Here is a 57671-nt window from a genome sequence, read left to right on the forward strand (position 1 = left end):
AATACCACCGGCGGCATTCCTATCGTCAGCGACAAGGGGCGTCAGGATCTCAAGAACCTGGCCGAGCTGTCGGCCCGCAGCTCCGGCCAGCAGCCTACCTATGACAGCGTGCTGGCGCGCATGCAATGGCTGTTGTACGAGGGCAACTGGGATCTGCTCAACGAGGAGCTGGTCGGTTCGCGGCTGGCGATCTATTCGCGGTCCGACTTCCAGGGCAGTGCTCCGCTGGTATACGGCCGCCTGCGCAAGGTCAACGAGGGCGGTACGCCTGACATGATCGAGCTGGAGAAGGTGCAGTGCGATTCGCTGCTGCTGTGGACCAGTCACAACCCGATCCACGACGTGGCTGCCGCCGAATCGGCGTTGCCCAGTCTGCCCAACGGCCAGCTGTATGTGATGAAGAAGCTGGCCGGCCACTGGCCGCAGTACGAATCGCCCGAGGAGTTCAACCAGGTGATGGTCGAGTTCCTGTCGACCGGGCGGGTAGGTGCATGAATGCCCAGGTCGCCATGATGAAAACCTCACGCGAACATCTGCCGGTCGCCACCCCCGACTTCTGCAAGGCCATGCGCAACCTGGCGGGGCATTGCGTGGTGATTGCCAGCGGCGATAGTCAGCAGCGTGCCGGGCTGACCGCCACCGCGGTGTGTTCGGTCACCGCCGAGCCGCCACGCCTGCTGGTATGTGTGAATCGCAATGTGTTTGCCCACGGGGTGATCACCGCCAGCCGTCACCTGAGCGTGAACGTGCTCGGCTGCTGCCAGGAGTCGGTGGCCCGGCGCTTCGCCGGCATGGTCGACGGGGTGGCCGGTGAACAGCGTTTTGATGAAGGCGCCTGGGTGCCGGGTATCAGCCAGGTGCCGGTGCTCAGCGATGCGCTGGTCAGTTTCGAATGCCGGGTGGTCGAGGCGGTGCCGGCCAGTACCCATGACATGTTTCTCTGCGAGGTCATCCAGGTGACCGGACAGATGAGTGAAGAAGATCCCCTTATCTATTTCAACGGACGATTCGCGGCGCTTGCCTGAGCCGCGAGGTTGCTGCCCGGATAACAACAAAGTGAGAACCGATATGACTAGTGTGCTGAAAAAGACTGCCGACCAAGCCAGCTGCGTGCCCTCCGAGGCCGAGCTGATCCAGCGTGCCCGTGACCTGATTCCCATGCTCATCGAGAAGGCCGACTCGGTCGAGAAGAATCGCATGGTATCGCCGGAAACCATCCAGGCCTTCGTCGATGCGGGATTCTTCAAGATCCTGCAGCCAGCCAAGTTCGGCGGCTACGAAATGAACCCGGCGGTGTTCTACAAGGTATTGATGGAGCTGGGTCGCGGTTGCTGCAGCAGCGCCTGGAACATGATGATCCTCGGGGTGCACCAGTGGGAGTTCGGCAGTCTGCCGGATCAGGCCTGCGAAGATGTCTGGGGTGTGGATGACAAGACCATCATCGCTTCCTCCTACCCGCCCTTCGGCAAGGTCGAGGAGATCGAAGGCGGCTACCGGATCAGTGGCACCTGGAAGACCTCCAGCGGCTGCGACCATGGCAAGTGGGCTTTCCTCGGTGGGCTGCGCCGTGATGCCCAGGGCAATGTGATCGATCGCCTGTCCATGCTGGTACCGGCCACCGACTACGAGATCGAGGATGACTGGCACGTGTTCGGTCTGGCCGGCACCGGCAGCAAGAGCCTGGTGGTCCGCGAGACCTTCGTTCCTTATCACCGCACCCACAGCCTGATTCAGTACAACAAGGATGATCGCGGTACACATTACCTGTACCCGTTCAATCAGATCTTCTTCGGCTCGGTGTCGGCGCTGATCGTCGGCATGGCCCAGGGCGGTATCGATGAGTACATCCGCCAGATGACCGTGCGCACCAATACCACCGATGGCGGCAGCGCGGCGCTCAGCCCCTACGTCAAGGACCGTCTGGGCAACGCGGTGGTGCGGGTGCGTTCGGCGCGGGCGCGGCTGCTGCAGATGATGGCCGAGACCACTGAGATCGTCGAGCGCGGCGAGCTGGTGCCCAACTACGACCGGGTCCACCACATGCTGGATATCGCCCGGGTCGGACGCGACTGCGAGGAAGCGGTGATGCTGCTGTTCAAGGCGACCTCGGCACGCGGCATCTATCTGAACAACCCGCTGCAGCGCATCCTGCGCGACGTCATCGCCGCGGCCAACCATATCACCCAGAACGCCGACGATACCGCCGGCATGCTGGGCGCCTATCTGCTCGGTCAGCAATTGCCGCCCATGGTCTTCGGCCTGGAGCCGGTATCGCTGAACGGCTGAAACATTTTGGGGCTTGCCCCAAATGAAGGCATGGCAACCGCCGGTGCGGTTGCCATGGGATAAAAATAAAAGGCGGTGTACCGCCCATATCTGAGGTGCCTTATGTCTTACCAAAGGATGAACAAGACGTTTCAGCTGTCAGCCCTGAGTGCTGCCATCCTGCTCTGTTCCTCATTGCCTGCCCATGCGTTCCAGTTCGACACCGACAATGCCGACCTGCGCATCCGCCTGGATACCAACGTGAAGTACAACGCCGCCTGGCGGGTGCAGGATCAGAAGAACCGTCTGATTTCCGATATGACCCTGGATGACGGTGACCGCAACTTCGACAAGGGTTCGATGATCAACAACCGGGTCGACCTGTTCTCCGAGTTCGACGTCAACTACCGCGGCATGGGTGTACGCGTCAGTGGTGCGGCCTGGTATGACCGGGTCTACAACCGCAAGAACGATCACGATAACCCGGAGACCTCGAACAACCTGTCGGTCGCTTACAACGAGTTCACCAAGGAAACCCGCGACCTGCATGGCCGCGACGCCGAGCTGCGGGATGCCTTCGTCTATTCCGACTTCAGCCTGACCGACGATGTCTGGGGTGTGGTGCGGGTCGGCCAGCATTCGCTGCTGTACGGCGAGAGCCTGTTCTTCGGCAATAACGGTATTGCTGGCGGCATGATGCCGATCAACGCCATCCAGGCGCTGTCGGCGCCCAACTCGCAGTTCAAGGAGCTGGTGTTGCCGGTCAAGCAGATTTCCGGTGACCTGCAGCTGACTCCGGCGCTGTCGCTGGGCGCCTATTACCAGTTCGAATGGGAGCGCACGCGGATTCCGGCGGCGGGCAGCTACTTCAGCCCGGCGGATCTGCTCGATGGCGGTGGTGAGCGCATTCTCGCAGCGCCCGGCGTGTCGCTGTACCGGACCAAGGATATCGAGGCGCGCGACTCGGGGCAGTGGGGCTTCCAACTGCGCTACCGGGCCGACAGCATCGATACCGACTTCGGCCTCTATGCGATCAACTACCACGACAAGAACTTCCAGGTGCAGACCCGGCCGTTCGATGTTCCTCAGCCCGGCGTGGCCGATGACATCGTGGTGGGTGAGCACATGCTGGTATTCCCCGAGGACGTGCGCGCCTATGGCTTCAGTGCGACCACCGGTATCGGTGATGCCAACGTGGCCTTCGAGGGTTCGATCCGACGCAATGCACCGCTGGTCAGCCTGACCGTCAATGACATTACCGGCGATCACGATAATGACCGCAATCCGCTGTACGCCGTGGGTAATACCGCGCATGCCCAGGTCAGCATGATTCAGATCATGCCCCAGAGCCGCTTCTGGGATACCGCCGCGCTGATGGGTGAGGTGGCCTGGAACCGCACGCTGAGCGTGACCAAGAACCGTGAATGGATGGACCCCAACAGCACCCGTGACGCCACAGCCATGCGCGTGGTGTTCAACCCTACCTACTTCCAGGTGTTCGATGGCATCGACCTGTCGGTCCCCATGGGGGTGAGTTACGGCATCGATGGCCGCTCCTCGGCGGTGGGCGGGTTCAGCCAGGCCAAGGGCGGTGGTTTCAACATCGGGCTGTCGGCCGAGTACCTCAAGCGCGTCACCGTGGCGCTGAGCTACAACGGCTTCTATGGGCCGACCGATCGTACCAGCAGTCCGGAGTACGTGCCTGCGGTCGATGCCACCACGGGCGTCAAGTCCTATAAGCAGACCAATGGCGACCGCGACTTCATTTCCCTGAATGCATCCTATACGTTCTGAGGCCAGATCATGCATAACAAGAACATTCGTCAATTCGCCCTTTGCGTTTCCCTGCTGGCGCTGAGCGTGGGCACCGCTGGCGCCGCAGTCAGCCCCGAGGAAGCCGCCCTGCTCAAGTCGGAGCTGACTCCGCTGGGCGCCGAGCGTGCCGGCAACGCCGCTGGCACCATTCCCGCCTGGGACGGCGGCTATACCACGGTGCCGTCCGGCTTCAGGAACGGTAATCGGGACTTCGATCCCTTCTCCGGTGACCAGCCGTTGTACTCGATCACCGCCGCCAATCTGGCCGAGCACCAGGATCAACTGGCCGCCGGTGTGATCCAGCTGTTCAAGGACAACCCGGACACCTATCGCATCGACGTGTATCCGACCCGGCGCACCGCTGCAGCGCCGCAGTGGATCTACGACAACACCTTCAAGAACGCCACCAGCGCGACCCTCGAGAACAACGGTCTGACCGTGCGCGGTGCCTACGGCGGGGTACCGTTCCCGATTCCCAAGAGCGGCATCGAGCTGGTGTGGAACCACCAGTTGCAGTGGCGCGGCGAGTCCACCGATACCAAGTACCAGGTCTGGACCACCACCGGCGAGGGCCGCCGCATTCTGGCCACCGCAGCGCAGGACTACGCGCAGTATCCCTACTACTACGCCAGCGGTTCGCAGGAATCGACGCCCAATCCGAAGTACATGCTGGCCATCCAGCTGGCCTACGAACCAGCGTTCCGCGCGGGTGAGGCGCTGATGGTGCACAACACCCTGGATTACCACCAGGGCCGTACCCTGTGGCAATACCTGGTCGGTCAGCGCCGCGTGCGCCAGGCGCCGAGCATCAACTTCGATACCCCGAACGTGGTGGCCTCCGGCACCAACTTCGTCGATGAGACCTTCGGTTACGGCGGCTCGCCCGAACGCTACGACTGGAAGCTGATCGGCAAGCGGGAAATGCTCATTCCCTACAACAACAACGCGCTGATGGCACACAGCGATGCCGAGGTGCTCGGTCAACGGCATGCCAACCCTGACCTGGTGCGTTGGGAGCTGCATCGGGTATGGGAAGTGCAGGCGACCCTGAAACCGGGTAGCCGCCACGCGGTGCCCAAGCGTCAGTTCTACTTCAGCGAGGACAACTGGGGGACGGCGATCCTCGACGGCTGGGATGCCGAGGGCACCCTGTGGCGCACTTCGATGACCACGCCGTTCGTGGCACCGGATATCCCGGCGACGGTGAACTACTGCAATGGCTTCTTCCATGACCACCGTACCCGCGCCTGGGTCTACAACTGCGCCATGGGTACGGACGTGAAGGGCAGTCAGTTCAGCATGGCTGACAAGCGCTCGGAGACCTATTTCTCGCCGCAATCCCTGCTGCGCATGAGTGGTCGCTGATCGGTCCCGTGCCCTCTGCCAGTGATGGCAGAGGGCAATCCGCCTTGCGAGGAGTTGCACAAGTGAAAAACACGATTACAACGCGCCTGCTATCGCTGCTTGCTGCCACGGCCCTGGCCTGTCTGCCAGCGATGACGCTGGCGGCCGACCTGCCGGACACCCTGAGCCGCCCGGCCACGCCATCCGACCTGGCGGTGCGCTCGATGCTCAGTAGCGTGGCCCAGGCCGGCGAACGGCTGGTGGCGGTGGGGGAGCGCGGTCACATCATCCTGTCCGATGATCAGGGCCGGACCTGGCGCCAGGCGCCATCCCCGGTCAGCGTGACGCTGACCTCGGTGTGCTTTGCCGACAGCCAGCATGGCTGGGCGGTGGGGCACCGCGGTGCGATTCTGCATACCGATGATGCCGGTGACAGCTGGAGCCTGCAGCTGGATGGCCAGCGCTTTGCCGAAGCCGCCTGGCAACGCGCCCGGGAGGAAGGCTCGGAGCTGGAGTACAGCGCCCAGATGCTGGTCGAGGACGGAGCGGACAAGCCGTTCCTGGATGTGCAATGCCTGGGCAGCCAATCGGTGATAGCCGTAGGCGCCTATGGCCTGGGGGTGCGCAGCGCTGATGGTGGCATCAGTTGGAGTCCGCTGCTGACGCTGATGGAGGGCACCGAACAGAGCCACCTGAATGCCGTACTCGGGGTGGGCAATACCCTGTACATGGCCGGTGAAATGGGCGGCCTGTACCGCAGCGACGTAGCGGCCAGCCAGGTGGAACGCCTCGCCCAGCCCTACGAGGGCAGCTATTTCGGTCTGCTGGGGGATGCCCAGCGGTTGCTGGCCTTCGGCTTGCGCGGCCACGCCTTCATCTCCACCGATGCCGGTGAGCACTGGCGCCAACTGTCGCTGCCCACCAGCCAGAGCCTGACCGCCGGCACCTTGCTCGCGGACGGCGCACTGCTGCTGACCGATGCCGCCGGTGGCGGCTGGCTGAGTCGGGATGAGGGGCGCTCGTTCTCCCGCATCCGTGCCGCGCGCCCGTTCCCGCTGACCGACCTGCTGCCGCTGGCCGATGGCAGCGTGCTGGGTGTCGGCTCCAACGGTGTTACCCGTTTCTCCGCCGAGCAGCTCAACTGACCGGCCTGCGCCAGAGGTTCATCTATATGGCTATTTCATCTTCAGACGGTTTCCAGACCATCACCAACCTGAAGGATTTCGACCAGAAGTCCGGTAATGCGCTGGAGCGTTTGCTGTTCAACTACCGGGGCTGGATCATTGCCTTCTGCGTGCTGATGACGCTGCTGCTGGCCGCCTCGGCGACCCAGGTGCGCATGAATGCCAGCTTCCTGAAGACCATTCCGACCAGTCATCCATTCATCCTCAACTACCTCAAGCACCAGGATGAGCTCAAGGGCACTGCCAATACGCTGCGCATCGCCGTGGCGCTGGAAGGCGAGGGCGATATCTTCAGCGCCGAGTACATGGAGACCCTGCGCCAGATCAACGACGAGGTATTCCTGCTGCCGGGGGTGGACCGCTCCTTCATGAAGTCCCTGTGGACACCGCTGACCCGCTGGCAGGGGGTGACCGAGCAGGGATTCGATGGCGGTACGGTGATCCCTGACGGCTTTGCCGGTACGGCCGAGAACCTGGAGGTGCTGCGGGGCAACGTGCAACTGTCCGGTGAGATCGGGCAACTGGTAGCGCCGGATTTCCGTTCGAGCATCATCCTGGTGCCGTTGCTGGATGTCGACCCGTCCACCGGCGAGGCGCTGGACTACAAGCAACTGTCCGATGCGCTGGAGCAGATCCGCGAGCGCTACAGCGACCAGGGCGTGTCGTTGCACATCATCGGTTTCGCCAAGGTCATGGGCGACCTGATCTCCGGCCTGTATGCGGTGTTGAGTTTCTTTGCCGCCGCGGTGCTGATCACCACCATCATTCTGCTGTACTTCACCCGCTGCTGGCGCAGCACGTTGGTGGTGCAGGGTTGCACCCTGGTCGGCGTGGTCTGGTTGCTGGGTGTGCTGCCGCTGCTGGGTTACGAGCTCAACCCCTATTCGATCCTGGTGCCGTTCCTGGTCTACGCCATCGGCGTCAGTCACGGCGCGCAGAAGATGAACGGCATCATGCAGGACATCGGCCGCGGCACGCACCGGCTGATCGCTGCCCGCTATACCTTCCGCCGGCTGTTCGCCGCCGGCATGACCGCGCTGCTGGCCGATGCGGTGGGTTTTGCGGTGATGACCATCGTTGATATCCCGGTAATCAAGGAGCTGGCGATCATCTCCAGCATTGGCGTGGCGCTGCTGGTATTCACCAACCTGGCGCTGCTGCCGATCATGCTGTCCTTCACCGGCGTGTCGCCGCTTGCGGCGCAGCGTCGGCTGGATGCCGAACGTGCCCATGAGCAGCCGGACTATCGCAAGCCCGCCGTGGTCCGTGGCCTGCTGGCCTTCACCCGCCCGCGCGTCGCCATCAGCGCGTTGCTCTGTGCCGGTGCCCTGGCTGGCTGGGCGGTGCTCGAGGCGCGCAACCTGCAGGTCGGTGACCTGGACCCCGGCGCCCCCGAGCTGCGTGCCGATTCGCGCTACAACCAGGACAACCAGTTCATCATCAGCAACTACCAGGCCAGCAGCGACGTGTTCGTGGTGATGGTCGAGACCCCGGCGGGGCAGTGCGTCAACTATGAAACCCTGCGCAAGGTCGAGGAGCTGGAATGGCGCCTGCGCCAGTTGCCGGGGGTGGACGGCACCAACTCGATCGCCGGGGTGGCGCGGCGGGTCAACGTCGGCATGAACGAGGGCTTCCTCAAGTGGAACGAGCTGCCGCCGAACCAGCCGATGATCAACGCCGCGGCCAACCGCTCGCCCCGCGACCTGTTCAACGCTACCTGCGAGCTGCTGTCGGTGTTCGTCTACCTGCAGGACCACAAGGCGCAGACGCTTGGCGGAGTGGTCTCCACGGTGGAGAGCTTCGCCGGCGAGTTCAACAGTGACGAGGCGCGCTTCATCATGGCTGCCGGTAATGCCGGCATCGAAAGTGCCACCAATATCGTGGTGAAGAAGGCCAACACGCAGATGGTCATCGGCGTGTACCTGGCGGTGAGCCTGTTGTGTCTGCTGGCGTTCCGTTCCTGGCGGGCGACCATCTGCGCGATCCTGCCGCTGATGCTGACCTCGATGCTGGCCGAGGCGCTGATGGTCAAGCTGGGCATGGGGCTGAAGGTGTCCACCTTGCCGGTGGTGGCGCTGGGGGTGGGGATCGGCGTCGACTATGCGCTGTATATCCTCAGTGTCATGCTGTTCTGGCTCAAGCGTGGCTCGAGCCTGTCGGAAGCCTACTTCCAGGCATTGAACTTCACCGGTCGGGTAGTGGTGTTCACCGGTGTGACCCTGTCGCTGGGTGTGGTGACCTGGATACTGTCGCCGATCAAGTTCCAGGCTGATATGGGCCTGCTGCTGACCTTCATGTTCTTCTGCAACATGCTGGTGGCGCTGATCCTGGTGCCGGCGCTGGCCTGCTTCCTGTTGCAGCCCAGGCACTTCGCCTCGCAATACGTTCTGCAACAGCGCCAGGCTGAGACCGGTCGCACCGAAACCCTGCATCCCGCCGAGCGCCGTGCGTTCGCGGTCGAGGAGGTGCTGCCATGAGACAGCATGGATTGCCCCTACCGCGCCTGCCCGGCGCTGGCCTGCCCCTCGACGTGGCGCGGCTCGGTGTCGATGCAGCGCTGGAGTGCGCACGGCGCAACCAGCTCCAGGTCAGCATTGCCGTGGTCGATGGCGGCGGCCATCTGATGGCCTTCGCCCGTACCGAAGGCACCCCCTGGCACAGCATCCAGCTGGCCACCGAGAAGGCCCGAACCTCGGCCTCGTTCGGTCTGCCCAGCAGCACCCTGGGCGACATGATCGACAACGCCAGTGAACGCATCCGCATGAACCTGTTGCTGCGCCCGGAAATCGTCGCCATGGGCGGTGCTTTTCCGATCCAGATGGATGGCCGTCTGGTCGGCGCATTGGGCGTGTCCGGTGCCAGTGAGGAAGAAGACATCATCTGTGCGCTGGCCGGCTGTGAGGCGATGGTCTCTCAGGTCGACGCGGCGCCCGAATCCGAAGGAGTTGAACCATGAGCAACAACCCCCTCCATGCCCAGCTCGGTGACGAGCTGTTCGTCGCCCTGCGCGAGGCACGCATGGTGGCACCGCTGACCGAGCGGTATCCGCACCTGACCATCGAGGACGCCTACGCCATCCAGCAGCAGCTGATTGCACGGCGCCAGGAGGATGGCGAGCGCATCATCGGCAAGAAGATCGGGGTCACCAGCCAGGCGGTAATGGACCTGCTCAAGGTCGACCAGCCGGACTTCGGCATGCTCACCGATCGCATGGTGGTGAACCAGGGCCAGTGCATCGACATGGCGACCCTGATCCAGCCCAAGGCCGAAGGGGAAATCGCCTTCGTGCTCAAGCAGGATCTGGCTGGCCCAGGGGTGACCGTGGCCGATGTGTTGCGTGCCACCGAGGGTGTGATGGCCTGCTTTGAAATCGTCGATTCGCGGGTGCGTGACTGGCAGATCAAGATCCAGGACACCGTGGCGGACAACGCTTCCTGTGGCGTGTTCGTACTGGGCGACCGGTTGGTCGACCCGCGCGGGCTGGATCTGTACAGCACCGGCATGGTGCTGCAGAAGAATGGCGCCATCGTTGGCACCGGCGCCGGTGCCGCGACCATGGGCTCGCCGGCGATCGCCGTGGCCTGGCTGGCCAATACCCTGGGGCGGCTGGGCATGAGCCTCAAGGCCGGCGAGGTGATTCTGTCCGGCGCGCTGTCGGGCATGGTGCCGGTAACCGCCGGGGACAACCTGAGCGTGACCATCGCCGGTCTTGGCAGCTGCAGCGTGCGCTTTGCCTGATCCTATTGAGGAAACACAACCATGAGCAAGAAACTCAAAGCCGCGATCATCGGTTCGGGCAATATCGGTACCGACCTGATGATCAAGATCCTGCGCAACGCGCAGCATATCGAGATGGCCGTGATGGTCGGTATTGATCCTGAATCCGACGGCCTGGCCCGCGCCGCCCGCATGGGCGTGGCCACCACCCACCAGGGCGTGGATGGGCTGGCACAGATGCCGGAGTTCGCCGACATCGACTTCGTGTTCGATGCCACCAGCGCTGGCGCCCATGTGCGTAACGATGCGCTGCTGCGTCAGCTGAAACCCGGCCTGCGGATGATCGACCTGACGCCGGCGGCCATCGGCCCGTACTGTGTGCCGGTGGTGAACCTGGAAGAACACCTCAACCAGACCAACGTCAATATGGTCACCTGCGGTGGCCAGGCCACCATTCCCATGGTTGCCGCCGTGTCGCGGGTAGCCAAGGTGCATTACGGCGAGATTGTCGCCTCGATCAGCAGCAAGTCCGCGGGCCCCGGCACCCGGGCCAATATCGACGAGTTCACCGAGACCACCTCCAAAGCGATTGAAGTCATAGGCGGGGCGCAGAAGGGCAAGGCGATCATCATCATGAACCCGGCCGAGCCGCCGCTGATCATGCGCGACACAGTATTCGTGCTGTCGGAGCTGGCTGACCAGGAGCAGATCGCCGCCTCGGTCGAGGAAATGGCCGCTGCAGTGCAGCGCTATGTGCCCGGCTATCGCCTGAAACAGCAAGTGCAGTTCGATGTGATTCCTGAATCCGCCCCGGTCAATGTGCCCGGTGTGGGCCGGATGAGTGGGCTGAAGACTTCGATCTTCCTCGAAGTCGAAGGCGCCGCCCATTACCTGCCAGCCTATGCCGGCAACCTCGACATCATGACCTCGGCGGCGCTGGCCACCGCCGAGCGTATGGCCCAGTCCATGCTCACTGCTGGAGGTGCCGCATGAGCTTCGATCCGCAACGCAAACTCTATATCTCCGACGTGACCCTGCGCGATGGCAGCCACGCCATCCGTCACCAGTATTCGATCCAGAATGTGCAGGACATTGCCCGTGCGCTGGACAAGGCCCGGGTCGACTCCATCGAAGTGGCCCACGGTGATGGCCTGCAGGGCTCCTCCTTCAACTATGGCTTTGCCGCGCACACCGACCTGGAATATATCGAGGCGGCGGCCGATGTCATCAGCCACGCGAAGATCGCCACCCTGCTGCTGCCGGGCATCGGCACCGTGCATGACCTCAAGGCGGCGTATGACGCCGGCGCCCGCGTGGTGCGGGTGGCCACCCACTGCACCGAGGCGGATGTATCGAAGCAGCATATCGAATACGCCCGGGAGCTGGGCATGGATACCGTCGGCTTCCTGATGATGAGCCATATGATCCCGGCGCAGCAGCTGGCCGCGCAGGGCAAGCTGATGGAAAGCTACGGCGCCACCTGCATCTACATGGCCGACTCCGGCGGGGCGATGAACATGCAGGACGTGCGTGATCGCATGCGTGCGTTCAAGGATGTACTCGATCCTGCCACTCACACCGGCATGCACGCCCACCACAACCTGAGCCTGGGGGTGGCCAACTCGATCACGGCGGTGGAAGAGGGCTGTGATCGCATCGATGCCAGCCTGGCCGGCATGGGGGCCGGTGCCGGCAATGCGCCGCTGGAGGTGTTTATCGCCGCCGCCGAACGCCTGGGCTGGAACCACGGCACCGACCTGTACACCTTGATGGACGCCGCTGACGACATCGTCCGTCCGCTGCAGGATCGCCCGGTGCGGGTGGACCGGGAAACCCTGGGGCTGGGCTATGCCGGGGTGTATTCGAGCTTCCTGCGCCACGCCGAGGTGGCGGCGGACAAATATGGCCTCAAGACCCTCGACATCCTGGTCGAGCTGGGCAAGCGCCGCATGGTCGGCGGCCAGGAAGACATGATCGTGGATGTGGCGCTGGATCTGTTGGCAGCGCGTGACAAGACCTGAAAAAGATAACAACTCACAACCCAGAGGCAGGAAGGAATATGAGCAAGTTTACGAATGAAGGTACCGGCAGGTTTGTCCAGACCGAAGAGTGGAAACTGCACTACAACGAGGCTGGTGAAGGTGACGTCGTCCTGATGATTCACGGCTCCGGTGCCGGTGCCACCGGCTGGGCAAATTTCCATCGCAACGTCGATCCGCTGGTGGATGCCGGCTACCGGGTCATCCTGATGGACTGCCCGGGCTGGGGCAAATCCGATCCGATCGTCACCGGCGAGCCGCGTTTCGATGTCAACGGCCGGGCGATCAAGCAACTGATGGACGCGCTGGATATCGACAAGGCGCACCTGATCGGTAACTCGATGGGCGGCGGCAGCGCGCTGGCCTTCGTCAAGGATTATCCCGAGCGGGTCGGCAAGCTGATCCTGATGGGCTCTGGCGGCGTGGGCAAGACCAGTATCTTCACCCCGCTGCCGATGGAAGGCATCAAGCTGCTGTTCGACGTGTACAAGAACCCGAGCCCGGAAAGCCTGCGCAAGATGCTGGACGTGTTCGTCTATGATCCCAGCGCGCTGACCGATGAGCTGATCCAGCTGCGCTATGACGCGATGATGGAGAATGGGCACCACCTGGATAACTTCCTCAAGAGCGTGGCGCAGAGCCAGTTCAACATGGGGGACTACACCGATGATCTGCCGAACATCCCCAACAAGACGCTGGTGGTCTGGGGCCGGGATGATCGTTTCGTGCCCATCGACTGGAGCCTGAAACTGCTGAACATGATCCCCAATTCCACCCTGCATGTGTTCAGCCAGTGCGGGCACTGGGCGCAGTGGGAACATGCCGAGGAGTTCAACCGCCTGGTGATCGATTTCATCAAGCACTGATCGGTCTGCCATACAGAGCCACCCCACCAGGGGTGGCCTGCCTCCACAATAATAAAAAGGAATTGAATAATGTGGGTTCGTCTGTTTCTGGTCTTGCTGCTGATGCAGCCGGGTCTGGCTGGCGCGAAGCTCTCCAGCACCCCATTGCATGACGCTCGTATCCAGGCCTTCAGCCTGTGCAGTTTTCTCCTCGCCTACTACAACCCCAACCAGGATGGAATTGATCTGCGCTACGCCGATGGCTACCAGCAGGATCTGGCGTGGCTGAAAGAGCAGTTGGGCAATGATGCGGAGCTGGGTGAGATGGTCGAGGATATCGATATTGCGATTACGGCATTGGAGGCGATACCGGCGGATTTGCCGGAACTGTATCCCGAGTGGTTGACGCTGGTGCTGATGACCCATGCACGGCTTGATCAGCGGCTTGCCGAGCGCAACGCCGGAGCAGGGGAGGTATCGGCGCAGTTGAGCACAGTGCAGGAGCTGCAGCTGGATATCGAGCGCCTGCTGCTGTTGTATCAGTCCCGCGCCTTCGGCCTGTTGGGCATGTATGTGCTGGTAGTGGATGAAAACACCGTGGCGGAGCTGGATAAGCGCATTCTGCATGGCTTTGCCGAACTGCAGTCGCAGGCTTTGTCGGCGGATCAGCAACTGGCAAAACTGGAAGGCTTCTACAGCTTTGTACGTCCGCACCTGTTGGAGCAGCAGCGCGGTTGGGTACCCGGTAGTGCGGCCTATTACCTGCGGCAGACCAGCCAGGGGCTGTCGCTATTCCTGTCAGAGCGAGCGGCCGGTTTGTGAGAGCCTTGGCGCCGTAGCGCCTGGAGAATGAAGATGTCCCATAAATTTACTATCAGTGGCCTGCTGTTGCTGGGAGCCTTGACTGCCATCGCACCCATGTCCACCGATATGTACCTGCCGGCACTGCCGGCTATCGCCCTTGACCTCGGGTTGCTGCCGGGGCAGGTGGAGCTGACCTTTTCCGCCTATTTTGTCGGCATGCTGCTGGGCATGTTGTGCTATGGGCCGCTCAGTGATCGCTTTGGTCGTCGCCCGCCGTTGTTATTCGGGCTCGGGCTATACAGCCTGGCTTCGCTATTGATTGTGACCAGTGAGTCACTGGATGGGCTGGTATGGCTGCGCTTTCTGCAAGGGCTGGGTGGTTGTGCCGGTGCGGTACTGACCGTGGCCATTGTCCGCGACCTGTGTCAGCCGCTGCAGGCGGCTAAAGTGATGAGCATGATCACCCTGGTGATGGGTGTCGCACCGATACTCGCGCCTCTGGCTGGTGGTTTCGTGCTGGAGCTCCGGGGCTGGCAGACGATTTTTCTGCTGCTGGCCGGTTTCGGTCTGCTATGCCTGCTGGGCATCGGCCTGCTGTTGCCGGAAAGCCTGGCCCAGCCAGCGCTACGCCTGGCGTTGCGCCCGGTTTTTACCGGTTACCTGGGGCTGCTCAAGGACCGCCGTTTCATCGGCTTCTCCCTGTGCCAGGCCTGCACCACCGGGGCGATGTTCGCCTATATCGTCGGTTCGCCGTTCGTGCTGATCGAGCTGCACGGCATTCCGGCTGCGCAGTTCGGCTGGTTCTTCGGCATCAACGCCATCGGCCTGGTCGCCGCCAGCCAGTTGAACCGCTGGCTGCTGCGCCGGCACAGCCCGCGCCGGCTACTGGCGCGGATGCTGTGGTTGCCATTGCTGGCCGGGGCGCTGCTGATGCTGGACCTGCTCGCGGGGCATGTCGGGTTGTGGCTGATCCTGCCGGCGTTCTTCCTGCTGGTGTCCAGCGTCGGGCTGGTCGGTCCCAATGCCTCCGCCCTGGCGTTGGCCGAGCAGGGCGAGCGCGCCGGGCTGGCCTCGGCGCTGCACGTGAGCCTGACCTTCGGCATGGGCATGTGTGCCAGCCTGCTGGTGGCGGCATTGCAGGACGGCAGCGTGCGCCCGCTGGCGCTGGTGATCTTCAGTTTCAGCGTGGCTGGTCTGCTGGTCTATCACCTGCTGAGCGTGCGGCAACGGGAAGCGTTGCTGGGTGAGTCGCTGTGACTAAGCCCAGCCAGGGGTGTTCCCGGTGGCGCTGTGTCGAGATGGAACTCGACACTCCGAACCACCTGACCCATGGAAGGTGGCGTTCATCATTCGCGCTGCTGGACGGAAGGCCGGCTTCCATCCCGGCCCGCGGTGTCTCAGACAGCACTGTGTGGAGATGAAACGCTACACTCCAGTCAGCGTTTGCTGACCACCAGCTTCAGCGCTCTCCTGAACACTTCCAGTTCACCTTCGCTGAGTTCGGCGAAGATGTCATCCTGGGCCTGGTGCAGCATGTTCCACAGCTCTTCCAGCTTGGCGTGACCGGCACTGGTGACCCAGCGCTGGTTACCCTTGATATCCAGGTAGCCCTTGGTTTGCAGGGTCTGCATGGCATCGTTCAGTTCCCGGGCCGGTATCGCAGCCGCCTGCTGCAGGTCGCCGATACTGGCATTGGGAGCGCTGTCGAGCACCAGCAGCAGGCGCGATTCGCTGTTGCGCATGCCGAGTTTCAGGTGCTGCTGGACGAAGCGTGGATGACTGGTGCTGACCGCCTGGATCATCAGGTAGAACAGGTTGTCGCCGAGCTTGGTGTGCAGCAGGTCGGCGGACTCGTTCTGCTCGGTCACCTCGGGTTTGCGACCACGCGGGTGCGGCAGGACCATGGCATAGCTGCCCTGGTGATAGACCAGCGGCGGCTGGCTGAAATCCTCGAACTGTTCCACCTGGCCGATGATCAGCCAATGGTCGCCGGCATCGATCTGCTGGAAGGTGGAACACTGGAAGTTGCCGGCACAGCCCGGGAGCAGGGGCGCGCCGCCGAGGCCGGCATGGTGTTCGATGCCGGCGAACTTGTCCTCCTGCGGGCGGGCGAAGTGATTGGACAGCTCGATCTGGCTGGAGGCCAGGATATTCACTGCGAAATGGCTGGCCTGCTGGAAGATGTCCCAGGTGCTGGAGCGCTTGTCCAGGCTCCAGAGAATCAGCGGCGGGTCCAGCGATACCGAGTTGAAGCTGTTGGCGGTTACTCCGGCCTTGTTTCCCGCTGCATCACAGGCGGTGACTATGGTGACACCACAGGCGAAGTTGCCCAGTGCGCGACGAAACTGGCGGGGATCGAGGGAGGCTTGTGTGTTGTTCATGGTGCTCCAGTGGCCCTGCGTGCGAGGGCCTGTGATGTAGATACTTGGCCCCATCCTAGCAAGCGCTGGAGTGACGTCATTGGCGATAAATTGAATGGGTTGTTCGGTTGAGTTGACTGACGGGACGGGGCTGGATTGTTAGGCTTGATTTCCTGATAACGACAAGAGCAAAAGGAATCCAAGCATGACCACATCTCTGCACTGGATGCGCTGCCATGCGCCTCTGGCCCTGATGCTGATGGCCTGCGCGGCGCAGACCCAGGCCGACCAGGCTCCGCCCTGCGAAGCCGGCGCCGACTATCGACCGGTGTGCGGCATCGCACCGCCGGAGGACCTGGAGCTGTCAGCTGATGGCAAGCACCTGTTCATGAGCGTGACTCCCGGCCTGGCCGGACAGCACCGTCCGCGGCTGCGGGTCATGGAGCTGGCTACCGACCGGGTGGAGGATATGAAGGTGAGTTACGCGGCGCAGCCAGGCTGGGGGGAAGCCGGCTGCGCTGTACCCGAGCATGGCATTGGTGCCCATGGCATCCACCTGTCCGAGCGCGCAGATGGTCGCCAGCAATTGCTGGTGGTCAATCATGCCGGGCGCGAGGCTATCGAGTTCATCGAGTTGCAGCCGGATGAGCAGGGTTGGCAGGCCATCTGGCGTGGCTGTGTGGAGAACCGCGGCCAGGGCAAGTTCAATGATGTGGCGGCCACGCCGGACGGCGGTTTTGTCGCCACCGTCATGTTCGTCTCCGACAGCATGGAGCCGCCGCTGCCACTGGAGCAACTGCTCGATGGGCGCGACACCGGTTATCTGATGCAATGGTCCGCGGCGCAGCCGCTGCGCAAACTGGAGGGCTCCAGTGCGCCTTTCCCCAATGGCGTGCAGGTATCGGCGGATGGCAATAGCGCCTGGTTCGCCGCATGGACGGCGAAACAGCTGTGGCGATACGACCTGGAAACGGGCGCCATTACGGCCAGGGTGGACACCGGCTATATGGTCGACAATCTCAACTGGGCAAGCGATGGCCGGCTGCTTGGTGCGGGTGTGCCTGACGGGGATGCGTTCATTCACTGCTTCGAGCAGCAGATCGAGCACTGTCCGATGGCGGTGCGGGTGTCGGCGCTGGATACGCTCGACCTGCAGCACGACATGCTGTTCAGTATCGAGCCCGGTGTCATGGCCGGTGCTTCGGTGGCAACCCAGGTCGGTGAGGAGTTGTACGTTGGCACCTTTACCGGCGATCGTCTGCTGCGCGTGACGATCGGGCAAGGAGGCGAGCATGCGCAGGAGTGACCGGGTGGGCAGGACGATGGCGGTACTGGCGCTGCTGTGGATGGGTGCTGGGGTGGCTGCCGAGCGGCCCAATATCCTGTTGATCATGGCCGATGACCTGGGGTTCTCGGACCTGGGCAGCTATGGCGGGGAGATAGCTACGCCGAACCTGGACACCCTGGCTGCCGAGGGGCTGCGCATGTCCAACTTCTACACCGCGCCGACCTGTTCGCCGACCCGGGCCATGGTGATGTCGGGTACCGACAACCATCTGGTGGGGCTGGGGACCATGGCGGAGGTGCTGCCGTTCCTGCCCCAGCTGCAGGGCCGCCCGGGCTATGAAGGGCACCTGAATGAGCGCGCCCATTCGCTGCCGGCGCTGCTCGGCGAGGCGGGCTACAACACCTACCTGAGCGGCAAATGGCACCTGGGCAAGGCGCCGGAGCAGGACCCGCTGCGCCTGGGCTTCGACCGTGCCTTCGTGCTGCTCGATGGCGGCGCCAGTCATTTCCAGCCGCTGGACGGCAGCCAGGTGCGGGTGGAGAACGTCAGCTATCGCGAGGACGGCCAGCCGGTAGAGGTGCCGGCGGATTTCTTCTCCTCGGATTTCTACACCGACAAGCTGATCGGCTACCTGGAACAGGGGCGGGCCAGTGGGCGGCCGTTCTTCGCCTGGGCCGCCTATACCGCGCCGCACTGGCCGCTGCATGCGCCGCAGGAATATATCGACAAGTACCGTGGGCGCTACGATGCCGGGTATGAGGCCATCCGCGAGCAACGCCTGGCCCGGCAGCGGGATGCTGGCCTGTTTCCGGTGGCGTTCCCCGCGGCGGCCCCGGCTGATGTGCCGAGCCCGCTGTGGCATCAGCTCGGCGTCCAGGAGCAGGCTCGTCAGGCGCGCCGGATGGAAGTGTATGCGGCCATGGTCGATCACCTGGACATGAATATCGGCCGGCTGATCGATTACCTCAAGCGCAGCGGGCAGTACGACAACACACTGATCCTGTTCATTTCCGACAATGGCGCAGCTGGCGAGGACCACGCCAAGGGCTATTCCCCGGGGGATGGGATGACTGACGATTCGCTGGCCAATATCGGACGGCGCGGCTCCAATGTGAATTATGGTTTCCGCTGGGCCGAGGTCAGTGCCACGCCTTTCAGCCTGGTCAAGGGCACCTCCGCCGAAGGCGGCATCAGCTCACCGGCCATCGTCAGATTGCCGGCCAGCCTGGGTGGTGCCGGTGCGGGGCAGGTGATCCATGATGTTGGGCGGGTCGATGACCTGCTGCCGACCTTCCTGGAGTTGGCCGGGCAGGATGATCCAGGTGACAGCTTCAAGGAGCAGCCTCGGCATCCGGTTACCGGCGTGTCGCTGCTGGCCGCCTGGCAGGGGCGGGAAGGGGTGCGTAGCAAGCCCATGGCCGGGGAAATGTTCGGCCAGCCCTATGTGCGCCTGGGTGACTGGAAGTGGCGTTCGGCTTTCGCCCCGGACGGCAGCCCGGCCAGCCTGAACCAGCCTTACCAGTGGCAACTGTTCAACCTGGCCGAAGACCGTGGGGAAACCCGGGATCTGGCTGCCGACTACCCGGAAAAGGCGGCCGAATTGATGCAGGCCTGGCGCGAGTATGCCGAGTGGGCAGGGGTGGTGGAGCCGGACTGATGTGGTGGGATACGGGCCGAACCTTGTCATCCTTCGCGTGCTATTCGAATCAGGCCTGGGCCAGGCTGTCCAGCAACACCCGTACCTTGGTCAGGCTTTCCTGGTACTCGGCCCCCGCCTCGGAGTCGGCGACGATGGCGCCGCCACCCCAGCAGTACAGGCGGTCGTCCTGGTGTACCAGGCTGCGGATGGCGATATTCAGGTCCATCTGCCCCTCGCAGCCGATATAGCCGATGCTGCCGCAGTACAGGCTGCGGCGCACCGGCTCCAGCTCCTCGATGATCTGCATGGCGCGGATCTTCGGTGCGCCGGTGATCGAGCCGCCGGGGAAGGCACCGGCCAGCAGGTCCAGGGCGTCCATCTCCGGTTTCAGCGTGCCCCGCACGCTGCTGACCAGATGATGCACGTTGGGGTAGCTCTCGATCCTGAACAGCTCCGGTACACGAACGCTGCCAAAGGCGCAGGCGCGGCCGAAGTCGTTGCGTAGCAGATCGACGATCATCAGGTTCTCCGCGCGGTCCTTGGGGCTGCCTTGCAGCTCCTCGGCCAGCGCCCGGTCCTGTTCCGGCGTATCGCCCCGCGGGCGTGTGCCCTTGATTGGCCGGGTTTCCGCCTGGCCATCCACCACCTTGAGAAAGCGCTCCGGAGACAGGCACAGCAGCGCCTGGCCAGGAAATTCCAGGTAGGCGGCAAACGGTGTCGGGCAGGCCTGGCGTAGACGCCGATAGGCGGTCAGCGGATCGCCCTGGCAGGGTGCCGAGAAGCGCTGGGCCAGGTTCACCTGATAGCAATCACCGGCTCGGATGTACTGCTGGATACGCTCGAAGGCGTCCAGATAGGCCGCTTGCGGCTGCTCTGCAGTGAAGGGGTGGGTGAGGCTGAATTCGCCTGGATCGACAGTGGCAGCGGCCAGGCGCGCAAGCAATTCGCTCCGATAGCTTTTGTCGACAATCGGATGGCACACCAGCCAGCGCCGACGCAACTGGTTGTCGCTGACCAGGCTCCAGCGATAGATGCCCATCTGCAGAAGCGGCAGTTGGATGTCGGCGCGGGCCTGGACCGGCATGGTCTCCAGTGCCCGACCGAAGTCGTAGCTGACAAAACCCAGGGCGCCGGCACCGAACGGCAGCTGCAACTGCTGCGGCCAACTGGCTGGGCCCAGCTCGGCGAGGGCCTGGCGCAGGCGCTCGATGGTCTGCCGACCGGGTTCGTCCGGCTGCGGAGTGAGCAGTATCGACGGGTCCGCCGCCAGGATGCTGTAGCGGCCCAGCGGGTCGCCGCTGGCGGCCGAGTCGAGCAGTACCGGATGGCCCATGTCACGAATGGCAAAAAGCCCTGGCAGCGGGTCGGCTTGCCAGGGCAGTTCGGTAATCTGGTAGGACGCGGTCATGCGGTGGGTTCGGGCTCCGCCGGCGCCTCGTCTGCGCTGAGGAAGACCGGTTTGCCAAAATGCTTCTGGGCGAACGCCATGCGCTCGTCCACCGTCTCGGTGCGGCCGGTCTTTTTCAGTTCGGCGATGTGTTTCTCCACCGTATGGCAGCGGTGGGTCAGGCCTGCATCGTTGGCGATCTGGATGTTCAGACCGGGGCGGGCGTTGAGTTCGAGAATCAGCGGACCTTTCTTCTCGTCCAGCACCAGATCCACACCGATGTAACCCAGCCCGGACAGCTCGTAGCAGGCCGTGGCCAGACGCATGAAGCCGTCCCAGTCGGGCAACTGCACGCCGTCCACCGGGTTGGCGGTATCCGGATGCTTGCTGATCTTGTTGTTCAGCCAGGTGCCCTTGAGGGTGACGCCGGTGGTCAGGTCCACGCCGACGCCGATGGCGCCCTGGTGCAGGTTGGCCTTGCCGCCGGACTGGCGGGTCGGCAGGCGCAGCATGGCCATGACCGGGTAGCCCATGAGCACGATGACACGGATATCCGGCACGCCCTCATAACTGATGCTCTTGAAGATCGGGTCCGGCTTGACCCGGTATTCGATCAGCGCCCGGTCCCGGTGTCCACCCAGCGAGTACAGGCCGGAAATGATGTTGGAGATGTGGTGCTCGATCTCCTCCAGCGTGATGATCTTGCCCGACACCGTACGAAAGCGGCCCTCGTAGCGGTCGCCGATCACCAGGATGCCGTCACCGCCAGCCCCCTGGGCCGGCTTGATGACGAAGCCCTTGTGGTCCTCCACCAGTTTGCTGAACTGACCGATACCCTTCTCGGTATCGATGATGCCGTAGAGGTCGGGGACGTTGATATCGGCGGCGAGGGCGCGCTCCTTGGTCAGGATCTTGTCATCGACCACCGGATACAGGTTGCGCTTGTTGTACTTGAGCACGTAATCCGCGTTGCGCCGATTGATGCCCATGACCCCATTGTCTCTGAGCGCTTTCCAGGTCTTCCAGAAAAACATGCGACTCTCCTCAACCCTGCTTGGTCAGCGCCTTGAAGCGCATCAGTTCGGTGAGGCGATAGCCGCGGTAGCGACCCATGGCCAGCATGAAGCCCACCAGTACCAGCAGGATGGCCGGGAAGGTGAAGACGAAGTAGGTCAGCTCCGGAATGGTCATCAGCAGGTGCGACAGGGTCGCGGCGATCAGGGTGCCCAGGGCCACCTTGAAGGAATGACCACCGCCACGCTCTTCCCAGTTGATCGACAGGCGTTCGATGGTCATGGTCAGGATCACCATCGGGAACAGCGATACCGACAGGGCGCGGTCGATGCCCAGCTTATGGCTGAACAGGCTGATCACCGCGATGATGATCACCACGAAGGTCAGCACGATCGACAGGCGTGGCAGCATCTGCAGCTTGAGGTGTTCCAGATAGGAGCGCAGCGACAGGCCCAGGGCGGTGATCAGGGTGAACAGCATGATACCCCAGCCGACCTGGGTTTCACGGAAGGCCAGGGCAATCAGTACCGGGGTGAAGGTACCCAGGGTCTGGATGCCGATCAGGTTGCGCAGCACCAGGATCACCAGGACGCCGATCGGGATCATGATCATCACCTGGTAGACCTGTTGTGCCTGCAGCGGCAGGCCATACAACGAGTACTCCAGCAGCGCCGAGGGACTGCTCTCGGTGGTCATCTTGGCCAGCCGCAGGGCATTCATTTCACTGTTGTTGACGGTAATGCTGACGCTCCCGTTGCGGGCACCTTCCAGTTGCAGCAGCGGGAGGTTGCCAGTCCACCAGACCAGGCGGTTTTCCGGCATGCCCTGTTGCCCGGTTTCCGGGTGGAAATACAGCCAGCGCTCACCGTTGTGGCTGCGCAGCCAGAGTTCCGGCTCCTGGTTGGGGGTGGCCTCCAGGCGCACGGTGTGCACCATTTCCAGCGGGATGCGCGCATTGGATAGCAGTACGTCGATCACCCGCGCCTTGTCCAGCGGGGTGCTCTGGCCGCCCAGCAGCAGGCGCACATTGTCATCGGTGATGTCATTGACCCGGCGGATGGTTTCACTGATGAAGGTTTCGATATCCGCTGAATGCTGGCGGATCGGGTTGATCAGCGCATCGGCGGCCACCTGTTCGGGACCGTCCAGTGCAATCGGTTGGCGCGGGGCGGGCGCGGGCGCTTCGACAGCTTCGGAGCCATAGCGCTGAGTCAGTACCAGTCGGTAATAGAGTGTCTGCGAGCCACTGGCGCGACGGGCGGACCAGGTGACCCGGCGGTTGCCGTTCTGCTGGTTGACGCTGACGCCGTAGTTGTTGGAGATGAAGCTTTCGTTGAGGCTGACGAACTTCTGGTTCAGCGGCGGAATGAACAGCTGTGCCTTGACCGGCACGCCGCTGCTGGCACGGAATTCGACTTTGGCATCCAGACTCCAGATATCGTCGGTTTCATCCTCGCGTACGGGAATGTCGAGTACATATATCTGATAGCCGGTAATCAGCAGGCCCAGACTGACCATCAGGGCGATGAGGATTTTCAGATGCGTATTGATCGATTGCATAGTGTTCTCAGCTGCAGTTTTTGACAGCTGCTCCATTCCCTGGATGTGATGGAAAAGGCAGCGTTAGGCAGGCGGCATAGTAGCATGCCAAGCAGACCGGCACCCAGAGGCAGAAGTTCCCCCGGATTTTTTTCAAAATATCAGCTCGAATTACCGATTGTTGACAATCCATGCCTTGGAAGGGCATTATCTCGCTCAATCACGGGCTGGTCGGATTTTATTCTAACAAGGTTGTCGACAATTGGCTGATTCGAATAATGTGATTCCTGCTGCAACATTGTCTGATGGCGCCTTTCAGCGCTTGCAGACGGCGATTGTCAAAGGCGAGATCCCGCCGGGCACCCGCATCAGTGAGCAGTTCCTGTCCACTACCTACGGTATCAGTCGTGGCCCATTGCGCGAGGCCATTCGTCGCCTGGAAGGGCGTCGGTTGGTGGTGCGCGTGCCGCATGCCGGTGTGCGGGTGGTGTCGCTCAGCTATGAAGAACTGATCGAGCTGTACCACGTGCGTGAAGCACTGGAAGGCATGGCCTGCCGGCTGGCGGCGCAGAACATGACCGATGAGGAAATCGCCAACCTGCGCGACATTCTCGCCACCCACGAACGTCATGCCGGGCTCAAGGCCAACCAGTCCTACTACCAGCAGGAAGGTGACCTGGATATCCATTTCGTGATTATCCAGGGCAGCAAGAACCGCACCTTGAGCGATATGCTCTGCGGCGACCTGTACCACCTGGTACGCATGTACCGCTACAAGTTCTCTTCCACGCCGAAACGCCCGCAGCAGGCGTTCGCCGAACACCACCGAATCATTGAAGCCATCGCTGATCGTGATGGTGAACTCGCGGAAATGTTGATGCGCCGACATATCAGTGCATCCCGCCGCAACATCGAGCGTCGCATGCAAGAGCAGGGCGATGCTTCCACTTCCTCAGGAGGGACAGTCTGATGTCGAAAACCCCAGGTCAACGTTTCCGCGATGCAATTGCCGAAGAGCAGCCATTGCAGGTCATCGGTGCGATCAATGCCAATCATGCGCTGCTGGCCAAGCGCGCCGGCTTCAAGGCCATCTATCTGTCCGGTGGCGGTGTCGCCGCCGGCTCCCTGGGGCTGCCGGACCTTGGCATCAATACCCTGGAGGATGTGCTGATCGACGTGCGCCGCATCACCGATGTCTGTGATCTGCCGCTGCTGGTGGATATCGATACCGGTTTCGGCCCCAGCGCCTTCAATATCGAGCGTACGGTCAAGAGCCTGATCAAGGCCGGCGCCGCCGCTGCGCATATCGAGGACCAGGTGGGTGCCAAGCGCTGCGGTCACCGTCCGGGCAAGGAGATTGTCTCCACCGAAGAGATGGTCGACCGGGTGCGGGCGGCGGCGGATGCCAGGACTGATCCGAACTTCTTCCTGATTGCCCGTACCGATGCGATTCAGGCCGAAGGGGTGGAAGCGGCTCTTGAGCGCTGCAAGCGCTACGTTGAAGCCGGTGCTGATGCCATCTTCGCTGAAGCGGCCTATGACCTGCCGACCTACGAGCGCTTCGTCAAGGAGCTGAACGTGCCGGTACTGGCCAATATTACCGAGTTCGGCGCTACGCCGCTGTTCACCCGTGAGGAACTGGCATCGGTCGGTGTGGCCATTCAACTGTACCCGCTGTCGGCGTTCCGCGCAGCGAACAAGGCGGCGGAGAATGTCTACAACGCGATCCGCACCGAAGGCCATCAGCAGAATGTCATCGACAGCATGCAGACTCGTGCCGAGCTGTATGACCGTATCGGTTACCACGCCTTCGAGCAGAAACTCGATGCGTTGTTCGCTGCTGGTAAGAAGTAATCGCCCTGACCGCCCCGCCTACCGGGGCGGTGTCACAAAGACAATAAAATGCCCGACCGGGTTTAATGAGGAGAACACGCCATGAGCGCTAACGAATCGACCACCCCGACCTTCAAGCCGAAGAAATCCGTCGCGCTGAGCGGCACCGCTGCCGGCAATACCGCCCTGTGCACCGTAGGCCGCAGCGGTAACGACCTGCATTACCGTGGTTACGACATTCTGGATGTGGCCACTACCTGCGAGTTCGAGGAAATCGCTCACCTGCTGGTGCATGGCAAACTGCCTAACGCTGCCGAGCTGGCTGCCTACAAGACCAAGCTGAAAGCGCTGCGTGGTCTGCCCGCCGCAGTGATGGGGGCACTGGAGCAACTGCCGCCGTCGGCCCACCCGATGGACGTGATGCGTACCGGTGTGTCGGTGCTCGGCTGTCTGACCCCGGAGAAGGACGACCACAACCATCCCGGCGCGCGTGACATCGCCGACAAGCTGATGGCCTCGCTGGGCTCCATGCTGCTGTACTGGTACCACTACAGCCACAATGGCAAGTGCATCGACGTGGAGACCGACGACGACTCCATCGGCGGTCACTTCCTGCACCTGCTGCACGGCGAGAAGCCGCGCGAGTCCTGGGTGCGTGCCATGCACACCTCGCTGAACCTGTACGCCGAGCATGAATTCAACGCCTCGACCTTCACCAGCCGGGTGATCGCCGGTACCGGTTCGGACATGTTCTCCTGCATCGCCGGTGCCATCGGCGCGCTGCGCGGCCCGAAACATGGCGGCGCCAACGAGGTGGCCTTCGAGATCCAGAAGCGCTACGACAATCCGGACGAGGCCGAGGCCGATATCCGCGCCCGGGTCGAGAAGAAGGAAGTGGTCATCGGTTTCGGCCACCCGGTCTACACCGTCTCCGATCCACGCAACCAGGTGATCAAGCAGGTCGCCGAGGAGCTGTCCCAGGAGCAGGGTAATACCAAGATGTACGACATCGCCGAGCGCCTGGAAAGCGTGATGTGGGAAGCCAAGAAGATGTTCCCCAACCTCGACTGGTTCAGCGCCGTGAGCTACCACATGATGGGCGTGCCCACTGCGATGTTCACTCCGTTGTTCGTGATCGCCCGTACTGCCGGCTGGTCGGCGCACGTGATCGAACAGCGCATCGACGGCAAGATCATCCGTCCGAGCGCCAACTATGTCGGCCCGGAAGATCTGCAGTTCGTTGCGTTGAAGGATCGTAAGTAATTTTTGGACGGCTGTTCACCCTCTCCCCAGCCCTCTCCCGTCAAGGGAGAGGGAGCAATCCGCGCAGTTGATTGGTGTAGTGCACGGGCAAAGCCCCTCTCCCCTTGCGGGAGAGGGGTTGGGGAGAGGGGGGCGGAGCTTCAACCAAACACAGGCACAACCATGAACACTGAATACCGTGAACGCTTGCCAGGCACAGACCTGGACTACTACAACGCCCCCGCCGCCGTGGACGCCATCAAGCCCGGCGCCTGGGCAGGGCTGCCGTACACCTCGCGGGTACTGGCCGAACAACTGGTGCGCCGCTGTGATCCGGCGACACTGACCGACTCGCTGCAGCAACTGATCGAGCGCAAGCGCGATCTGGACTTCCCCTGGTATCCGGCGCGGGTCGTCTGCCATGACATCCTCGGGCAGACCGCGCTGGTCGATCTGGCCGGCCTGCGCGATGCCATCGCCGAGCAGGGCGGGGATCCGGCACTGGTCAACCCGGTGGTGCCGACCCAGTTGATCGTCGACCACTCGCTGGCCGTCGAACACGCCGGCTTCGATCCGGAGGCCTTCGACAAGAACCGCGCCATCGAGGATCGCCGCAACGAGGATCGCTTCCACTTCATCGAGTGGACCAAGACCGCGTTCAAGAACGTCGACGTGATCCCGGCCGGCAACGGCATCATGCACCAGATCAACCTGGAGAAGATGAGCCCGGTGATCCAGGCCCGCGACGGCGTGGCCTTCCCGGATACCTGTGTCGGTACCGACTCGCACACCCCGCACGTGGATGCGCTGGGCGTGATCGCCATCGGCGTCGGTGGCCTGGAAGCCGAGACGGTGATGCTCGGTCGTCCGTCGATGATGCGCCTGCCCGACATCGTCGGTGTCAAACTCACCGGCAAGCGTCAGCCGGGCATCACTGCCACCGATATCGTGCTGGCACTGACCGAGTTCCTGCGTCAGGAGCGGGTGGTGGGGGCCTATGTCGAGTTCTTCGGCGAGGGTGCCGACAGCCTGACCATCGGTGACCGTGCGACCATCTCCAACATGTGCCCGGAATACGGTGCCACCGCATCGATGTTCTATATCGACCAGCAGACCATCGAATACCTGAAGCTGACCGGTCGCGAGCCGGAGCAGGTCGCTCTGGTCGAGCAGTACGCCAAGACCCTGGGGCTGTGGAGCAGTGCGCTGACCACGGCCGAGTACGAGCGGGTGCTGGAGTTCGATCTGTCCACCGTGGTGCGCAACATGGCAGGTCCTTCCAACCCGCATCGCCGCCTGCCGACCTCGGCACTGGTCGAGCGCGGCATCGCCGATGAAGCCAAGCTGGAAACCGGCAGAACCGAGGAAGCAGAGGGCCTGATGCCCGATGGCGCGGTGATCATCGCTGCCATCACCAGCTGTACCAATACCTCCAACCCGCGCAACGTGGTCGCTGCTGGGCTGGTCGCGAAAAAGGCCAACGAGCTGGGCCTGGTGCGCAAGCCCTGGGTCAAGACCTCCTTCGCCCCGGGGTCCAAGGTGGCGCGCCTGTATCTGGAAGAATCCGGACTGCTGCCGGAACTGGAGCAGCTGGGCTTTGGTATCGTCGGCTACGCCTGCACCACCTGCAACGGCATGTCCGGTGCACTGGATCCGGTGATCCAGCAGGAAATCATCGACCGTGACCTGTATGCCACCGCGGTACTGTCGGGCAACCGCAACTTCGACGGGCGCATCCATCCCTATGCCAAGCAGGCCTTCCTGGCTTCGCCACCGCTGGTGGTGGCCTATGCCATCGCCGGTACCGTGCGCTTCGATATCGAGCAGGATGTGCTGGGGCATGACCAGAATGGCCAGCCGGTCACCCTGAAGGATCTGTGGCCGAGCGATGAGGAAATCGACGCCATCGTTGCCTCCAGCGTCAAGCCCGAGCAGTTCAAGCAGGTGTACATCCCGATGTTCGACCTGGGCACCATCAAGGAAGCGGAAAGCCCGCTGTACGACTGGCGACCGATGTCCACCTACATCCGCCGTCCGCCGTACTGGGAAGGCGCACTGGCCGGGGAGCGCTCACTCAAGGGCATGCGTCCACTGGCGATCCTGCCGGACAACATCACCACCGACCACCTGTCGCCGTCGAACGCGATCATGATGGACAGCGCCGCCGGTGAGTACCTGCACAAGATGGGCCTGCCGGAGGAGGACTTCAACTCCTACGCCACCCACCGTGGTGACCACCTGACCGCCCAGCGCGCGACCTTCGCCAACCCCAAGCTGTTCAACGAGATGGTGTTGAACGACGACGGCAGTGTGAAGCAGGGCTCGCTGGCACGGGTCGAGCCGGAAGGCGAGGTGATGCGCATGTGGGAAGCGATCGAAACCTACATGAACCGCAAGCAGCCGCTGATCATCGTTGCCGGTGCCGACTACGGCCAGGGCTCCAGCCGCGACTGGGCAGCCAAGGGCGTACGTCTGGCCGGCGTCGAGGCGATTGCCGCCGAGGGCTTCGAGCGTATCCACCGCACCAACCTGATCGGCATGGGTGTGCTGCCGCTGGAGTTCAAACCGGGCACCACGCGCAAGACCCTGGAGCTGGACGGTACCGAAACCTATGACGTGCTCGGCACGCCGGCACCACGCGCCGAACTGACCCTGGTGATCAACCGCCAGAGCGGCGAGCGCGTCGAAGTACCGATGCTCTGCCGACTGGACAGCGATGAGGAAGTGCTGATCTACGAAGCGGGTGGGGTACTGCAGCGTTTTGCCCAGGATTTCCTGGAAGGGAAGGTGTAGAACCGATCACCCTCTCCCCAACCCCTCTCCCGTCAAGGGAGAGGGGCTTTTAGGTCGTGCATGTAGGAATATTCCGTTTTGCACTATGGCTTCGACATTCTGAGGAACTGGTTCGCTTTCCATGTGTGGCAAGTATGACGTGGATACTGATTCAGTGCAGGATCAAGCTCCCTCTCCCCTTGCGGGAGAGGGCTGGGGAGAGGGGGAATCAACAGCAGGCACGGACGCCATGGATAAAAAGCACTTCGCCAAACACCTGCGGCGCAACATGACTGACGCCGAAAAGCTGCTCTGGCGCCACCTGCGCGGCCACCGGCTGGCAGGGCAGAAGTTCCGCCGTCAGCAGTTGCTGGGGCCTTATGTGGTGGACTTCGTGCATTTCGGTGCGCGGCTGATCGTCGAGGCTGATGGTGGGCAGCACAGTGGCTGCGGACGGGATGTGCAGCGGGATGAATGGCTGCGGAATCAGGGTTTGCGGATTCTGCGGTTCTGGAATAACGAGATACTGCTGAACACTGAACAGGTGTTGGCGGTGATATTTGAGGCGGTGAATAGGGTATCCCCCTCTCCCCAACCCTCTCCCGCGAGGGGAGAGGGGGCTTGGCCGTGCACATCGGAAGACCTGACGTGCGCGGAGGTCGAGCCGTCGTCACCCCTCTCCCCTCGCGGGAGAGGGGCCGGGGGAGAGGGGGATTCCAACAGGAGCACACAATGACCCAGGCAACACAAATCAAGATCCCCGCTACCTACCTGCGTGGCGGCACCAGCAAAGGCGTGTTCTTTCGTCTTGAAGACCTGCCAGCGTCCTGCCAGGTGCCGGGGGAGGCGCGTGATCGGTTGTTCATGCGCGTGATCGGCAGCCCCGACCCCTATGCGGCGCATATCGACGGCATGGGCGGCGCGACTTCCAGTACCAGCAAGTGCGTGATTCTGTCCAGGAGCAGTCAGCCGGAGCACGATGTCGACTATCTCTACGGTCAGGTATCCATCGACAGCCCCTTCGTTGACTGGAGCGGCAACTGCGGCAACCTGTCTACCGGGGCGGGGGCCTTTGCTATCCACGCTGGTCTGGTCGACCCCGCGCGCATTCCCGAGAACGGGGTGTGCACGGTGCGCATCTGGCAGGCTAATATCGGCAAGACCATCATTGCCCAGGTACCGGTGACCAATGGCCAGGTACAGGAAACCGGTGATTTCGAACTGGACGGGGTGACCTTCCCGGCGGCCGAGATCGTGCTGGAGTTTCTCGATCCGTCCGATGACGGTGAGGAGGGCGGCTCGATGTTCCCCACCGGGAATCTGGTCGACGATCTGGAGGTGCCGGGGATCGGCACGCTCAAGGCGACCATGATCACCGCAGGTATCCCGACCGTGTTCGTCAATGCCGAGGATATCGGCTACCAGGGCACCGAGCTGCGCGAGGATATCAATGGTGATCCCGAGGCGCTGGCACGCTTCGAGGCCATCCGTATCGCCGGTGCGCTGCGCATGGGGTTGATCAGCAAGCCGGAGGAGGCCGCCAAGCGCCAGCATACGCCTAAGATCGCCTTCGTCTCGCGGCCCAAGGACTATCGGGCCTCCAGCGGCAAGCAGATCCAGGCGGGTGAGGTGGATCTGCTGGTACGGGCGCTGTCCATGGGCAAGCTGCACCACGCGATGATGGGCACCGCGGCGGTGGCGATAGGGACGGCGGCGGCGATCCCTGGCACCCTGGTCAACCAGGCCGCCGGCGGCGGCGATCGCGAGGCCGTGCGCTTCGGCCATCCATCCGGCACCCTGCGGGTCGGTGCCGAAGCGCGTCAGGTGAACGGTGAGTGGCAGGTCACCAAGGCGATCATGAGTCGCAGCGCCCGTATCCTGATGGAAGGCTGGGTGCGGGTGCCGGCTGATACTTTTTGAGGCGCTGTCTTCGCTGATCATCGCGGGCAACCCAAGGGCCCCGGCAGGTTGACCTGTCGGGGCCTTTTTCATGGGAGGCCGTTATTCCGGTATTCTTTCCAGGTTAGCCAGGCCTGCTCTGCAGGCACTCTGGCGAACGGCAAGAATCGCATTTGAACTGGTGTGGTGAATTACCTAACCTGCAGTTCATCATCTGAAAGCGGTAGTCACACATGAGTGGAGTCAACGATGGATCTGAATCTAGCCGGTAAGCGCGTCCTGGTAGGCGGGGCCAGTCAGGGATTGGGGGCAGCCTGTGCCCGGCAATTGGCCTTGCAGGGTGCGGAAATCATTGCCCTGGCGCGCAGCGAGGACAAGCTCGTGGAACTGGTCGCCCAGTTACCGAGCGCCGAAGGGCAGAAACATGGGTATATCTGTGTCGACTCCACCGACCTCCCGGCACTGACGGTTTCAGTGCAGACGGAGATCGAGCAGGGCGGGGCCATCTGTGTATGGTTGAACAATACCGGCGGCCCGGCGCCGGGACCGGCCCATCTGGCGACGCCGGAAAGCTATGCGGCGGCATTCCAGCAGCACCTGCTGAGCAGCCAGACGATCCTGCAGCTGCTGCTGCCGGGCATGCGTGAGTTCGCTTACGGGCGCATCATCAACGTGCTGTCGACCTCGGTGAAAACGCCGATTCCCAATCTGGGTGTGTCCAACAGCATCCGCGCAGCCATGGCCAACTGGGCCAAGACCCTGTCCAGCGAGCTGGCAGCCAGTGGCATCACGGTGAACAATGTGCTGCCGGGACTGACCCGCACCGCGCGTCTGGAAAGCCTGTTGGCCTATCGCGCAAAGGCCAGCGGCAAGACCGGGCAGGAAGCCGAACAGGAGTTGTTGCAGAGCATTCCCGCCCGGCGTTTCGCCGAGCCGGAAGAGTTCGCCAATGCGGTGGGCTTTCTGGCATCGCCGGCGGCGGCCTTCATCAATGGCATCAATCTGCCGATCGATGGTGGCGCTACCGCCAGCTTGTAGCGGGGTAGGAGGGCCCGCAGCCAGCCGAGCGCTGGCTGCGGCGCCTGTATCAGCTGTGCAGCTTCTCGCAGGCGGTCAAGGTGTTTTCCAGCAGGCAGGCGCGGGTCATCGGGCCGACGCCGCCGGGGACCGGCGTGATCCAGGCTGCGCGTTCGGCAGCACTGTCGAAGTCGACGTCACCGCGCAGGCGGCCATCTTCCATGCGATTGATGCCCACATCGATGACGATGGCACCGGGCTTGATCCATTCCCCCTTGACCAGGCCGGGCTTGCCGACCGCAACGACCACCAGATCGGAGCGGCGGACATGTTCCTCCAGGTCATTGGTGAAACGGTGGGCCACGGTGGTGGTGCAGCCGGCCAGCAGCAGTTCCAGCGCCATCGGGCGGCCGACGATGTTGGAGGCACCGACCACGGTGGCATTCAGCCCATAGGGGCTGACGCCAGTGCTCTTCAGCAGGCGGATGATCCCCAGTGGTGTGCATGGGCGCAGCAGCGGCATGCGCTGGGCCAGGCGGCCGATATTGTAGGGATGGAAACCGTCCACGTCCTTGTCCGGGCGAATCCGCTCCAGCAGCAGCGAGGAGTCCAGGTGCGCCGGGAGTGGTAGCTGGACCAGAATGCCGTCGACCGTCGGGTCGTCGTTGAGCTGATCAATCAGATTGAGCAGATCCTCCTGGCGGGTGTCGGCCGGCAGGTCGTGCGAGCTGGAGATGAAGCCGACCTCCTCGCAGTCCTTGCGCTTGTGCGCGACGTAGACCTGGGAGGCGGGGTCGCTACCCACCAGGATGACTGCGAGGCCGGGAATGCGCAGGCCTTGCTGTTTGCGTTGGGCGACCTTGTCGGCGATCTCGCGCCGGAGATTGGCGGCAATCTGTTTGCCATCGATCAGTTGGGCTTTCATGATGTTCCTGGGCGGTGCATAGAATGCTGCAATTGTCGCACGCGGCGGGGCTTGGGCAAAAGGGCACGGGCGGTTGGATTCTTAACTTACTCAAATATTTGAAAAAAATGCGAATTCATCGTTGACGGGAAGATGGGGGCTGAGTATTATTCGCCCCGCTTCACAAACACAACGAAGTCGGTTTGGAAGGCGATCAGGCTCCAGCATTTCAGGCCTTCGGGATTGAATATGTGCGTTAGGCGCCCGTAGCTCAGTTGGATAGAGCACCCGCCTTCTAAGCGGGTGGTCGCAGGTTCGAATCCTGCCGGGCGCGCCACGCGCACATGGTACGATTCGACGAAGATGTGTTAGTGTTGCAGCTGTAATGGTGGGCGTAGCTCAGTCGGTAGAGCACAGGATTGTGGCTCCTGGTGTCGTGGGTTCGATCCCCATCGTCCACCCCATTTCAGCGAAAACGCCAGGCTCCAGCCTGGCGTTTTCGTATCTGAACCCGGTTTGCGGACGTGGTGGAATTGGTAGACACACCAGATTTAGGTTCTGGCGCCGCGAGGTGTGAGAGTTCGAGTCTCTCCGTCCGCACCATTCAAATACTTTCGGTTCCCGCCCTTGTGCGCCCGGCCTCATGAATTGACGGCTGCGGTCAATGCTGCCCTCCGGGTGTGCCATTACACACGAGCGGATAAATGGGCGGGTATGGCATGTGGGAAATATCCGGCTATCTCGGCCTCTTTCTGGCTTCCTTTATTGCTGCTACCTTTCTGCCGCTGCAGTCGGAGGTGGTGCTTGCCGCGCTGCTACTGGCAGGCGATTATCCAACCCCCGCGTTATTCCTGATAGCGACCCTGGGCAATGTGCTCGGCTCGCTGGTGAACTGGGTGCTGGGGCGCTATATCGTCCGCTGGCAGCATGAGAGCTGGTTTCCGGTGTCGGAGCATAAGCTGGGCAAGGCGCAGGCGGCCTATCAGCGATATGGTTTCTGGTCGCTGCTGCTGAGTTGGGCGCCGCTGATCGGTGATCCGCTGACCCTGGCGGCGGGCGTGATGCGCGAGCCGCTATGGCGTTTTCTGCTGCTGGTCACCCTGGCCAAGGCCGGGCGCTACGCTGTGGTGATCGTGCTTACCCTGAACTGGCTCTGAGTCCCTGCAGGATCACTGCGCCTGGCGGGAAAACAGCCGGGTTGCCATCAGGCCTGCCGGAGTGTGGTGGCTGGTCGGGGCCATCAGGTCGATCAGTCGCTGGGTTCTGGCCGGCTCGGGCAATGCTTGCAGTTCTTGCTGCAGCAGCCGCTGCCCCGAATTGAAGTCTCCCTTTGGGGTGGTGCCTTTGCCGGTATTTCCTGGACTGGCAAATCGTCTTGCCGGCTTGGTTTTAGCTGATCCCTGCCACTCGCCGGCTATCCAGTCGTACAGCAGCTGTTGCTCGTAGGGGCTGAATACGCCGAACATCGGTGCCCGGTTGCCCTGGATCAGTTGCCAGAAACGACTGGCCTCGGGGTCTGCATGGCGGCGAATCCAGTCACGTTTTTCCAGGGCGGCAAGAAAACCGCCGATCCGGCCTGTCTCGCTCAGCCATTCATTGACCGTGCGACCTTCTATGCGGCAGAAATCCGCATGCATGTTGCGTGCAATCCTGGCTTTCTGCTCCAGTACCCGGTGCAGTTCCTGCTCCAGATTGAATCCGGTGATGACTGCGGTCGCGGACAGCCCCAGTTCATTCAGCTGATAGCCGCGCCTGACCCGGTCGTAGAATGCCTGGCGGTTGCCCGTGGTCGGCAGGTTGTCCAGCACCGCTTGGGCGGCCTTCTTTGCATGGCCGGTAGCGGCATTGTCGATGGTGACATGCAACTGGAAATAATAGGGATCGATATCCAGTTCGCCGAGCTCGTAGGTAGTGATCAGCAGGTGCAGGGGCAGTTGCTCATAGCCCAGGTTGTAACCAATCAGCTCCGGCAGGAACTCCGCCGCCAGATGGCCCAGCGCAAGTTGCTGGGCGCCCTGGACAAAATGGTCGGCGGGGAGGGTGTCGATATCATCGATATCGTGGCTGGCGAGCAGCTGTTTGTAGAGCAGGACATGATTCTGCGTCGCCTCGCCATCGCCGAGCTCCTCAAGGTAAGTGCGTACCAGGGTATGGAAGCGCCAGTCCTGCCAGTGGGGGAGGACGCCATACAGCCAGGCACCATCCACCAGTTTGGTGGGGGCGACATTGCGTAGGAAATACAGGGCGTGGGCACGATTGCTGAAGAAGCGTCGTGGCTGGCCCTGCTTGCGGGCTGTCAGATAATCCCGGTAAGCCTGTGCGGTGCGCGCATGGCTGGCGGTGACCCATTCGCCCAACTGCAGCGGGTCGGCGGGTAGATCGCAGGGGCAGGCTGTCGTCAGTCGCAATTGCTCGCGCAGAAACTGGCGGCCGCTGGTAAGGTGCTGTTGCGGCGCATGCAGCAGATCCTGGTAGAGCGCGACGAGATCCTGCGGGCTGCGAGTTGTATGGTGCTGGATGGGCGTGCTCAGCATGGTCATATTTCTCTGTCCTGGTCGGGGGTGGGCCGCATGCATGAATGTCATGGACAAATGCTGCATGCTGCCTTACCTCGGCATGATTGCGTCGCTGGTAGGTATTTCGAGCCGGGGCCGGCAGAAAGATTCAATCAATAGGCTGGTTGGTGCCGGAACGGAGTGGCGGGCTGAGGCTCTGCGGCGGCGTATGCAGGGCACTGGCGGCGGATGTGGGGGCGCTGTCGGAAAATCTGTGCAGCTAAGGCGTGACGGGATGATGACTTCCGGCGCGTGAGCGACTAGAATGTGCGCCTTTTATTTATTCACTCATTGTCTGTTCAACGAGGACTCTACATGCAAGTTTCGGTTGAAACCATCTCCGGTCTTGAGCGCCGCATGACTGTCGGCATTCCTGCCGAGCGCATCGAAAATGAAGTCAACAAGCGCCTGCAGCAGACAGCTAGCCGTGCACGTGTTGATGGTTTCCGTCCGGGCAAGGTGCCGATGAGCGTGATCCGCAAGCGCTTTGGTGCATCTGCACGTCAGGAAGTCATTGGCGAAGTCATCCAGTCCTCTTTCTATGAAGCGGTGGTTCAGGAGAAGCTGAACCCGGCCGGTGCACCGAGCGTCGAGCCCAAGTCGATCGACGAAGGTACGGATTTCGAATATATCGCCACTTTCGAGGTGTATCCGGAAGTGACACTGGCCGACTTTTCCGAGATCGCAGTAGAGCGCATCGACGCTGAAGTCACCGATGCCGATCTGGAAAACATGCTGGAAATCCTGCGCAAGCAGCACACCAGCTACGAGGCAGTGGAGCGGGCCGCTGAGGATGGCGATCAGCTGACCATCGATTTCACCGGTCGCATCGACGGCGAAGCCTTCCAGGGCGGCACTGCCAGCAACAGCAAGCTGGTGCTGGGTTCCGGCCGTATGATCCCCGGCTTTGAAGATGGTCTGGTCGGTGCCAAGGCTGGTGAAACCCGCACTGTCAGCGTTACCTTCCCCGAGGACTACCAGAACCTGGATCTGGCCGGCAAGGCCGCCGAGTTCGAAATCATCGTGCACGAGGTGGCTGCTTCCCAGTTGCCCGAGCTCAACGATGAATTCTTTGCCCGCTTCGGGGTGGAAGAGGGTGGCATCGAAGGTTTCCGTACCGAAGTACGCAAGAACATGGAGCGTGAGCTGCGCCAGGCGATCAAGTCCAAGACCAAGAACCAGGTCATGGATGGTCTGCTGAAAACCAACGAGGTCGAAGTACCGAAAGCGCTGATCAGCAGCGAGATCGACCGTCTGCGGGCCCAGGCCGTACAGCAGTTCGGCGGCGCCAACATCGACCCGAGCCAACTGCCGGCGGAACTGTTCGAAGAGCAGGCCAAGCGTCGCGTCAGCCTGGGCCTGATCGTGGCCGAGATCGTCAAGAAGAACGAGATCAAGCCGGACAACGACCGGGTTCGCGCGATGATCGAAGATCTGGCTTCGGCCTACCAGGAGCCCGAGCAGGTGGTGAACTGGTACATGCAGAACGAGCAGCAGCTTGCCGAGATTCAGTCGGTTGTACTGGAAGAGCAAGTCGTGGATACTGTGCTACAGCAGGCCAAGGTGACCGACAAGCAGGTCGCCTACGAAGAGGCGGTCAAGCCGGCTCAACCCGAACAGGCTGACGACGAAGCGCAGAGCAGCACAGACGAATAATCGTCGCCGATGTTACGCAGTGCATTGAGCCAGCCTTCGGGCTGGCTCATGTGTTTATGCAAGCCCCGATCACACTGTCCAGGGGTTTTACGCGATAGGCAAACGTGGAGTGACACCAGAGCATGATTCATAACAGCTATACCGGGTTACCGCCGGAAATCCAGGCCGCAGGCGGTCTTGTGCCCATGGTTGTCGAACAGTCGGCACGGGGCGAGCGTTCCTATGATATCTATTCGCGTCTGCTCAAGGAGCGGGTGATTTTCCTGGTCGGTCAGGTAGAGGATTACATGGCCAACCTGGTGGTGGCCCAGCTGCTGTTCCTGGAGTCGGAAAACCCGGACAAGGACATCCACCTGTATATCAACTCGCCTGGCGGCTCGGTAACCGCCGGCATGGCGATCTACGACACCATGCAGTTCATCAAGCCCAACGTCAGCACCCTGTGCATCGGCCAGGCCTGCAGCATGGGTGCGTTCCTGTTGGCCGGCGGCGCTGAGGGCAAGCGGTTCGCTTTGCCGCATTCGCGGGTGATGATCCACCAGCCGCTCGGTGGCTTCCAGGGGCAGGCGTCGGACATCGAGATCCATGCCCGTGAGATTCTCTATATCCGCGAGCGTCTGAACAAGGTGCTGGCACATCACACTGGCCAGCCGCTGGATGTGATCGCCCGAGACACCGATCGTGACCGTTTCATGAGCGCTGCCGAGGCGGTCGAATACGGTCTGATCGACCAGATGCTGGAGAGCCGTCCAGCGGCCGAATAACGGCCTGACGCACCGATTTAACGACCCGGGCAGTATGCCCGGGCCCTTCATGTTCCTTCAGCCAGACCGGTATTGTCGGTACGGGTTGGATGGATTGCACTTGCAAACAGGCTTGGCAGCCCTCATCTTTATCCAAAGAGTGATCTGCAAGCAGGGGTTTTAGATGACAGATATGACTGGGAAGGGTGACGACAACGGCAAACTGCTGTATTGCTCCTTCTGCGGCAAGAGCCAGCATGAAGTGCGCAAGCTGATTGCCGGCCCCTCCGTATTTATTTGTGACGAATGTGTCGACCTGTGTAACGACATCATTCGGGAAGAGGTGCAGGAAAGCCAGAGCGACAGCGGCGAACAGAAGTTGCCGTCGCCCATGGAGATCTGCGGCATCCTCGACCAGTACGTGATTGGCCAGCAACAGGCCAAGAAAGTGCTGTCCGTGGCTGTGTACAACCACTACAAGCGGCTCAACCAGCGCGAAGGCAAGGATGAGGTCGAGCTGGGCAAGAGCAACATCCTGGTCATCGGTCCGACCGGTTCGGGCAAGACCCTGCTGGCTGAAACCCTGGCGCGCTTGCTGAACGTACCGTTCACCATCGCTGATGCGACCACCCTGACCGAAGCCGGGTATGTCGGTGAGGATGTCGAGAACATCATCCAGAAGCTGCTGCAGAAGTGCGACTACGATGTGGAAAAGGCCCAGATGGGTATCGTCTACATCGACGAGATCGACAAGATCTCGCGCAAATCCGACAACCCGTCGATCACCCGCGATGTATCGGGTGAGGGTGTGCAGCAAGCACTGCTGAAGCTGATCGAGGGCACCGTAGCCTCGGTTCCGCCGCAGGGTGGGCGCAAGCATCCGCAGCAGGAGTTCCTGCAGGTCGATACGCGCAATATCCTGTTCATCTGTGGTGGCGCCTTCGCCGGGCTGGAGAAGGTCATCCGCGATCGGTCGGAGAAGAGCGGCATCGGCTTCAATGCCAGCGTGCGCAGCAAGGACGGCGGCAAGAAGGTCGGTGAGACGCTGATGGAGGTCGAGCCGGAAGATCTGGTGCGCTTTGGCCTGATCCCCGAGTTTGTCGGCCGCCTGCCGGTGATCGCAACTCTCGCCGAGCTGGATGAGGATGCGCTGATCCAGATCCTCACCGAGCCGAAGAACTCGCTGACCAAGCAGTATGGGCGTCTGTTCGAGATGGAAGGCGTGGAGCTGGAGTTCCGCACCGATGCGCTGAAGGCGATCGCCCAGCGGGCGCTCAAGCGCAAGACCGGTGCCCGTGGTCTGCGCTCCATCCTCGAGAACGTACTGCTGGACACCATGTACGAAATCCCCTCGGCCGAGCATGTCAGCAAGGTCGTGATCGACGAGAACGTCATCAGTGGCAGTGCCAAGCCGCTGTTGATGTACGAGTCCGCCGAGCAGCCGCCCAAGGCGATGCCCGAAGAGTAAGCTGTTCCCGCGCCGCCGCTTCTGGTGGCGCGGTTCCCTCCGCTAGTTCAAAAATCGGCATACGGCAACATTCGCTGCCACATGCATCTTGTAATTTGCTCCGTGCGCCCTCATCTTGAACCCATGAATACTTTCAATTCCGGGTGCGGCCAGCGGCTGTGCCCCACTGCGAGCGAGCCCAAGCCATGACGACTCCCAGCGCTTTTCCGCTACTGCCACTGCGTGACGTGGTGGTGTACCCACACATGGTCATCCCCTTGTTCGTTGGCCGCAACAAATCCATCGAGGCCCTGGAGGCCGCCATGGTCGGTGACAAGCAGGTGCTGCTGCTGACCCAGCGTAATCCGGCGGACGATGACCCGGCGCCCGAGGCGCTGTACGAGCTGGGTACGGTGGCGACCATCCTGCAGCTGTTGAAGCTGCCCGACGGCACGGTCAAGGTGCTGGTCGAGGGCGAGCAGCGGGCCCGTGTCGAGCACATCGAGGAGCTGCATGGCTACCAGCAGGCCAGCGCGTCGTTGATTGACGAGGCGTCCCTGGACGAGCGGGAGGCCGAGGTCCTGGTACGCAGCCTGATGAGCCAGTTCGAGCAGTTCGTCAATCTGGGCAAGAAGATTCCCGCCGAGGCGGTCAGTTCGCTGGCCGGTATCGACGATCCGCGGCGCCTGGTCGATACCATGGCCGCGCACCTGAATCTCAAGGTCGAACAGAAACAGGCGATCCTGGAGATCACTTCTCTGCGCGAGCGGGTCGAGCATGTGCTGGGTGTGCTGGATACCGAAATCGATCTGCTGCAGGTGGAAAAGCGCATCCGTGGGCGCGTCAAGAAACAGATGGAGCGCAGCCAGCGCGAGTACTATCTGAACGAGCAGATGAAGGCCATCCAGAAGGAAATGGGCGGGCTCGACGAGGGCAGCAGCGAGTTGGACGACCTGCAGCGCAGGATCGAGGCGTCCGGCATGAGCAAGGAGGCGCGGGACAAGGCCAACACCGAGCTGAACAAGCTGAAGATGATGTCGCCGATGTCCGCCGAGGCCACCGTGGTGCGCTCCTACATCGAGTGGTTGTGCAACGTGCCCTGGACCAAGTCCAGCCGTGTCCGGCATGACCTCAAGCATGCGGAAAAGGTGCTGGAGACCGACCACTACGGCCTGGAAGAGGTCAAGGAACGTATCCTTGAGTACCTGGCCGTGCAGAAACGCGTGCGCAAGCTCAAGGGGCCGGTGCTCTGTCTGGTCGGGCCCCCCGGTGTGGGCAAGACCTCGCTGGGCGAGTCCCTGGCGCGGGCGACCAACCGCAAGTTCGTGCGCATGGCCCTGGGTGGGGTGCGGGATGAAGCGGAAATCCGTGGTCACCGCCGTACCTATATCGGCTCGATGCCGGGCAAGCTGATTCAGAAGATGAGCAAGGTGGGGGTGAAGAACCCGCTGTTTCTGCTCGACGAGATCGACAAGATGGGCCAGGACATGCGCGGCGACCCGTCTTCGGCGCTGCTCGAGGTGCTGGACCCGGAACAGAACCATGCCTTCAGTGATCACTATCTGGAAGTGGATTACGACCTGTCGGATGTGATGTTCATCTGTACCTCCAACTCGATGAATATCCCGGCACCGTTGCTCGACCGCATGGAGGTCATTCGGATCCCCGGTTACACCGAGGACGAGAAGATCAATATCGCCCAGCGCTACCTGGTGCCCAAGCAGATCAGGAACAACGGCCTGAAGCAGGACGAACTGACCTTCAGCACGGAGTCGTTGCGTGACCTGATCCGCTACTACACCCGTGAAGCCGGTGTGCGAGGCCTGGAGCGCCAGATCGCCAAGGTCTGCCGCAAGGTGGTACGCGAGCATGCCGAGCGGGCCAGCAGCGGCCCGGTGCTGGTGGACGCGGCGCTGCTGGAGCAGCATCTGGGGGTGCACAAGTTCAAGTACGGGCTGGCCGAGGAGGCCGATCAGATCGGTCAGGTCACCGGCCTGGCCTGGACCCAGGTCGGTGGTGAGCTGCTGAGTATCGAGGCGGCGGTGATGCCGGGCAAGGGCCGGCAGATCAAGACCGGCTCGCTGGGCGATGTGATGCAGGAGTCGATCAGTGCGGCGCTGACCGTGGTGCGCAGCCGTGCTGCCAGTCTGGGCATCAAGAGCGATTTCCATGAGCAGCACGACATCCATATCCACGTGCCCGAAGGCGCCACGCCGAAGGATGGCCCCAGCGCCGGTATCGGCATGTGCACGGCTCTGGTCTCGGCGCTGAGCAGGATTCCGGTGCGGGCGGATGTGGCCATGACCGGCGAGATCACCCTGCGGGGCCAGGTGCTGCCGATCGGTGGCCTGAAGGAGAAGTTGTTGGCGGCACACCGCGGCGGTATTCGCACGGTAGTGATTCCACACGATAATCTGAAGGATCTGAAGGAGATTCCCGACAATATCAAGCAGGATATCGAGATCATCCCGGCGAAATGGATTGACGAGGTGCTGCAGATTGCGCTGCAATACATGCCGAAGCCCCTGAAGGAAGAGGGCGATGAAATTGTTGCCAAGGAAGAGCCTCATAATGCTGATGCAAAAGGGCGCATCAGTACTCATTGATGTTAAGCTAGCCGGTATTGGGTCAGGGCGGCCAACCTTGACCCAGCGGCCATGCCGCCGTTACCGCAAGCATTCCTTGACACGGTTTTTGACCGCTTGATATAAAGCGTGCTTCGACCCAAGCAGGTATGCTGACTGGCTACAGCGTTGCTAGAACCACAAGCTTACATAACGACTAATCAACTCATTGAAATGTATAAGGGGACTTAGAGTGAACAAGTCTGAACTGATCGATGCCATCGCTGCATCTGCCGATATTCCGAAAGCTGCTGCCGGTCGTGCTCTGGACGCCGTCATCGAGTCCGTCACTGGTGCTCTGAAAGCAGGTGATTCGGTTGTGCTGGTAGGTTTTGGCACCTTTGCTGTCAAGGAGCGCGCTGCTCGCACTGGTCGCAACCCGCAAACTGGCGAGCCGATTGAAATCAGCGCTGCCAAGATTCCTGGCTTCAAAGCTGGTAAGGCACTGAAGGACGCCGTCAACTGATAGCGTCCCGCAACTGACAGGACATGTCAGCACCGCACCACGTGCGACATGCGTTTGGACTCCTGGTCAGCAGGAAAGACACAGAGGTTCAGTCAGTTCCCGAAAGGCGCATCATTCCGGTGCGCCTTTTTTGTTTGTACAGGATTAGGATTGGCGGGTAGACCTTTCTGGTTTGCCAGCCTCGTCGCCTGCACCAAGGGCGACTGACCAGAAGATTTGGGGGCATGATGCTGCAAAATATGAGGGACAAGGCGCAAAGCTGGGTCGCGAAAGTGATCGTGGGCGTCATTGTGCTGATTTTCGCGTTGACCGGGTGGGAGTCCATCAGTCGTTTCACCAGTAACGATCAGAAAGCGGCGGAGGTTAACGGAACTGTCATCAGTACGGCTGAACTCGAGCAGGCCGTATCTCAGCAGCGTCGTCAGTTGACGCAGCAGTTGCAGCAGATGGGGGAACAGTTCGACCCGGACATGATCGATGACCAACTGCTGCGCGATTCCGTGCTGCAAGGGCTGATCGAGCGTGCGGTTCTGCTGGAAGGCGCCAAGGATGCCAAGCTGCGCATCTCCGAGCAGATGATCGACCAGATGCTGCTCAACACGCCGGACTTCCAGGTCAATGGCCAGTTCGATGCGAACCGCTTCGATGTGGTGATTCGCAACATGGGCATGAGTTCACGCATGGCATTCCGCGAGCTGGTACGCCAGGAGCTCATGCTGGCGCAGCTGCGCAATGCCTATCAGGCCAGCTCGTTCGCCACCCCGGCGGAGCGCCAGATGCTGGCGCGCCTGGAAAGCCAGAGCCGCGACTTCGCCGTGGTCGAATTCGATCTGGTGACCGATGCCGTCCAGGTGAGCGATGAGCAGGTCGAACAGTACTACAACGACAACCAGGCCGACTTCCTCAGCCCCGAGCAGGTGGTGTTGGAAACCCTGACGTTGTCGCGCAGTGATTTCTTCGAAGAAGCCAGCGTCGATGAGACTGCGCTGGCGGCACTCTATCAGCGGGAAGTCGGCAACCTGGCCGAGCAGCGCCGGGCCGCGCATATCCTGTTCGAGGTCGACGGCGACAACGAGGCCGCCACTCTCGAGCAGGCTGAAGCGGTCAAGGCGCGTCTCGATGCGGGTGAGGACTTTGCGACGCTGGCCAAGGAGCTGTCCCAGGATACCGGTACGGTGAACCGTGGTGGCGATCTGGGTTATATCGAACACGACAGTTTCGATCCGGATTTCGAGGCAGCGCTATTCGCCCTGCAGGAGAATGAGGTATCGGCACCGGTACGTACCGGCTACGGCTATCACCTGATCAAGCTGACCGATCTGCGGTCGGCGGATGTGCCCAGTCTGGAGTCCATGCGACCGACCCTGGAGCGCGAGCTGAAGAACGAGCAGGTAGCACGCCGCTTCGTCGAGGTCTCCCAGGAGCTGGCCAACCTGGCCTATGAGGCTGAAGACCTGGCCGAGCCGGCCCGGGTACTGAATGTCGAGATCGAGACCCATGGCCCGCTGGAGCGCAGCGGTGGGGAAGGCATCACCGCCAATCCGAAGGTGATGGCCGCTGCCTTTGCCGAGGACGTGCTGCTGGACCGCCGCAACAGCCCGTTGATCGAGCTGGATGCTGACACCGTGGCAGTGGTACGGGTCAAGGAGCATCTGACCCCCGAGCAGCGTCCGCTGGAGCAGGTGAAGGCGGAAATCGCCGATCTGCTGCAGTTCCGTCAAGCTGCCAGGCAGGCTGACGAGCAGGCGCAGGAGCTGATTACCAAGCTGCAACAGGGTGAACTCCAGGTCGAGGCTCTGGCTGAGCAGCTGGGACATCAATGGCAGACCTATGAGGCCATCAGCCGCTCCGACCAGGACGTGCCCCAGTCATTGTTGCGCAACGTGTTTGCCATGCCCAAGCCTGACGATGCACCGGTTTACGGTCACTTCCGCCAGCCCGACGGCAGCCAGTGGATCGTCGAGCTGCGCGGTGTGTCGACGCCGGACGAGGCGCTGACCGAGGCCGACGCGCCCATGTATGGCAACTACATCGCGGGGCAGACTGGCGAGCAGGACTTCTCAGCGGTACGCCAAGCGCTGCAGGAAAGCGCGGATATCGAGCGTTTCTGATCGACTGAATCAAGCACGTACGCCAGGCCATGGATGGCCGGTCAGAAGAAACCGCGTGTTCCTCAGGACATGCGGTTTTTTTGTGGCTTGCCATCCGTGGCGGCCATCCTTACCGGTTTCTTTATGTTAAGAATAATCGTTTGCAAGTGGCACTTTGATCCTTTACTGTTGCCGCTGCTCCGATCGGGCCGCCATGGCGGTGCCCTGTCACCCTGTCCGTTACTTATGGGTTTGTGCTTTTCATGACCGACTCCTCGCCGTTGTCCGCCCGCCACAAACGTCTGATCGGTATCCTGGCATTATTGCTGGTGCTGGTCGGGATCTGGTACCTGCTCGGAAGAACACCACCGTCGGCCCAGCCGCCGCAGCGTAGCCCCTGGAACCAACCAACACCGGTGCGCGTCGTTCCGGTCGAGCGGGGCAGCCTGGATGTGCAGATCAGGTCCATCGGTACCGTCACTCCGCTCAACACCGTAACGGTACGCAGCCGGGTCGACGGCGAGCTGACCCGGGTGCTGTTCAGCGAAGGCACCGAGGTGGAGCAGGGCGCCTTGCTTGCCGAGATCGATCCGCAGCCCTACCGGGCCCAACTGGCTCAGGCCGAAGGGCTGGCCCAGCAGAACCAGGCCCAGTTGGCCAACGCCCAGGCGGATCTGGAGCTGTATGAAGGTTTGTACGAGCAGGATTCCATCGCCCGCCAGCAACTGACCAGTCAGCGCGCCCTGGTAGAAGAGCTGCGTGGCACGCTCAAGACCAATGCGGCCCAGGTCGAGGATGCCCGGCTGCAGTTGTCCTGGACGCGCATCGAGGCGCCGATTGCCGGCAAGCTGGGCCTGCGCCGGGTGGATGCCGGCAACCTGGTAAGCAGCGGCGATACCGAGGGGCTGGTGAGCATTACCCAGATGCGTCCGATCGCGGTGGAGTTCACTGTACCGGAACCGGATGTGCCTGCCCTGCGCCGGGCCGCGGCCAGCGGCGAGGAGCTGGCGGTGCAGGCGCTGGACCGCAGCGAGCAACTGGTGCTGGGCAGTGGCCGGCTGTACACCCTGGATAACCAGATCGATATCGCCACCGGTACGCTGCGGGCCAAGGCGCTGTTCGAGAACGAGGATGACGAGCTGTTTCCCAACCAGTTCGTCAATGTCCGCCTGCGCCTGCACACCCTGCCGTCGGTGATCACCATTCCCTCGGATGCAGTGCAGTTCGGTTCCCGAGGCACTTATGTCTACGTGGTGAACCCGGATGAAAACAAGGCCTACACCCGGCTTGTCAAACTGGGTGCTACTGCTGATGGGCGGGTGGCGGTGACCGAAGGGCTGGAGGAGCAGGAATTGGTGGTGCTGGAAGGCCTCGATCGGCTGCGCGAGGGTCGCGAGGTGCTGGTCAGCGACGAGGATGCTGGCTGATGAGGTGTCTGGCCGTGATTGCAGCGGCGCTACCGGGAGCGGTGCAGCCAACTGAGGCCAGCGGCGAATGAGCAACTTGTCGCGCCCCTTCATCCTGCGCCCGGTTGCCACCTCGCTGCTGATGCTGGCATTTCTGATCACCGGCATCATCGCCTGGCGGATGCTGCCAGTGGCGGCGTTGCCGCAGGTGGACTATCCGATCATCCAGGTCTTCACCTTCCAGCCCGGTGCGGGGCCGAACGTCACTGCCCGCACCATCACCGCACCGCTGGAGCGGCACCTGGGGCAGATCCCCGGCCTCAAGCAGATGTCCTCCACCAGCTCTGCCGGTGCCTCGGTCATCACCCTGCAGTTCGGTCTGGAGGTGGATCTCGGCGTGGCGGAGCAGGAAGTGCAGGCGGCAATCAATACTGCCGACAGTCTGTTGCCCAATGACCTGCCCGCACCACCCATCTACCGCAAGGTCAACCCGGCTGACGCGCCAATTCTCACCCTGGCCATCACCTCCGATGCCATGCCGCTGCCACAGATCCACGACCTGGTGGACACCCGCATGGCACAGAAGCTCGCCCAGTTGTCCGGGGTGGGGATGGTCAGCCTCGCCGGCGGCCAGCGCCCGGCGCTGCGGGTGCAGGCCAATCCGGCGATGTTGGCGGCCCGTGGCCTGAGCCTTGATGATGTGCGTGCGGCCATCGCCGCCACTAACGTCAACCAGCCCAAGGGCAGCTTTGACGGCCCGCACCGCACCACCATGCTGGATGCCAACGACCAGATCCGTTCAGTGGAGGATTATCGCGATCTTATCCTCGCCTGGGAGGAGGGTGCCGCACTGCGCCTGGGAGATGTGGCGACCATCGTTGATGGGGCCGAAGACCGCTTTCTGGCGGCCTGGGCAGACACCCAGCCGGCCGTACTACTCAACGTGCAGCGCCAGCCTGGTGCCAACGTCATCGAGGTGGCGGATCGGGTACAGGCGCTGCTGCCACAGTTGACCGCGACCCTGCCGGCGGCAGTGGACGTGATGGTGCTCACCGACCGTACCCAGAGCATCCGCGCCTCGGTACGTGATGTGCAGCATGAGTTGCTGTTCGCGATTTTTCTGGTGGTGCTGGTGACCTTTGCCTTTCTGCGCAGCATTCCCGCCACCATCATCCCCAGCGTTGCGGTGCCGCTGTCACTGGTTGGCACCTTCGGCTTCATGTACCTGATGGGCTTTTCCATCAACAACCTGACGCTGATGGCCCTGACCATCGCCACCGGCTTCGTGGTGGACGATGCCATCGTCATGCTGGAGAACATCGCCAGGCATCGAGAGCAGGGCGCCTCGCCGATGGAGGCTGCACTCAAGGGAGCGGCGCAGATCGGCTTCACCTTGATCTCGCTGACCCTGTCGTTGATCGCGGTACTGATTCCGCTGTTGTTCATGGGCGACCTGGTCGGCCGGTTGTTCCACGAGTTCGCTGTGACGCTGGCCGTGGCCATTGCCATTTCCCTGGTGGTGTCCCTGACGCTGACGCCGATGATGTGTGCACGCATGCTGCGCGAGCCGCTGGTCCATGATGAGCAGGCAGAGGGCCGCAGCCTGATGAGCAGGACCATTCGTCGCTACGGTGAGCTGCTCGACTGGGTGCTGGATCGCCAGCCGCTGATGCTGTTGGTGATGCTGGCGACCATTGCCCTGACCGCGCTGCTGTATCTGGCCGTGCCCAAGGATTTCTTTCCGGTGCAGGACAGCGGCGTGATCCAGGTGGTGACCGAAGCTCCCCAGGATATCTCCTTCGGCGCCATGGGCGAGCGGCAGCAGACGCTGGCCGCGGCGTTGCTCGAGGATACCGGGGTGGTCAGCCTGTCGTCCTTCATCGGCGTGGATGGCACCAACACCAGTCTCAACAGTGGGCGCATGTTCATCAATCTGCCACCGCACGCTGAGCGTAGCGAAACGGTGTTCACCGTCATCGAGCGATTGCGTCAGCGCGCCGCCGAGGTGGAGGGTATCCAGGCCTGGTTCCAACCGGTGCAGGAGTTGAGCATCGAGGACCGGGTCGCCCGGACCCAGTACCAGTTCACCCTTACCAGCCTCGACAGCGAGACCCTGGGTGAGTGGACGCCGCGCCTGGTGGATGCCCTTAGCCTGCGGCCGGAACTGACCGATGTGGCGTCCGACTTGCAGCAGCGCGGACAGGAGCTCTACCTGGAAATCGACCGCGACGCCGCAGCGCGTCTCGGCGTCAGCGTCTCGACCATCGCCGAGGTGCTGCAGAACGCCTTCGGCCAGCGACAGATCTCTACACTGTTCACCCAGGCCAATCAGTACCGGGTGGTGCTGGAGATGGACCCTGCGCTGGCCCGGGGCCCGGAGGCGCTGAGCAACATTTATGTATCTACCGCCTCCGGTGGCCAGGCGCCACTGGCCACGTTGACGCGGCTGCACCAGCGCGCGACCTCGCTGATGGTCAACCATCAGGGCCAGTTCCCGGTGGCTACGGTGTCCTTCAATCTGGGGGCCAAGGCCTCGCTTGGCCAAGCAATAACCGCGATCGAGCAGGTCAAGCAGGAGTTGGCCATGCCGGCGGAGATCGAGACCCGTTTCCAGGGCGCAGCCGAAGCCTTCCAGGCTTCGCTGTCCAATACCCTGTGGCTGATTCTTGCTGCGATCCTGACCATGTACATCGTGTTGGGTGTGCTCTATGAGAGCACCATCCATCCGATTACCATTCTTTCCACCTTGCCGTCGGCAACGGTCGGTGCGCTATTGGCGCTGCTGATCAGTGGCCGGGCACTGGACATGATTGCGGTGGTCGGGGTGGTCCTGCTGATCGGCCTGGTGAAGAAGAACGGCATCATGATGGTGGACTTCGCCCTCGAGGCCCAGCGCAACCAGGGCATGGCGCCACGCCAGGCGATTCACCGGGCGGCGATGCTGCGTTTCCGACCGATTCTGATGACCACGCTGGCGGCACTGTTTGGCGCGGTTCCGCTGATGCTGGCCAGTGGTTCGGGGGCCGAGCTGCGCCAGCCGCTGGGGCTGGTGATGGTCGGCGGCCTGCTGGTCAGCCAGGTGCTGACGCTGTTCACCACGCCGGTGGTGTACCTGTTCTTTGACCGGTTGAGCCGGCGCCGCCACAACCCGGCCGGTGCGGACGTGGCGAGTCAGGGTTGATGAACCCGGCGCGCCTGTTCGTCAGTCGGCCGATAGCCAGCTGTCTGCTGGCCCTGGCCTTGTTGGCCTGCGGTCTGCTGACCTGGCGGCTGCTGCCGGTGGCACCACTGCCGGAGGTGGATTTTCCGGTAATCACGGTCAGCGCCAGCCTGCCGGGGGCCAGCCCGGAAAGCATGGCCACCACCGTCGCTACACCGCTGGAACGGGCGTTGGGCAGTATCTCCGGGGTGGTCGCCATCACCTCTGGCAGCAACCAGGGCTCCACCGAGATCATGTTGCAGTTCGAACTGGACCGCAATATCGACGAGGCAGCGCGGGAAGTGCAGGCTGCCATCAACACCGTGCGTGGCGAACTGCCCGCCGGCATGCCGGGTAACCCCGAGTATCGCAAGGTCAACCCGTCCCAGGCGCCGATCATGGCACTGGCGCTCAGCTCGGCCAACCTGGATTCCAGCGATCTCTACGATGCGGCTTCCACCATCCTGGCGCAGAAATTGGCACAGGTCACCGGGGTGGGGGAGGTGAGCGTCACTGGCGCCTCGCTGCCGGCGGTGCGGGTGCAGCTGGACCCAGGCGCACTGCTACATAACGGTATCGCCCTGGATGAGGTGCGCAATGCCATCACCCAGAGCACCGCTCTGTATCCGTTGGGTTTCATTGAAGACGAGGAGCACCGCTGGCGGGTAGGCATCAGTGATTCGCTGCGTACCGCCGAGCAGTACCGCAAACTGGTGATTCGCCACCGCGACGGTGCGGTGGTACGGCTGGGCGATGTGGCCAGCGTTGCCGACTCGGTGGAAAACCGCTACACCAGCGGTTTTCACAACCACGACCCAGCGGTAATCCTGATGATCAGCCGCCAGAGTGGCGCCAACATCGTGCGTACCATCGATGCCATCCATGAGCAGTTGCCGCAGCTGCAGGCGCTGATGCCCGCCGACAGTGAGCTGGCGGTGGTGATGGACCGCTCGCCAGTGATCCGTGCCACGCTCAACGAGGCCCAGTTCACTCTGGTGCTGGCCTCGGTGCTGGTGGTGCTGGTGGTCTGGCTGTTTCTCGGCAGTGCGCGCACCGCGCTGATTCCCTCGGTGGCGCTGCCGGTATCGCTGGTCGGCAGCTTCGTGGTGATGTACTTCTATGGTTTTTCCCTCAACAACCTGTCGCTGATGGCGCTGATCGTCGCTGCGGGACTGGTGGTGGACGATGCCATCGTGGTGCTGGAGAACGTCGAGCGGCATATAGAAAACGGCCTGACACCCTTCCAGGCGGCGTTGAAGGGAACCCAGGAGGTCGGCTTCACGCTGCTGGCGATGAACGTGGCGCTGGTGGTGGTGTTCGTTTCCATCCTGTTCATGGGTGGGGTGGTGGAGCGGCTGTTCCGCGAGTTTTCCATCACGCTGGCCGCGGCCATGCTCATCTCCCTGCTGGTGTCCCTGACGCTGACGCCCAGTCTGTGCGCGCTGTGGTTGAAAAGCCGGGCGCAGCAGGCACCCGGGCCGGTGGCGCGGTATAGCGAAAGCCTGTTCGCTGCGCTGCGTGACGGCTATCAGGGGACGCTCGACTGGGCACTGCGCCATGGTGTGCTGATCCTGTTGGCACTGGCGGTGGTGATCGCCGGCAATGCCTGGCTGTATGTCGATATCACCAAGGAAACCCTGCCGCAGCAGGACACCGGTCAGATCCGCGGCTTCGTGCGGGGTGACGATGGCTTCTCGTTCCGGGTCATGCAGCCGAAGATCGAAGCCTACCGCCAGTACATCCTCGCCGACCCGGCGGTGCAGGACCTTACCGGCACCAGTGGCGGCGCCGGCGGCACCACCAATGCGCAACTGTCGATCAATCTCAAACCGCTGGAACAGCGTGGCGTCTCCGCCCAGCAGGTGGTCGAACGGCTGCGGGAGAACACCCCGCAGATTCCGGGCGCGATGATGATGCTGATGGTGGATCAGGATCTGCACCTGGGCTCGCCGTTTCGACGCAGCGAGCACGAAGTGGTCTTGCGCTCCGACTCACTGGAGGCCTTGAAGCTCTGGTCGCAACGGGTCTCCGAAGCCATGCAGGATATGCCTGAACTGGTGGACGTTGATTCGGCCGGTGGTGAAGAGACGCGCCAGGTGGTACTCGATATAGACCGGGAGGCCGCCCGTCGCCTGGGTGTGGATATGGCGACCATTGCCTCGCTCCTCAACAACTCCTTCTCCCAGCGCCAGGTGGCGACCCTCTACGATGAGCTGAACCAGTACCGCGTAGTGATGGAACTCGACCCCCGCTACACTGAAGATCCGGTAGTGCTGGGGCAGATCGAGGTGATCACCGATGTCGGCACCCGTGTCCCGCTGTCCTCCTTCGCCCGTTGGGATTACGGCATGGCCAGCGACCGGGTGCGGCATGACGGGCAGTTCGCCTCGGTCGGTGTCGGCTATGCGTTAGCCCCTGGTGTGACGGCCTATGAGGCGGAGCAGGCCATCGATCGTGTGCTTGGTGAGATCATGCTGCCGACCAGCGTGCATACGGTGCCGGCGTCCTCCGGGCGCCCGGATTTCAGTGTCGACCTCAACCAGCCATGGCTGCTGCTATGGGTGGTGCTGGCTGTCTATCTGGTGCTGGGGGTGTTGTACGAAAGCACCCTGCATCCGCTGACCATCCTCTCGACCCTGCCGTCGGCCGGGGTTGGCGCATTGCTGGCGTTGAATTTCAGCGGTACGAATTTCAGCCTGATTGCGCTGCTGGGTCTGTTCCTGCTGATCGGAGTGGTGATGAAGAACGCCATCATGATGATCGACTTCGCCCTGGCGGCTCAACGTCGTGATGGTTTGTCACCCCAGGCGGCGATTCGCCACGCAGCGGTGCTGCGGCTACGCCCGATCCTGATGACCAATCTCGCCGGGTTGCTCGGTGCGGTGCCGCTGGTGCTGGGCTTTGGTGAAGGAGCGGAAATGCGCCGACCGCTGGGCATCACCATCATCGGTGGGCTGGCGGTCAGCCAGTTGTTGACCCTGTACACCACCCCCGTCATCTACCTGTATCTGGAGCGCCTGCGTCAGCGGGTGCTGCGCCACCGGGAGCAACCGGCCGACCCAATGAATCCATCGCCATGAAAATATCGTCGCTATTCCTGACTCTGCTTGCCGTTCTGCTGTCCGCCTGCACCCTGGGGCCGGACTATACCCAGCCCGATATCGCGGATACCACCACCGTGCGCCATCAGGAGGGCTGGAAGCCAATGCCCGCGCAGAGCTGGGCAGCCAGCGGTAGTTGGTGGCTGGCATTCGAGGACGACGCCCTGACTGCGCTGGTGGAGCGCAGCGCTCAGGCGAACCAGACCCTGGCCCAGGCCGAAGCCCGCTTCCGCGCTGCCGAGGCCCAGTGGCGACTGTCCCGCGGCGGCTTGAGTCCCGAGGTGGGCGCGACCCTGGGTGGCAGCCGCAGCGGTGGCAGTGGTGACACTGGGCGGTCCGCTTCCGAACAGTACGATGCGCGTCTACAGATCGGCTGGGCTCCGGATCTCTGGGGCCGGGTGCGCCGGGAGATCGAGGCCGATCGGGCCAGTCTGCAGGCCAGCGCCGCCGACCTCGCGGCGGCCCGTCTTGCCATTCAGATGGCGGTGGCCGGCGCCTATGTCAATTTGCGCGCGCTGGATCGTCAGCAGGACATCCTCAACGAGACCATGACCGCCTACGACCGCTCCGCGACCCTGACCCGCAACCAGTATGAGGCCGGTATCGTCTCCCGGGCCGACGTGATCCAGGCCGAAACCCAGCGCCAGTCGCTGCGTACCGAGATGTACGACCTGCAGGCCGCACGGGCCCGGGAGCAGAATGCCCTGGCAGCCCTGCTGGGCATCGCACCGGCCGAACTCAGCCTGCAACAGGAAGGGGAGCAACTGCCGGCCATCCCCGCCTTGCCACAAAGCCTGCCCGCGGTACTGATCGCCCGGCGTCCGGACGTGGTCGCTGCTGAACGGCTGGTGGCGTCAGCCAATGCCCGCATCGGCGTGGCCCAGACCGCCTGGCTGCCGGACCTCACGCTGGATCTGTGGGGAGGAGTGCAGAGCGGCAGCTTCAGCGGCTTGTTCGACGCGCCGGCCAGGGTCTGGTCACTGGGGCCAACGCTGGCCCAGACGCTTTTCGATGGAGGTCAACGCGCGGCGACCCGGGACATGGCCATCGCCCGCTACGATGAACAGGCAGCGTTCTACCGCCAGACCGTGCTCGACAGTCTGCGGGAGCTGGAGGATGCACTGGCCACCTTGCAGATTCTCGCCGAGAAGACCGAGCAGCAGGACGCCCTGTTGCAACTGGCGCTGGAGAACGAGCGGGTGATCAGCAACCGCTATCGAGCGGGGCAGGTGTCTTTCCTGGAAGTGGCGACAGCGCAGAACATCACCTTGAGCACCCGGCGGGTGGCGGTGGATATTCACGCGGAGAGGTTGGCGGCGACGCTGCAGCTGGCAGCGATCATTGGTGGTGGCTGGGATCTGGACGACCCGGTAATCCAGTCGGTAACGGGCGAGTAAATCCGGCCGAGAGAGGGAGGCAGCCGCCGCTCGGCGGCTGCCGTACAGCTTATTCCTGGTCGACGCTGCCCATGGCGGTGGTGTTGAAGCCGCCATCGACATAGAGGATCTCGCCGGAAATACCGGAAGCCAGATCCGAACACAGGAAGGCGCCGGCGTTGCCGACTTCCTCGATGGTCACGTTGCGACGCAGCGGGGTGCGCGCTTCGTTGTAGGCCAGCATCTTGCGGAAGCTCTTGATGCCTGAGGCGGCGAGGGTGCGGATCGGACCGGCGGAGATGGCGTTGACGCGGATGCCGTCCTCGCCCAGGCTGCCGGCCAGGTAGCGTACGCCAGCTTCCAGGCTGGCCTTGGCCATGCCCATGACGTTGTAGTTCGGCATGGTGCGTACCGCGCCCAGGTAGGTCAGGGTCAGCAGGTTGCCGTTGCGCTTTTTCAGCAGTTCGCGACCCGCCTTGGCCAGGGCCACGAAGCTGTAGGCGCTGATGTCATGGGCGATCTTGAAGCCGTCGCGGGTGGTGGCTTCGGTGAAGTCGCCGTCCAGCTGGTCGCCAGGGGCGAAACCGACCGAGTGCACGATACAGTCGATACCATCGGGCCATTTCTTGCTCAGCTCGGCGAATACCTGCTCGATCTGTGCATCATCGGCCACATCACAGGGGAAGCACATGTCCGCGCTGGAACCCCAGTCGCTGGCGAAACCTTCGACACGGCCCTTGAGCTTGTCGTTCTGATAGGTGAAGGCCAGTTCAGCGCCTTCGCGGTGCATGGCCGCGGCAATGCCCGATGCGATGGACAGTTTGCTGGCTACGCCAACGATGAGTACACGCTTTCCGCTTAGAAATCCCATGTTCTTTTCCTGTTTTGCTATGGCCTCAAACCGAGGCCGACTTATCGGATACCGGGTGGGCGAACGCCGCCTCCAGCAACTGACGGGTATAGTCATGTTGCGGCGAGGCAAAGATCTGCTCGGCCGGTCCCTGTTCTACGATTTCACCCTGGCGTATGACCATCAGTTGATGGCTGAGGGCCCTGACCACCGCCAGGTCGTGGCTTATAAACAGATAACTCAGATTGTGCTTGCGCTGCAGCTCACGCAGCAATTCGACCACCTGGCCCTGCACCGTCCTGTCCAGGGCCGAGGTCGGCTCATCCAGCAGGATCAGCGACGGCTTGAGCACCAGCGCCCTGGCTATCGCCACGCGCTGACGCTGACCGCCGGAGAACTCGTGCGGGTAGCGATGCCGGCTGTCCGGGTCCAGACCGACTTCCTGCAGTGCCTGGATGACCATCTGCTCGCGCTCGGCGGTGCTGCCGATCCGATGGATCTCCAGCCCTTCGCTGATGATCTGCGCAATCGACATGCGTGGGCTCAGGCTACCGAAGGGGTCCTGGAACACCACCTGGAACTGCCTCCGTACTGGTCGTACCGCGCGCTGGTCGAGGCCATCGAGACGTTGACCGTTGCATTCTATCAGGCCCTGACTCTCGACCAGTCGCAACAGTGCCAGTCCAAGGGTGGTTTTTCCCGAGCCGCTTTCCCCGACGATGCCCAGTGTCTGCCCGCGTTGCAGGCTGAAACTGGCGTCAGTGACCGCCTTGATGTGATCCACCGTGCGCTTGAATACACCCTGGCGGATCGGGAACCACACCCGCAACTGCTCTGCACGCATGACCACCGGTGCCTCCGGATCCATGGGAACCGGACCTCCGGTAGGGTCGGCAGCCAGCAACTGCTGGGTATATTCATGCTGCGGCCTGGCAAACAGTTCTGCACAATCGTTCTGTTCGACGACCTGACCCTGGTACATGACACATACCCGGTGGGCAATTTTTCGCACCAGGTTCAGATCATGACTGATCAGGAGCAGGGCCATGCCAAGCTTGCGCTGCAGTGACTGCAGCAGCTCGAGAATTTTCAGCTGTACGGTGACGTCCAGTGCCGTGGTCGGCTCGTCGGCGATCAGCAGCTCCGGCTCGTTGGCCAGCGCCATGGCAATCATTACCCGCTGGCGCTGGCCGCCGGACAATTCATGGGGATAGGCACCGAGGCGCTTGGCCGGCTCGGGAATCCCCACCAGGTCGAGCAGCTCCAGGGTACGGGCCCGCGCGGCCTTCTTGTCCAGCCCCTTGTGCAGGAACAGCACCTCGTTGATCTGCCGCTCCACCGTGTGCAGCGGGTTCAATGAACTCATCGGCTCCTGGAAGATCATCGAGATGCGATTGCCGCGTACCTTGCGCAGTTGCTTTTCCGGAGCGCTGAGCAGGTCCTGCTGCTGGTACAGGATGCGTCCGCTGGGGTGCCGCGCCTGGGGGTAGGGCAGCAGGCGCAGAATCGAGTGGGCAGTCACCGACTTGCCCGAGCCGCTTTCGCCGACCAGCGCCAGGGTCTGCCCCGGCTGGATGTCGAAGCTCACGCCGCGTACGGCGAGCACTTCCTCGCGCTCGCTGGCAAAGGCTACGCTGAGATTGTCGATCCGTATCAATGGCTGTTGCGTCATGTCATTTCCTCGGGTCGAAGGCATCCCGCAGCGCCTCGCCAATGAATACCAGCAGCGACAGCATCACCGACAGCACCACGAAGGCGGTGATGCCCAGCCAGGGTGCCTGCAGGTTGGCCTTGCCCTGGGCGATCAGCTCGCCGAGCGAGGGCGAGCCGGGTGGCAGGCCGAAGCCCAGGAAGTCCAGCGAAGTCAGGGTGATCACCCCGCCGGTGAGGATGAAGGGGAAGAAGGTCAGGGTGGCGACCATGGCATTGGGCAGGATATGGCGGAACATGATGCTGGTGTTGCCGGCGCCCAGCGCCCGGGCCGCACGCACATACTCCAGGTTGCGTCCACGCAGGAACTCGGCGCGCACCACATCGACCAGCGCCATCCAGGAGAACAGCAGCATGATGCCCAGCAGCCACCAGAAGTTGGGCTGCACGAAGCTGGCCAGGATGATCAGCAGATAGAGCACCGGCAGTCCCGACCAGACCTCGATGAAGCGCTGACCGAACAGGTCGATGCGCCCGCCATAGAAGCCCTGGATGGCCCCGGCGATGACACCGATGATGGAGCTGAGGATGGTCAGGGTCAGGGCGAACAGCACCGAGATGCGGAAGCCGTAGATGACCCGGGCCATGACGTCCCGGGCCTGGTCATCGGTGCCCAGCCAGTTGTCCGCCGAAGGCGGAGCCGGTGCCGGCAGCTGCAGGTCGTAGTTGATGGTCTGATAGCTATAGGGGATCGGTGGCCATAGCATCCAGCCACCGGCATCATCGATCAGTTCGCGTACATAGGGGCTGCGGTAGTCCGCCTCGATGGGGAACTCGCCGCCGAACTCGGTTTCGGCGTAGCGTTTGAATACCGGGAAATACAGCTCGTCCTGGTAGCTCAGCAGCAGCGGCTTGTCGTTGGAGATGAACTCGGCGCCCAGACTGAGCACGAACAGCAACATGAAGACATGCAACGACCACCAACCGCGGCGATTGGCTCGAAAGCGCGCGAAACGCCGGCGATTGAGCGGTGACAACTGGAAATGGAACATCGCTCAACCCTCCCGGCTTTCGAAGTCGATGCGCGGATCGACCAGGGTATAGGCGATATCGCCGATCAGTTTCACCACCAGCCCCAGCAGGGTGAAGATGTACAGGGTGCCGAACATCAGCGGGTAGTCGCGATTGATCGCGGCCTCGAAGCCGAGCAGGCCCAGGCCATCCAGGGAAAAGATCACCTCGATCAGCAGCGCGCCGGTGAAGAACACGCTGATCAGTGCCGAGGGAAAGCCGGCGATGATCAACAGCATGGCATTGCGGAACACGTGGCCGTACAGCACCCGATTCTCCGACAAGCCCTTGGCCCGAGCGGTGGTCACGTACTGTTTGCCGATCTCATCGAGAAAGCAGTTCTTGGTCAGCATGGTCAGGGTGGCGAAGCTGCCGATGACCATGGCGGTGATCGGCAGCACCAGGTGCCACAGGTAATCGAGGATCTTGCCCCAGGTATCCAGTTCTTCCCAGTTGTTGGAGGTCAGTCCGCGCAGTGGGAACCAGTCGAAGTAGCTGCCGCCGGCGAACAGGACGATCAGCAGTATGGC

Annotated in this window: 44 protein-coding genes and 3 tRNA genes (2 of these 47 only partly in view); 37 read left to right on the plus strand and 10 right to left on the minus strand. The window is 62.5% G+C overall.

Translation table 11 applies throughout. The annotated features are described in order from the left end of the window. The 14 genes from CQ007_RS09645 to CQ007_RS09710 all read left to right on the plus strand — a co-directional run. Positions 1 to 495, plus strand: partial view of an alpha/beta fold hydrolase gene (locus CQ007_RS09645; protein WP_105645579.1) — the 3' portion only. The gene continues 390 nt to the left of window position 1, outside the view; 495 of the gene's 885 nt are visible here — the last part of the coding sequence; its start codon lies beyond the left edge, outside the window; its stop codon occupies positions 493 to 495. Beyond that, positions 492 to 1025 carry a flavin reductase family protein gene (locus CQ007_RS09650; protein WP_105645581.1) on the plus strand — a complete coding sequence of 178 codons (534 nt, stop codon included), beginning with the start codon at positions 492 to 494 and terminating at the stop codon, positions 1023 to 1025. Before CQ007_RS09645 ends, CQ007_RS09650 begins: the two co-directional genes overlap by 4 nt. 43 nt (positions 1026 to 1068) lie before the next feature. Beyond that, positions 1069 to 2286 carry an acyl-CoA dehydrogenase family protein gene (locus CQ007_RS09655; RefSeq protein ID WP_105645582.1) on the plus strand — a complete coding sequence of 406 codons (1218 nt, stop codon included), beginning with the start codon at positions 1069 to 1071 and terminating at the stop codon, positions 2284 to 2286. Positions 2287 to 2388: 102 nt separating this feature from the next. After that, entirely contained in the window at positions 2389 to 4059 is a 1671-nt protein-coding gene (locus CQ007_RS09660; RefSeq protein WP_218278862.1) for a DUF1302 domain-containing protein, read from the plus strand. A 9-nt stretch (positions 4060 to 4068) separates the two neighbouring features. After that, positions 4069 to 5445, plus strand: coding sequence for a DUF1329 domain-containing protein (locus CQ007_RS09665; protein WP_105645586.1), 1377 nt, complete (start codon positions 4069 to 4071; stop codon positions 5443 to 5445). A 62-nt stretch (positions 5446 to 5507) separates the two neighbouring features. After that, positions 5508 to 6569 carry a YCF48-related protein gene (locus CQ007_RS09670; RefSeq protein WP_105645588.1) on the plus strand — a complete coding sequence of 354 codons (1062 nt, stop codon included), beginning with the start codon at positions 5508 to 5510 and terminating at the stop codon, positions 6567 to 6569. A 26-nt stretch (positions 6570 to 6595) separates the two neighbouring features. Then, positions 6596 to 9085: an RND family transporter gene (locus tag CQ007_RS09675; protein WP_105645590.1), complete on the plus strand. Its 2490-nt coding sequence runs from the start codon at positions 6596 to 6598 to the stop codon at positions 9083 to 9085. Next, positions 9082 to 9564 (plus strand): heme-binding protein, encoded by a 483-nt coding sequence (locus tag CQ007_RS09680; RefSeq protein ID WP_105645592.1) that lies wholly within the window; start codon positions 9082 to 9084, stop codon positions 9562 to 9564. The genes CQ007_RS09675 and CQ007_RS09680 overlap by 4 nt, the downstream gene beginning before the upstream one ends. Then, positions 9561 to 10346: a 2-oxopent-4-enoate hydratase gene (gene dmpE / locus CQ007_RS09685; RefSeq protein WP_105645594.1), complete on the plus strand. Its 786-nt coding sequence runs from the start codon at positions 9561 to 9563 to the stop codon at positions 10344 to 10346. Before CQ007_RS09680 ends, dmpE begins: the two co-directional genes overlap by 4 nt. Before the next feature lie 21 nt (positions 10347 to 10367). Beyond that, positions 10368 to 11318 (plus strand): acetaldehyde dehydrogenase (acetylating), encoded by a 951-nt coding sequence (locus tag CQ007_RS09690; protein WP_105645596.1) that lies wholly within the window; start codon positions 10368 to 10370, stop codon positions 11316 to 11318. Continuing rightward, positions 11315 to 12346, plus strand: coding sequence for a 4-hydroxy-2-oxovalerate aldolase (gene dmpG, locus CQ007_RS09695; RefSeq protein ID WP_105645598.1), 1032 nt, complete (start codon positions 11315 to 11317; stop codon positions 12344 to 12346). The genes CQ007_RS09690 and dmpG overlap by 4 nt, the downstream gene beginning before the upstream one ends. A gap of 38 nt (positions 12347 to 12384) precedes the next feature. After that, a complete protein-coding gene (locus CQ007_RS09700; protein WP_105645600.1) occupies positions 12385 to 13230 on the plus strand; it encodes an alpha/beta fold hydrolase in 846 nt (281 codons plus the stop codon). A gap of 69 nt (positions 13231 to 13299) precedes the next feature. Then, complete coding sequence (locus tag CQ007_RS09705; protein WP_105645602.1) at positions 13300 to 14031, plus strand: hypothetical protein; 732 nt, start codon at positions 13300 to 13302, stop codon at positions 14029 to 14031. Positions 14032 to 14064: 33 nt separating this feature from the next. Then, a complete protein-coding gene (locus tag CQ007_RS09710) occupies positions 14065 to 15270 on the plus strand; it encodes a multidrug effflux MFS transporter (protein WP_105645604.1) in 1206 nt (401 codons plus the stop codon). A gap of 179 nt (positions 15271 to 15449) precedes the next feature. Here the strand turns inward: CQ007_RS09710 and CQ007_RS09715 are convergent, their stop codons facing one another. Next, positions 15450 to 16394 carry a p-hydroxyphenylacetate 3-hydroxylase reductase component gene (locus CQ007_RS09715; protein WP_105645606.1) on the minus strand — a complete coding sequence of 315 codons (945 nt, stop codon included), beginning with the start codon at positions 16392 to 16394 and terminating at the stop codon, positions 15450 to 15452. 184 nt (positions 16395 to 16578) lie between these two features. On the opposite strand from CQ007_RS09715, the gene CQ007_RS09720 reads away from it, so the two are divergent. Further along, the gene (locus CQ007_RS09720; RefSeq protein WP_105645608.1) at positions 16579 to 17679 is read left to right on the plus strand and encodes an SMP-30/gluconolactonase/LRE family protein; all 1101 of its coding nucleotides are present in this window, start codon (positions 16579 to 16581) and stop codon (positions 17677 to 17679) included. Beyond that, entirely contained in the window at positions 17666 to 19318 is a 1653-nt protein-coding gene (locus tag CQ007_RS09725; RefSeq protein ID WP_256582259.1) for an arylsulfatase, read from the plus strand. The genes CQ007_RS09720 and CQ007_RS09725 overlap by 14 nt, the downstream gene beginning before the upstream one ends. A 49-nt stretch (positions 19319 to 19367) precedes the next feature. Here the strand turns inward: CQ007_RS09725 and pabB are convergent, their stop codons facing one another. From pabB to CQ007_RS09740, 3 genes are read right to left on the minus strand one after another with little or no spacing between them, the layout of a single operon-like run. Then, positions 19368 to 20708, minus strand: a complete 1341-nt coding sequence (pabB, locus tag CQ007_RS09730; protein WP_105645612.1) for an aminodeoxychorismate synthase component I — start codon at positions 20706 to 20708, stop codon at positions 19368 to 19370. After that, entirely contained in the window at positions 20705 to 21721 is a 1017-nt protein-coding gene (locus CQ007_RS09735) for an alpha-L-glutamate ligase-like protein (protein ID WP_105645614.1), read from the minus strand. The genes pabB and CQ007_RS09735 overlap by 4 nt, the downstream gene beginning before the upstream one ends. Before the next feature lie 10 nt (positions 21722 to 21731). After that, the gene (locus CQ007_RS09740) at positions 21732 to 23261 is read right to left on the minus strand and encodes an inactive transglutaminase family protein (protein WP_105645616.1); all 1530 of its coding nucleotides are present in this window, start codon (positions 23259 to 23261) and stop codon (positions 21732 to 21734) included. 241 nt (positions 23262 to 23502) lie between these two features. On the opposite strand from CQ007_RS09740, the gene CQ007_RS09745 reads away from it, so the two are divergent. The 7 genes from CQ007_RS09745 to CQ007_RS09775 all read left to right on the plus strand — a co-directional run bounded on the left by CQ007_RS09745 (position 23503) and on the right by CQ007_RS09775 (position 32024). Continuing rightward, positions 23503 to 24210 carry a GntR family transcriptional regulator gene (locus CQ007_RS09745; protein ID WP_105645619.1) on the plus strand — a complete coding sequence of 236 codons (708 nt, stop codon included), beginning with the start codon at positions 23503 to 23505 and terminating at the stop codon, positions 24208 to 24210. After that, positions 24210 to 25094: a methylisocitrate lyase gene (gene prpB, locus CQ007_RS09750; protein WP_105645621.1), complete on the plus strand. Its 885-nt coding sequence runs from the start codon at positions 24210 to 24212 to the stop codon at positions 25092 to 25094. The genes CQ007_RS09745 and prpB overlap by 1 nt, the downstream gene beginning before the upstream one ends. Positions 25095 to 25175: 81 nt before the next feature. Then, positions 25176 to 26336, plus strand: a complete 1161-nt coding sequence (gene prpC / locus CQ007_RS09755; RefSeq protein WP_105645623.1) for a 2-methylcitrate synthase — start codon at positions 25176 to 25178, stop codon at positions 26334 to 26336. A 162-nt stretch (positions 26337 to 26498) separates the two neighbouring features. Further along, entirely contained in the window at positions 26499 to 29108 is a 2610-nt protein-coding gene (gene acnD, locus CQ007_RS09760) for a Fe/S-dependent 2-methylisocitrate dehydratase AcnD (RefSeq protein ID WP_105645625.1), read from the plus strand. Positions 29109 to 29337: 229 nt separating this feature from the next. Further along, positions 29338 to 29823, plus strand: a complete 486-nt coding sequence (locus CQ007_RS09765) for an endonuclease domain-containing protein (RefSeq protein WP_105645821.1) — start codon at positions 29338 to 29340, stop codon at positions 29821 to 29823. After that, positions 29820 to 31007, plus strand: coding sequence for a 2-methylaconitate cis-trans isomerase PrpF (gene prpF / locus CQ007_RS09770; protein WP_105645627.1), 1188 nt, complete (start codon positions 29820 to 29822; stop codon positions 31005 to 31007). The genes CQ007_RS09765 and prpF overlap by 4 nt, the downstream gene beginning before the upstream one ends. A gap of 228 nt (positions 31008 to 31235) precedes the next feature. Further along, positions 31236 to 32024 (plus strand): SDR family oxidoreductase, encoded by a 789-nt coding sequence (locus CQ007_RS09775; protein ID WP_105645629.1) that lies wholly within the window; start codon positions 31236 to 31238, stop codon positions 32022 to 32024. Positions 32025 to 32073: 49 nt separating this feature from the next. Here CQ007_RS09775 and folD read toward each other — a convergent pair whose 3' ends face one another. Next, the gene (gene folD / locus CQ007_RS09780; protein WP_105645631.1) at positions 32074 to 32928 is read right to left on the minus strand and encodes a bifunctional methylenetetrahydrofolate dehydrogenase/methenyltetrahydrofolate cyclohydrolase FolD; all 855 of its coding nucleotides are present in this window, start codon (positions 32926 to 32928) and stop codon (positions 32074 to 32076) included. A gap of 239 nt (positions 32929 to 33167) precedes the next feature. Between folD and CQ007_RS09785 the strand changes: the two genes are divergently transcribed. From CQ007_RS09785 to CQ007_RS09800, 4 genes are all read left to right on the plus strand, one after another. Then, positions 33168 to 33244, plus strand: a tRNA-Arg gene (locus CQ007_RS09785). Positions 33245 to 33295: 51 nt separating this feature from the next. Further along, positions 33296 to 33371, plus strand: a tRNA-His gene (locus CQ007_RS09790). A gap of 54 nt (positions 33372 to 33425) precedes the next feature. Beyond that, positions 33426 to 33510, plus strand: a tRNA-Leu gene (locus CQ007_RS09795). A gap of 116 nt (positions 33511 to 33626) precedes the next feature. Then, a complete protein-coding gene (locus tag CQ007_RS09800; RefSeq protein ID WP_105645822.1) occupies positions 33627 to 34064 on the plus strand; it encodes a YqaA family protein in 438 nt (145 codons plus the stop codon). 12 nt (positions 34065 to 34076) lie between these two features. Here CQ007_RS09800 and CQ007_RS09805 read toward each other — a convergent pair whose 3' ends face one another. Further along, on the minus strand, positions 34077 to 35447 hold the full coding sequence (locus tag CQ007_RS09805; protein ID WP_371919817.1) for an iron-containing redox enzyme family protein: 1371 nt from the start codon (positions 35445 to 35447) through the stop codon (positions 34077 to 34079). Positions 35448 to 35777: 330 nt separating this feature from the next. Between CQ007_RS09805 and tig the strand changes: the two genes are divergently transcribed. The 10 genes from tig (at position 35778) to CQ007_RS09860 (ending at position 53591) form a co-directional block, all read left to right on the plus strand. Then, a complete protein-coding gene (gene tig / locus CQ007_RS09815) occupies positions 35778 to 37118 on the plus strand; it encodes a trigger factor (RefSeq protein ID WP_105645635.1) in 1341 nt (446 codons plus the stop codon). A 122-nt stretch (positions 37119 to 37240) separates the two neighbouring features. Next, positions 37241 to 37882 (plus strand): ATP-dependent Clp endopeptidase proteolytic subunit ClpP, encoded by a 642-nt coding sequence (gene clpP / locus CQ007_RS09820; RefSeq protein WP_105645637.1) that lies wholly within the window; start codon positions 37241 to 37243, stop codon positions 37880 to 37882. 163 nt (positions 37883 to 38045) lie between these two features. Beyond that, positions 38046 to 39329: an ATP-dependent Clp protease ATP-binding subunit ClpX gene (gene clpX, locus CQ007_RS09825; RefSeq protein ID WP_105645639.1), complete on the plus strand. Its 1284-nt coding sequence runs from the start codon at positions 38046 to 38048 to the stop codon at positions 39327 to 39329. A gap of 185 nt (positions 39330 to 39514) precedes the next feature. Continuing rightward, positions 39515 to 41914: an endopeptidase La gene (lon, locus tag CQ007_RS09830; RefSeq protein WP_105645640.1), complete on the plus strand. Its 2400-nt coding sequence runs from the start codon at positions 39515 to 39517 to the stop codon at positions 41912 to 41914. A 211-nt stretch (positions 41915 to 42125) separates the two neighbouring features. Then, positions 42126 to 42398 carry a nucleoid-associated protein HU-beta gene (gene hupB / locus CQ007_RS09835; RefSeq protein WP_105645642.1) on the plus strand — a complete coding sequence of 91 codons (273 nt, stop codon included), beginning with the start codon at positions 42126 to 42128 and terminating at the stop codon, positions 42396 to 42398. A 224-nt stretch (positions 42399 to 42622) separates the two neighbouring features. Beyond that, the gene (locus CQ007_RS09840; RefSeq protein WP_105645645.1) at positions 42623 to 44509 is read left to right on the plus strand and encodes a SurA N-terminal domain-containing protein; all 1887 of its coding nucleotides are present in this window, start codon (positions 42623 to 42625) and stop codon (positions 44507 to 44509) included. Between the two features lie 242 nt (positions 44510 to 44751). Then, the gene (locus CQ007_RS09845; protein WP_105645647.1) at positions 44752 to 45915 is read left to right on the plus strand and encodes an efflux RND transporter periplasmic adaptor subunit; all 1164 of its coding nucleotides are present in this window, start codon (positions 44752 to 44754) and stop codon (positions 45913 to 45915) included. 67 nt (positions 45916 to 45982) lie between these two features. Beyond that, positions 45983 to 49075: a multidrug efflux RND transporter permease subunit gene (locus tag CQ007_RS09850; protein ID WP_105645649.1), complete on the plus strand. Its 3093-nt coding sequence runs from the start codon at positions 45983 to 45985 to the stop codon at positions 49073 to 49075. Then, positions 49075 to 52173 (plus strand): efflux RND transporter permease subunit, encoded by a 3099-nt coding sequence (locus tag CQ007_RS09855; RefSeq protein WP_105645651.1) that lies wholly within the window; start codon positions 49075 to 49077, stop codon positions 52171 to 52173. Before CQ007_RS09850 ends, CQ007_RS09855 begins: the two co-directional genes overlap by 1 nt. Continuing rightward, positions 52170 to 53591 (plus strand): efflux transporter outer membrane subunit, encoded by a 1422-nt coding sequence (locus tag CQ007_RS09860; protein WP_105645652.1) that lies wholly within the window; start codon positions 52170 to 52172, stop codon positions 53589 to 53591. The genes CQ007_RS09855 and CQ007_RS09860 overlap by 4 nt, the downstream gene beginning before the upstream one ends. A 49-nt stretch (positions 53592 to 53640) precedes the next feature. On the opposite strand, the gene fabI is transcribed toward CQ007_RS09860, so the two are convergent. The 4 genes in view from fabI to CQ007_RS09880 are tightly spaced (at most 25 nt apart) and all read right to left on the minus strand, a layout consistent with a single transcriptional unit that may run on beyond the window. Then, positions 53641 to 54441: an enoyl-ACP reductase FabI gene (gene fabI / locus CQ007_RS09865; protein WP_105645653.1), complete on the minus strand. Its 801-nt coding sequence runs from the start codon at positions 54439 to 54441 to the stop codon at positions 53641 to 53643. A 25-nt stretch (positions 54442 to 54466) separates the two neighbouring features. Continuing rightward, positions 54467 to 56092 (minus strand): ABC transporter ATP-binding protein, encoded by a 1626-nt coding sequence (locus CQ007_RS09870; protein ID WP_105645654.1) that lies wholly within the window; start codon positions 56090 to 56092, stop codon positions 54467 to 54469. A 1-nt stretch (position 56093) separates the two neighbouring features. Next, complete coding sequence (locus CQ007_RS09875; RefSeq protein ID WP_105645655.1) at positions 56094 to 57122, minus strand: ABC transporter permease; 1029 nt, start codon at positions 57120 to 57122, stop codon at positions 56094 to 56096. A 3-nt stretch (positions 57123 to 57125) separates the two neighbouring features. Further along, on the minus strand, positions 57126 to 57671 hold the 3' portion of the coding sequence (locus CQ007_RS09880) for a microcin C ABC transporter permease YejB (RefSeq protein WP_105645656.1). Its footprint extends 528 nt past the window's final position; 546 of the gene's 1074 nt are visible here — the last part of the coding sequence; the start codon falls outside the window, past its right edge; the stop codon is at positions 57126 to 57128.

The organism is Pseudomonas sp. MYb185 (genome assembly GCF_002979975.1).
GTDB lineage: Bacteria > Pseudomonadota > Gammaproteobacteria > Pseudomonadales > Pseudomonadaceae > Halopseudomonas.

What these genes read in the sequence shown, in the direction of transcription:
- CQ007_RS09650 (WP_105645581.1), top strand. Translation starts at nt 492, where the DNA reads ATGAATGCCCAGGTCGCCATGATGAAAACCTCACGCGAACATCTGCCG.
- CQ007_RS09655 (WP_105645582.1), top strand. Translation starts at nt 1,069, where the DNA reads ATGACTAGTGTGCTGAAAAAGACTGCCGACCAAGCCAGCTGCGTGCCC.
- CQ007_RS09660 (WP_218278862.1), top strand. Translation starts at nt 2,389, where the DNA reads ATGTCTTACCAAAGGATGAACAAGACGTTTCAGCTGTCAGCCCTGAGT.
- CQ007_RS09665 (WP_105645586.1), top strand. Translation starts at nt 4,069, where the DNA reads ATGCATAACAAGAACATTCGTCAATTCGCCCTTTGCGTTTCCCTGCTG.
- CQ007_RS09675 (WP_105645590.1), top strand. Translation starts at nt 6,596, where the DNA reads ATGGCTATTTCATCTTCAGACGGTTTCCAGACCATCACCAACCTGAAG.
- CQ007_RS09680 (WP_105645592.1), top strand. Translation starts at nt 9,082, where the DNA reads ATGAGACAGCATGGATTGCCCCTACCGCGCCTGCCCGGCGCTGGCCTG.
- dmpE (WP_105645594.1), top strand. Translation starts at nt 9,561, where the DNA reads ATGAGCAACAACCCCCTCCATGCCCAGCTCGGTGACGAGCTGTTCGTC.
- CQ007_RS09690 (WP_105645596.1), top strand. Translation starts at nt 10,368, where the DNA reads ATGAGCAAGAAACTCAAAGCCGCGATCATCGGTTCGGGCAATATCGGT.
- dmpG (WP_105645598.1), top strand. Translation starts at nt 11,315, where the DNA reads ATGAGCTTCGATCCGCAACGCAAACTCTATATCTCCGACGTGACCCTG.
- CQ007_RS09700 (WP_105645600.1), top strand. Translation starts at nt 12,385, where the DNA reads ATGAGCAAGTTTACGAATGAAGGTACCGGCAGGTTTGTCCAGACCGAA.
- CQ007_RS09705 (WP_105645602.1), top strand. Translation starts at nt 13,300, where the DNA reads ATGTGGGTTCGTCTGTTTCTGGTCTTGCTGCTGATGCAGCCGGGTCTG.
- CQ007_RS09710 (WP_105645604.1), top strand. Translation starts at nt 14,065, where the DNA reads ATGTCCCATAAATTTACTATCAGTGGCCTGCTGTTGCTGGGAGCCTTG.
- CQ007_RS09715 (WP_105645606.1), bottom strand. Translation starts at nt 16,394, where the DNA reads ATGAACAACACACAAGCCTCCCTCGATCCCCGCCAGTTTCGTCGCGCA.
- CQ007_RS09720 (WP_105645608.1), top strand. Translation starts at nt 16,579, where the DNA reads ATGACCACATCTCTGCACTGGATGCGCTGCCATGCGCCTCTGGCCCTG.
- CQ007_RS09725 (WP_256582259.1), top strand. Translation starts at nt 17,666, where the DNA reads ATGCGCAGGAGTGACCGGGTGGGCAGGACGATGGCGGTACTGGCGCTG.
- pabB (WP_105645612.1), bottom strand. Translation starts at nt 20,708, where the DNA reads ATGACCGCGTCCTACCAGATTACCGAACTGCCCTGGCAAGCCGACCCG.
- CQ007_RS09735 (WP_105645614.1), bottom strand. Translation starts at nt 21,721, where the DNA reads ATGTTTTTCTGGAAGACCTGGAAAGCGCTCAGAGACAATGGGGTCATG.
- CQ007_RS09740 (WP_105645616.1), bottom strand. Translation starts at nt 23,261, where the DNA reads ATGCAATCGATCAATACGCATCTGAAAATCCTCATCGCCCTGATGGTC.
- prpB (WP_105645621.1), top strand. Translation starts at nt 24,210, where the DNA reads ATGTCGAAAACCCCAGGTCAACGTTTCCGCGATGCAATTGCCGAAGAG.
- prpC (WP_105645623.1), top strand. Translation starts at nt 25,176, where the DNA reads ATGAGCGCTAACGAATCGACCACCCCGACCTTCAAGCCGAAGAAATCC.
- acnD (WP_105645625.1), top strand. Translation starts at nt 26,499, where the DNA reads ATGAACACTGAATACCGTGAACGCTTGCCAGGCACAGACCTGGACTAC.
- CQ007_RS09765 (WP_105645821.1), top strand. Translation starts at nt 29,338, where the DNA reads ATGGATAAAAAGCACTTCGCCAAACACCTGCGGCGCAACATGACTGAC.
- prpF (WP_105645627.1), top strand. Translation starts at nt 29,820, where the DNA reads ATGACCCAGGCAACACAAATCAAGATCCCCGCTACCTACCTGCGTGGC.
- CQ007_RS09775 (WP_105645629.1), top strand. Translation starts at nt 31,236, where the DNA reads ATGGATCTGAATCTAGCCGGTAAGCGCGTCCTGGTAGGCGGGGCCAGT.
- folD (WP_105645631.1), bottom strand. Translation starts at nt 32,928, where the DNA reads ATGAAAGCCCAACTGATCGATGGCAAACAGATTGCCGCCAATCTCCGG.
- CQ007_RS09800 (WP_105645822.1), top strand. Translation starts at nt 33,627, where the DNA reads ATGTGGGAAATATCCGGCTATCTCGGCCTCTTTCTGGCTTCCTTTATT.
- CQ007_RS09805 (WP_371919817.1), bottom strand. Translation starts at nt 35,447, where the DNA reads ATGACCATGCTGAGCACGCCCATCCAGCACCATACAACTCGCAGCCCG.
- tig (WP_105645635.1), top strand. Translation starts at nt 35,778, where the DNA reads ATGCAAGTTTCGGTTGAAACCATCTCCGGTCTTGAGCGCCGCATGACT.
- clpP (WP_105645637.1), top strand. Translation starts at nt 37,241, where the DNA reads ATGATTCATAACAGCTATACCGGGTTACCGCCGGAAATCCAGGCCGCA.
- clpX (WP_105645639.1), top strand. Translation starts at nt 38,046, where the DNA reads ATGACAGATATGACTGGGAAGGGTGACGACAACGGCAAACTGCTGTAT.
- lon (WP_105645640.1), top strand. Translation starts at nt 39,515, where the DNA reads ATGACGACTCCCAGCGCTTTTCCGCTACTGCCACTGCGTGACGTGGTG.
- CQ007_RS09840 (WP_105645645.1), top strand. Translation starts at nt 42,623, where the DNA reads ATGATGCTGCAAAATATGAGGGACAAGGCGCAAAGCTGGGTCGCGAAA.
- CQ007_RS09845 (WP_105645647.1), top strand. Translation starts at nt 44,752, where the DNA reads ATGACCGACTCCTCGCCGTTGTCCGCCCGCCACAAACGTCTGATCGGT.
- CQ007_RS09850 (WP_105645649.1), top strand. Translation starts at nt 45,983, where the DNA reads ATGAGCAACTTGTCGCGCCCCTTCATCCTGCGCCCGGTTGCCACCTCG.
- CQ007_RS09855 (WP_105645651.1), top strand. Translation starts at nt 49,075, where the DNA reads ATGAACCCGGCGCGCCTGTTCGTCAGTCGGCCGATAGCCAGCTGTCTG.
- CQ007_RS09860 (WP_105645652.1), top strand. Translation starts at nt 52,170, where the DNA reads ATGAAAATATCGTCGCTATTCCTGACTCTGCTTGCCGTTCTGCTGTCC.
- fabI (WP_105645653.1), bottom strand. Translation starts at nt 54,441, where the DNA reads ATGGGATTTCTAAGCGGAAAGCGTGTACTCATCGTTGGCGTAGCCAGC.
- CQ007_RS09870 (WP_105645654.1), bottom strand. Translation starts at nt 56,092, where the DNA reads ATGACGCAACAGCCATTGATACGGATCGACAATCTCAGCGTAGCCTTT.
- CQ007_RS09875 (WP_105645655.1), bottom strand. Translation starts at nt 57,122, where the DNA reads ATGTTCCATTTCCAGTTGTCACCGCTCAATCGCCGGCGTTTCGCGCGC.